Consider the following 43,241-nt stretch of genomic DNA (forward strand, 5'->3'; position numbering starts at 1 on the left):
CTTCAGGTTCAATGCAGACAATACTTTTCAGTTCATGTATATATATGGCGCCAGCGACCGTAGCGCACACGGTACTTACACGGTAGAAAACGATAAAGTGATCCTGCACGGAAGTAAAACTGCCAGCAAGGATTTTGAACTGGTGGAAGAAAAAAGATCGGGCAACGGAATTACTGTAAGTATTGCTGATGAAAATGATATGCTGCTCCGCAATGTTGTTTGTTATTTCATCCATAAAAAAGATACACTGGTGGCGGAAACAAACGGAGAAGGCATTGCAACTGTAACCATGCCCGATTGCGAAGAAGTGCAATTGATCCATGGTTATTTCCCCGACGTTCCTACATCGTACAAGATCAAAGGGAACAGCAATAATTTCTTTCAGTTTGCCCTCAAGCCTTCGCTCACCGAAGTGGTTTTTGATCATGTGCAGCTGGATATTAAAGATGGCAACCTGTACGGCTCTAATATTTATCTGTTCGGACAGGCGCCGGTGCAATTCGTGAAGAACTGAAAAATTACGAATTTAAGCGAAGGTATGAGCGAGAAGAGGATCGCAGATTAAAAAGGATGAAGGGGATTACACAGATTGTTTCCTGCTGCGCAGAAAACGAAAACGCAGTTTGTAAGTCCCGCAGTTTGTTAAATGAAGCCAGGTTTTTATAAACTGCATTTTGGTTTTTCACGCAGTGAAAAATAATCCGTGTAATCACCTTTATCCTTTTTAATCTGCGATCCCCTTAGCTCAAATATCTTCGCTTAAATTCGTAATTTTGCTCTCATGGAAAAACCTGTATTATTATACTGTTACGATGCTTATTGCGGCTGGTGTTATGGCTTCAGCCCGGTGATCAAAAAAATAGCGGAAGAATTTAAGGAAGAATTGGAAACGGAAGTGTTGAGTGGCGGCATGATCCTGCCGGAAAAACCTGTTCACATTAAAGTGACTGCAGGCTATATCCTTAATGCCTATAAAAATGTGGAAGAGCTTACGGGCATTACATTTGGCGAAGATTACCTCTGGCACATCCGCAACCCGGAAGAAAGCGACTGGTACCCGAATTCTGAAAAGCCTGCTATCGCGATGTGCATTTTCAAGGAATATTATCCCGAACGGGCGGTTGAATTTGCTTCGGATCTTCAATACGCTTTACATTTCGAGGGCCGCGACCTTACAGACGATGAAGCTTATCGTCACCTGCTGGAAAAATACAGTATCCAGGAAGAAACGTTTTACGAAAAACTGAAAAGCGATCAGTACAAGGAAATGGCTTATTACGAATTTTCCCTGATGAAACAGCTACAGGTAAATGGTTATCCTACTGTACTTATACAAACCGACGACCTGAAATTCACCATGGTGGCAAGAGGCTTTACCGATCATGAAACGCTCAAAGAACGGATCAGCCTGGTCCTTCAGGATATCAACAGTTAATACAATGAAAAAGCGGCAAGTATTTTGCCGCTTTTCTTATATGCTCATGCTGTTTATTATTAATTAGCGCCTGGTTTCGGGTTCCTCTTAGGCCTTAATGACGGTACAATTTCATTTTGAAATTTTGTATACTGTTCTTCAGTCATGATCAGTTTGAGCTCAACATCCCTTTGTTTGGTAAGCTCTTCGTTTTTCAATTTCATAGCATCCCTGTCGCCGCCAGCTGCACGCATTTCTTCAAATGCTTTTTGCTGAGCAGAGAAAAAATTGGTCAGCACCACCTTCACTTTCGGTGCCTGTTCTGCTGTTAGGTTCAATGGCGCCATTTTTTCCAGCGCAGATTCCACCCTTTGCTCAGGTGTAGGCATCTGCCTGTTTTCCTGCTGAGCAAATACAGAACCGATGGTGAAGATCATTGCAAATGCACTTAATAATAATTGCTTTTTCATTTTTTTATTTGTTTTAGATTTTAAATTTATTTGAAATTCTTATTTATCGCGTTCTTTTGTTTTGTCCTTTTCATCCCCCCTGTTTCTCACCATCACTTTGTAAAAGCCGGTATCAAACTGAAGCCGTTGCGATGGTGTACATATTCCACGGATGTCGCGGATGTGTTTCAGCATCATCAGTTCCAGTTGCTGCTGCTGCGCTGCTGAATATGTAGCAGCATTGAGGATAGAGCTATCGCTGAACCCGTTTGCGCCAATGGACCTGAAGGCCGCTTCTTTTCGGATGCGCATGCTGTCGAACAGTTGTTTTACCTGCCTCCTGTGTTGCGCCTTGATGCTGTCGAACTGTACCATCTGCTGGCTGCTGAAGCCTATCTCTTTTGTGAGGTACAACCCCATCTGGCTTTTGCGTTCTGGTTTTTTATCCGGCTTTTCGAGTAAAAATAAGGAAAGAAGGATAATATTAGCCGCAAGCAATATGCCGATCAATATGATGAGGACCTTATTTCTTGGTTGTGTATTCATTTATGGTTCCTGGTTTTCTATATCATAAATACTTGATACATTGATCGCAAAATCGTAACGGATATTGGTGGTGCCCTGCGTCAAGGCCGCAGGCGTATTATTTTTTTTGAGCGAATTGATCACAAAAATGTTCATCACGATGAATACCATCATGCCGATCCCTGCTATTTTGGGCTTGCTGAGCAAGGCTCCTGCCCTCGACCAGAAATTGGGCGCTTCCAGCGCATTCAGTTTTGCATTGATCCTGGTAAGAAGGTAAGGCGCCGGTGTAGCCCTCGAAACCCCATCCAGGCTTTCGAGCGAAGCGGCTATTTTTTTATGTATATCATCGTGCTCCATCATGATATTTATTTAAGATTTTTTTCGTAATAACCTTTCAAAATCGATTTAAGGTTTGTCCTGGCCCTTGCCAGCAGCGAATCCACGGCCACCACACTCATTTGCAATACTGCCCCTATCTCTTCATTACTCAGCGACTCCAGCTTTTGTAAAACAAATGCCAGCCGTTGCTTTTCGGGCAGCTTGCGGATAGCATTGAACAAAGCCGCGGCATTCTCCTTATTATCCAGCTTCACGCCCGGGTGATCAAAAGAAACAGGCACTTCGGCTTCTGTTGGCTCAAAGATCCTTTTGAGTAAGCCGCCGCGTTTTTGCCGCTGCTTCTTTTTCTCCATGTCGAGCGATTTGCTGATCGTGATCCTGTAAAGCCAGGTGCTCAGTTTCGCTTCTTCCCGGAAATCGCCTATAGATTCGTATACCTGTACAAAAACTTCCTGTGTAATATCCTCCGCATCTTCTTCGTTCTGCACAATACCCAATGCCGTATTGTATACCATATCCTGCCACAGGTTCACGATGTCGGCAAAGACAGCGTTGTCACCCATTTTCAGTCGCTCCAAAATATCAGCCTGGTTCAAAAAAATTACTTTATTAGATATCTTTTAAAGATAATTAATTTACCAAACCTCCATCATCCAAATAAAACAATTCTCGCAATATTAAAGAGCTATGCCTAAAAAGTTGTCGGGCTGAGCTTGTCGAAGCCTTATCGAATAGCCTTCGACAAGCTCAGGCTGACAGAAAATTAAAAACCCGGTCCGCCCATTGGGCCACCCATCGGCCTGAAATCGCCACCACGGTTGTTTTGATTGCCGGATGATTTAGCTACGCCGAAATTTTTCAGGTTGTATGTAAAAGTGAGCATGAAATATTGCTGCAATACTTTATACTGCGCATCCTGGATCTCGGTACCGGTTACTGTACGGACGATGCTCTGATTTTGTTTCAACAGATCGAAAACAGATAGTTTCAATTCACCCGCCCTGTTCTTCAGGAATTTTTTACCAATTGCTGCGTTCCACAAAGTGAAATGCTGATCAAGGCCTGCAGACAAACCGCTGTAAAGCTGTGTGCTCACATCATTCTGAATGAACCAGCCTTTTTTATTCAACAGGTTCAATGTTCCGCCGATCGCCTGGTTTACATAATTATTGGTAGAAGTGCTGCCGCCGGTTGTTTTGGCATTGTTGAAATTAGCGCTGTAAGAAATATTAAAATCCACATATTCGCTGATATTACTGGCGAAAACAACTCCTGCATTGTATACTAAATTATCTGTTTTTGTTGCCACATAATTCACCTGGCCCGGCAACTGCGAATAGCTGAAACCTGCATTCACATTGATATTGGTCTTGATACCCTTTATCGGCTGGCTATAGGTGAAGAAGGTACGCAAACTTTTATAGCCATCCAGGTTGATAGGTTTGGTAAGCTGAGAACCCCTGTTCAGCACGATCCCCTGCTGGATGGCAGAATCCTTGCTGGCGATGAAGATCGCATTGGAAATATAATCAGCTGCGGTCTGCAATAATATGTTGGCGAAAAAGCTCCCGCTTGTTTTTGAATTGGTATAAGAGTAACGTCCTGCTACAAAATGTGTGTAGGATTGTTTCAGGTCGGGGTTACCGCTGCTTACACGCAATGGATTGGTAAGGCTCACCACATCCTGCAACTGGTTCACGCTCGGGAAGTTGGTAGAGGCACGGTAAAATACACGGATATTGCTGCTGTTGGATATTTTCTTCCTCCACATGAGGTTGGGCAGGAAGTTGGAAAACGTCTGGTTCACCGATGTCTGCGTAGGGAAAACCCTTTGGCTTTCCAGCTTTGATGTCTGGAAGTTCACCCCTACCATAAACATTTCATCCCTGCTTTTGGCAAGCCTGTAGCTAAGCCCGGCATTGTTGGTGGTGATGGTATTATCAAATTTGTTGGAGAATGTAGTATCAAAATCGGAATATTTTCCGTCGATGTTATCGAAGTTGTATGTCTTCTGGTCCGCTTTGTTTTTTTGTACGCTCGGGCTGTAGTCGATCTGCAGTTGCCCTTTTTTACCGATCGGTTCCGTGTAAGCGATATTACCGCCGATAGTGTGTCCGTTGGTAGCATTATCAACAAATTGATTTTGCGTAGAATCGCTGCTGAACCCACCCGACTTGTCGAAGAAACGGTAATAGGCATCGATCACCGATTCGCCATCATTTTTTGTAAATGCGGTATTGAAACCAAATGAAATGGTACGTCCGCGTTTTGCAAAAGAGTGACGGAACATGATGTTGTTGCGGATATTATATCCGTTTCTGTCGTAATTGGAATTCGAGATGGAATTGTTGATAGAATCCCCAAATTGATTCAGTGTGTTCAGATTGGAAAACGACCTTGAATTATTCGATTGGAAATTGATGCTTGGTATGATAAAAAGTGAATTGTTGGAATCTATTTTATATTCCAGCCTGAAGTTGATACGATGGTTGTTGTTCACCGTCCGGCTGGTACCGCTCTGGCTGGTAAACTGTGTGGTATCGTACCCTACTGTCTGGGTGTTGATGAAAGATTCGTTGTCGTTGGTGCTGTTATTAAAGAAATAACTTCCGGTCACATTTACCTTTTTACCCCACTTATCGCTGTAGTTTACACCGATGGCGTTGGTTTTACTGATCCCATTCGACTGGCCTACAGAGAAATTATCTCCACCACCGCCGCCTGGCCCCCTTCCGCCACCGCCACCGCGGTTGCCGCCACCGCCGCTGCTGGTAACACCAAGCAGATCCTGTGACCCGAAATTCTGCTGGTTGATATTGTTGAAATTCCCCACAAAAGATAAGCGCCTGTCGCCTTTGAAAAAGCTCACGTTACCTCCTGCATTATATCGGCTATCTGTTCCATATCCGCCGTAAATGCGGCCAAACTGGCCATTCTTTATCCCGGATTTCGTAACCACGTTGATCGCTTTCACGCTATTGCCATCGTCAAAACCGGTAAGCTGGGCCTGGTCGCTAAGCCTGTCGAAAACCTGTATCTTATCCACCACTTCCGATGGCAGGTTTTTCAAAGCCGCGGATGCATCGTCGCCAAAAAAGTCTTTCCCGTCAATCGTCACTTTTTTTACTGTTTCGCCCTGCGCCGTTACCGTACCATCTTTTGCCACGGTGATGCCGGGCATTTTTTTGATCAGGTCTTCTGTGGTGGCATCGGGATTTACCTTATATGCACTTGCTGCAAACTGCGAAGTATCGCCTTTTTGTATCACGGGAGTGGCTTTGGAAACCACCGTCACCACGGAAAGGTCTTTTCCCTGCCTGTCGAGCCCGATGCTGCCAAGATCCCTTTCATTATTATTAATGGTAATAAAAGAAATATATTCCTGGTAATTAACGGTATTTACTTTAACGATAAAACTGTCGTTGGGAACATTTGTGAAGGCGAAAGCGCCCTTACTGTCTGAAACCGTGGTGATCACCGTGCTGGAATCCAGCTGTAGCAATAGCGCCACGGTGGCGCCCGCAATAGGGGACTTATCTGTTTTGTCTGTTACAACTCCTTTAATAGAAGCTGTTTGCGCTTTTCCTGTAAAAGCCACCACGTTTAAAAAAACGGTCAATAGTACTAATCTGAGCATAAAATCTTTTTTCAATTAGGGTTTAGACGTCAAATCCTTTTCCAAACTGTCGGGAAGGTGAAAGTTTTTTTCAGTTGGAAGTTTTTGAGGAGTTCAAAAGGTTCAAAAGTTCAAAATGTTTAAAATGTTGTTTAGCCTTCTTAACCTTTGAGTTTCCTGATTTTCTTGAACCTCTTGAACTTTTAAACCTTTTGAACATTTTGAACCTTTTTCGCTAAATTGCAGCCCTAAATTTTTCTTAATATGAATTATAACAAACTGGTGTCTGTAACAGGCCTGGGCGGATTATTTGAATTGGTATCTTCAAAAGCTGATGGTGGCATTGTGCGCTCCCTGGAAGACAAGACCACAAAATTTGTAAGCAACAGGATACATAGTTTTTCGCACCTGGAAAGCATCGAAATATTTACGATCAAGGATAATGTGAACCTGGTAGATGTTTTTACTGCCATGAAAAACAGCAAGGAAGCGATCCCGGATGCAAAAGCCGATGCGAAAGCCATCAAAGCATATTTCGAAAAAGTATATCCTGATATGGATTTTGAAAGGGTATATGGCAGCGACATGAAGAAAATGGTGAAATGGTATGATATCCTCACAAAAAACAACGTGGAGATCAAGCTGAGCGAAACCACTGAAGAAGATGGTACTGCTTCAGAAGTAGTTGCCGAAAAGAAAACCGCGGCAGCCACCAAAGCTGTTACACCAAAAGCGGCAGCCGTAAAGGGTGGCCCTGCAAAAAAGATCAATACGCCACGCAAGATGGCTTAATATCTATGATGTAAGATGTATGATGTATGATCTCTTTCGGGTCGTGCGTCATACATTTTCATTTATACGATGTTCATCCCAAGCTCAAGGCAATATCACACATCACACATCACACATCACACATCACACATCACACATCACACATCACACATCATACATCATACATCATGTATACCGCCGACATCCAAAAAACACCCCGTACCTATTTACCCGCCGGTTTTTCGCCAGTAAACTGGGAAGTGACCGAACCCTATTTTAAAGAATTGCTCGAAAGGCCGCTGACCGATAAGGCTTCGCTGGAAAAATGGCTGAGCGACCAGAGCGAGATTGAAGCCGCCGTAAATGAAGATGCCTGCTGGCGGCAGATAAAAATGACCTGCGATACGGAAAACAAGTCGCTGGAAGAAGCGTTTACTTTTTTCTGCATGGAGATACAGCCCAAGATACAGCCGTATTCCGATGCGCTGAACAAAAAGCTGGTAGCATCCCCATTGCTGAAAGAACTGGACGAAGAAAAATACCATACTTATCTCCGCAGCATCCGTAAAAACATCGAACTGTTTCGTGAAGAAAATATAGCCTTGCAGGCGGAAATAGCCGTGCTGCAGCAGCAGTACGGACAAGTAACCGGCGCCATGATGGTAACGGTTAACGGCAACGAATACACGCTGCAGCAGGCGGCAAAATTCCTGGAGAACCCGGACAGGGGACTGCGTGAAGAAGTGTATCGCAAGATACAGGACAGGCGCCTTCAGGATAAGCCAACATTAGATGAATTGTACGACAAACTCATTGCGCTGCGCAACAAAGAAGCGCTGAATGCAGGGTTTGACAACTACCGCGATTATCGTTTTAAAGAACTCGGGCGTTTTGATTATACCAAAGAAGATTGTTTTCGTTTTCACGATGCGGTAAAACAACATGTGCTGCCATTGGTGAACGATATTTACCGCCATAAAAAAGCGGTGCTTGGGGTAGATACTTTGCGTCCGTGGGATAGCGATGCCGAGCCGGAAGGCAGTACACCATTGCGCCCGTTCAAAACCGGCGACGAGCTGTTGCAGAAATCGATCGATTGTTTTACAAAGCTGCGCCCCTTCTTCGGGCAATGCCTCGAAAAGATGAAATCGATGCACCACCTCGACCTCGAAAGCCGCAAGGGTAAGGCCCCGGGAGGGTATAATTGTCCGCTGGCGGAAAGCGGCGCACCATTCATTTTCATGAACGCGGCCGGGCAGATGCACGACGTGACCACCATGGTGCACGAAGGCGGGCATGCCATCCACTCATTTCTGGCACACCCGCTCCAGCTGAACGGCTTCAAAGAATACCCGATGGAAATTGCCGAAGTGGCCAGCATGGCGATGGAATTGTTCAGCATGGACCATTGGGAAAGTTTCTTCGATTCGGAAGAAGACCTCGTTAAGGCAAAAGCCCATCAACTGGAAAGGGTGATCACCATTTTTCCATGGATCGCCATCATCGACAAATTCCAGCATTGGATATACGAGCATCCTGTTCATTTACATGAAGAAAGAACCGCAGCCTGGACGGCTATCCTGAAAGAATTCCAGGACGATGTATTTGATTACAGCGGGCTGGATGCTTACCGCAACAATGCATGGCAGCGCCAGTTGCACCTGTTTGAAGTACCATTCTATTATATTGAATATGGCATTGCACAGCTCGGCGCTATCGGCATGTGGATGCAATACAAAAAAGACCCGCAGCAGGCGCTGGACAACTATTGCAACGCACTGAGCCTGGGCGGCACAAAAACACTACCCGAACTTTATAAAACCGCAGGGCTTGAGTTTGATTTTTCTCCGGAAAAAATAAAAGGGCTGATGGAGTTTGTTAAATCACAGATGAAGTCATAATTAATAATGAATAATTAATAGTTAATAATTCATTTGGATCGAACCGCTTCTGTTAATTGAAAAACATTCGGCTGAAGGAATTATTAATTATACATTATTAATTATTAATTGCCTTCCGTGTAGTTTTTAAAATTATCCAATATCGCCTGCCAGCCCATCTGCTGCATCTCCACAGGGTTCTGTTCTTCTGCATCGAAGCTTTCGGAAATGTGGGTGCTGTCGCCATCGGCAATAAAGGTGATCTTTACCTTACGCTGATCGCCGAGTGTATATCCGATGTAGTTGTTTTCTTCAACAGCATCGTAAATGCCTCCAAAATCAAATCCCATACTGCCATCCTTTGCCTCCATGCGGGAGGAGAAACTACCGCCTGCACGAAGATCGTTGCTGGCCGTTGGTGTATGCCAATCGGGTGATGCGAATGCCCATTTGGTGATATGCGCCGGTGTGTTCCAGTATTCCCATACTTTACTTACCGGTGCATTTACGGTAGCCGTTACCGTTATGACTGTTTTTTCTGTTGACATGGTGGCTCTGTTTTAGTGTGTGCTATCTATACCGCAAATATCCTGCGGATCTGTTATGCTCAAAAAGGCTTTACAGACATTCACCGGGGCTTTTGAGACAAAAATTTTGTTTTAATCTGGGAGGAAGCTCAGGAATTTTCCTTTTTTTCTTACAGATACCATCACCTTGCTTCCATCTTCCATTTCCATATACCCGTTTTTGCCGGGATAATATTTTTTCATCTTTTTCAGGTTGACGATCCAGGAATGGTGCACCCGTACGAATGTAGCTTCGGGCAGTTGCTGCTCAAATATCTTCAGGTTTTTTGAGCTCGTAAGCGTTTTGCCATTTGCCAGGTATAGTATGCTGTAACTGCCATTTGCTTCTATGCGGATGATATCCAACAGCTCTATGAACATTACACCGCCCGCAACAGGGATGCTGATCTTCTTATCCGCAAAAGCTTCATTCAGTTCTTTCATAAGGTTCGACACCGGTTCATTCGCCCCTTTTTGCACACGGATCTTTTTTTGAACCTTCTCCACCGCTTCCATGAGCTCAACGGTGCTGATAGGTTTCAGGAGATAATCCACCGCATTGGCCCTGAATGCCCTCACCGCGTATTCGTTGAATGCGGTAATAAAGATCACTTCAAAACTGATCGGTTTCAGCTGCTCAAGTAACTCGAAAGCATTGCCCTGGTTCAGTTCAATGTCGAGGAAAACAAGTTCCGGCTTCACTTTCCGGATAAGCTCTACCCCGTCTTTTAAGGTCCTTGCATTTCCCTGCATGAAAATGGTGGTTGCGCAATGCGTTTTCAGAAGTTCCTGGAGCAGTTTTAAATTTCCGGGTTCGTCTTCTATGTGTACGGCTTTAATCATTGGTGATTATTTTATAGGGTAGCTCAATCGACACCTTTGTTCCTGCAGGATTACCGTCTTTATCATACAGGTCGTTGATCTCGGGTATGGTGTTTCTCTCTTCGGCTCCGGGCAACAATTCCAATCGCTTACGGACGATCTCCATACCATAACTTTTTTGCCGGAAAAAAATATTGGACCGGTTTGCGGGAGAATGATCCCTGCCTATCCCGTTATCGGTGATAGTGCAGCGTATAACCGTACCCGTTAGTCCCAGCAGTATCGTTATCATCCCCTTTCTGTGTTCCAGGTGTTTGATGCCGTGGCGGATGCAGTTTTCTACAATGGGCTGCAGCATCATATTGGGTATTTCGGTATGGAAAATATCTATCCTCTCATCTGTTTCGATCCTGAATTCGAATTCGCCGGGGATACGCATCTGTTCCAGCACCAGGTATTCTTCCAGGTATTCTTTTTCTTCGGAAATACGGATATAGGGCCTGGCGGAAAGCTCCAGCGTTTTGCGGATCAGCCGGGCAAATTTTACCAGGTGTTCATTTGCCTGTTCGGCTTTGTAGCTCAGGATGAGCTGCTGTATCGAGGTAAGGCTGTTGAAAATGAAATGGGGGTTCATCTGCGAACGCAAGGCGGTTTGCTCCAGCTCCAGCATTTTTGTTTTTTGGACGGCGCTAAGATTTGCTTTCCGGGTGATAGTCTTGACTCTCACTTTATAAAAAGTAATACCCCCAAGTATCAACAGTAGTAAGCTTCCCGTCTTTAACCACGTATTCTGCCACCAAGGTTCCTTTACTATAATGGTCAATTTACAGATTTGTGAGAACCGGCGCTGGCTGAGGATCTCCGCTTTCAACTCAAGATCATATGTTCCGGGGGAAAGGTTTTCCAGCAATAGTTCTGTTCCGGTAATCGTTTGCCATGTAGTATCTGTTTTATTCAATCGATAAAAATAGTGGAGTTCATCTGTGGAGTTAAAACTGATAGCATCATAACCTATTTTCACCCGGTTATTGCTATACGGAACGGAAATGGAAGTAACATCAAGAGTATCGCCTTTATAATAGGTGATCTTATTAATATACAAAGGGATCTGCGCCGGTGGTCGATTCAGCAAGACCTCGGGTTTTTCTATCACATATATTCCATTTCCGGTGGCTACCAGTACATTCCCCTGGTAAGCGATCAACTGCTTAATGTTGAAATTGTCTAACCCGTCGTTTTTGCCGATGTTGGTGATCGTATATCGCAATGGGTCAAAAGATTGAAAATGTACTACAGATATCCCCTTGGCAGTAGCTATCCATAATTTATCATCTTGCGGTAAAATATATTTTACAGAATTGCTTAACAGCCCTTTATCTTCCGTAATGTTACCGATGATGTTAGTATCTTTCATTAGAAGGACTCCCCCAAAGCGAAGGGCTATTACATATAACCCACTTTTCATTTGGCGCATATGTGTCACACCTTTTTGAAAAATCCCGGATCCTGGTTTAAAAGCAGTTACACTATCCAGGTTTTTATTCAATGTAAACAGCTTGAATAGAGTGGAAACCCAAAACTGTTGTTTTGAATCCATAAAAAACATCGTGACATTCACGCCTTGGTAATCGCTACCATTTTTGCCGATTGAATGATTAAAAAGCGGAACATACATCCCTTTATCGTTGGTTGACATGTCGGGGTCGTACCCCCTTAACAAATGCCCAAATAAACTAATGATCCGGTTGCGTGCGGGAAAATAAATCTCAGAAGAACTTTGTATAACCATTACCTTATTTGAAATGGAATGGTTTATGGGTACCATTTTTGCCGTGTAATGTATTTTGGTATTTGTTGGTTTACAAGCCATGAATATAGTACCCTTATCGTTTCGTACCAGGTCTGATACATTCTCATTATACTCAGATAGCAGATGAGAAACTTTTTTGTTCGTTAATTCATATAGACCATTTTCGTTTGTGAAAAGAAGCACACTATCATTAACATTGAGCATCCTGGATATTGGCTGCACAATAGCCTCATCTCCTTGCAGGTTGTAAATCTGGATATTTTTGAGATAAAACACCCCGCGCTCCAGTGAAGAAAACCATGTTCCTCCTTCATAATCAACCATGATGGAACTGATGCCCAATCCTGGAAATATATGCATATCCTCCAGTGGCTTAAGATTGCGGTTAACCAATACCGCCCCATTTTTAATCATCCCGATCCAGATATTTTCACCTGCGTTCTGTATACACAATATATCACTCGGAAATTTTTTTGTTAACAAGGTACCATCCGCATTCAGTCGCGTCAATACCCTCCCTGCAAAAAAATATATATTTTTTCCATCAAAGGTGCAACCGATATGATTGAAAGATTCAGAGACCGCAGGGCTCTTATATATATTCTGTATGTTGCCTTTCTCATCCCGTACTTCTATCCTCCATTCTTTAAACGAATTGAACGTCGTTCTTCGTGCGAAAAAACTACCGGGGCTTGTTTTTATCAGACTAAACGTGTTGTAGTTTTTCTCTCTGGTTAAATAAATAAACTCTTGTATATGGCCTTCGGGAGAAATATCATAATTACTGTAATCACCTCCCGAACTGTTAATTTTCAATCCACCTTCCGGCGTAATGCAGGCATCCGAGATAAGCATGCCATTAATATACTTGGCAATGCTGTCATTATATCGGTAAGGATATATTTTTTCCTTTAAAAAATAAGACAATCTGCCTGTATGGGAAAAAAACCAGATACGCCCCTGCTCATCTTCCCTGATCTTAAAAACCACATTATCGGGTAAAGTGAAATGTTCCATCCGCGAGCCGTTGAAGCGTACCACCCCCTGATCGGTAGCCATCCAGATATAATCCCGGCTATCGCGAAAAACGGCATAAGCTTCGTTACTTGGCAACCCGTCTTCCTGCGTAAAGTTCCTGAATTTCAGTTCCTTCTGCTGTGCCAGCGCACTACAAAACTGCAGCAGGGCCAGCATTACCATAAAATAGATTCTACGCTTCACAACGCTAAAGATAAACGGTTAAATGCAATTATACCGTGGCTTCCGGCAGCTTCCGGCAAAAAAAATCAGGCGGGTAAAAAGCGGCTACAGTTATTAAGTTTTTATTGCAGTTATCAAGTTTTCTGTGCAGTTATTTTCTTTCCAGCTATTTTCACATTACTAACCTATTAACAAACGTAAAGGCGTTGTTCACCCTGAAAATACCCTAATAAAATAGGATTTAATCCCTAGAAAACTTTTACCGCTTTAACAGCTTAATTAGCTACGACCACCCCACAAGGTGGTCTTTTTTTACCCGTTATCCGCCGAAAAACAATAGAACATGTGGAAATATATTCCGGCAGCAAATTTGCATTACCTGTTGTAAATCAAAAAGCGACAGCATGTCTACAGAAAAAAACGAACAGAAAAAAAACGAAACTGATTCCACGATAAAGCCCGAACCGGAAACCCTGCACACTACTGATCCGCAGGAAGAAATGAAAGGGCCCATCTCTTCACTGATGCAGAATACGAAAGAAGCATTTGAAAATGATGAAACAAAGGAAGAAGCGGATGAGAAGAAGGAGAAGGATATGTAAGATGTATGATCTATGATGTATGATCTATGATGTATGATCTATGGCAACTTCGGGTTTACGGCACTTTTAGTAAAGCTAATTTTGTTTCACTCGTAAGAATCCAGATCAGAAATATTACATCATGGATCACCTGCCGTATATACCAATTATACCGCAACAGAAGGTTTCCCGCAGACCTTCTCATACATAATAGAAAAAAGAGCATTCTTCTGTAGAAAGTCCCACTCAATGAGTTTCTGTGGTCGGTGGTCAGCCGTCCGTAGTCTACCATCGTTTTATTCCACCCACAATATCGAATTCCCCGTGTTAAATTCATTCTGCTCCCAGAACTCATTCCCCGGGTCTATCACCCAGTTGCCATCAATGATGTATTTATAAAGATGTTTGCCTTTTGAAAGATGCAGTTTCAATACCCAGTCATCGCCGTCTTTGGTGAGCTTGTAGGCATTCGGCGACCAGCTGTTGAAATCACCCGACACAAAAACGGTCTTCGCGTTTCCATGGTTCTTCAGCCGGAAAGTGTAGTTAGGATCGAGTACAAAAATATCCCCGGGATCATTTCCGGAAAGCTCATTCCCTTTCGAATCTATCCACGTACCATCTACAATAAATTTATACTCATAATTACCTGCTCCCAGCACATACGGTATCTGCCAGCCGGTCGGCGTCTTCGTCATTTCCAATTCAAAACTGCGAAAGTCGTTGAACGATCCGGCCAGGAACACTTTTTTAGCATCCGGCAATCCGTTGATCTGGAATATGATCGGTCTGCCTATGCTGATCACAGAATTGAATTCGCCGAATTCATTCGGAAAACGTTTCGGATTTACCGGATCCACGATCCATTTATTATTGATCATGAAACGGTAAGTATAAGTACCCGTATCCAGGAACACCGGTAGTTCCCATCCTGTAGCGGTTTTGGTCATCCGCAGGCGGTCGCTTTTCCAGTTGCTGAAACTGCCCGCAACAAATACTTTTTTTGAAGTTGTATAACCATCCAGTTTAAACAACGTGTTGGTGAAATACCAGACGGAATTCGTATTTCCCTCGCCATCATTTTCTGTGGTGGCATTATCCGGATCGGTGATCCAGTTGCCATCCACTATAAATTTGTACAGGTATTTTCCGGGAGACAATTTTACCTGCAGGCTCCAGCCGCTATCGGTTTTTTCCATGGGCAAGGCACCGGTTTCCCAATTGGTGAAACTACCGGCCAGTCTCACTTTTCCAGCCTGGGGGCTACGCCTCAGCATGAACGTGGCGATGGAGTCTTTTATGGTAAAAGGAAGATCGTTCCTGAAAGAATTTATCCCGATCTTATCTCCCATCAACACCGGTGTAGCCGTAGGATTGAAATACACCCCCAGCCCTGCAATGCGGATAAGCTCCGCGGGGTCGCCCACATTTTCTGCTGCGCCAAAAGGTTTGCTGAGTATCACCGTTTCATGGTTCGAGGAATCTATTCTCCAGCCATGTTTTATGATCGAATCCTTGAAATTTTCCCGAAGGAGCCTCGGCAATGCCAGTTCGGCAAGGTCGTATTGATCTATGAATTCCTGCAGGCTCGCTTCCGGCAGTTTTTTGCCCAGCACAATCTGCATACCGCCTTTGCTGATCACATATTTTTTTGCCGTAGGCTGGGCGTGCAACGGACTTGCCACCAGCATACATAGCATTAATGTGACAGCCCGCAGGATCTGATATATGTGCCGGCTTATTTCCATAAATACATTTTATACGTTGTAAAGTTAAACCCAATTTTCTGCACCGAAAGCTCGTTGATCCCCAACACGCCGTCCACGCAGCCTCCGAAGGCAAAACATGTTTTTTCAAGATTGGTGATCAGTACGGGCAGGTCGCTGATATTGCGGGTACCGATCCTGAAAAGCCCGAGACTACCTTTTACCGCTTCCACTTTTTTGTTACCCACACCCACCAGCGATACCCTGCCGGTGATCGACAGGTTTTCGAAAACCTTTTCCGGGAGCCGGCTATCCAATACGTTTGTTTCAGCCGCACAATCAATAACAAATCGTACTTTTTTACCCTCCATCGTTGTTTTTACAATGATGCGGTTGTCTGTCAGTTCAAACGGAACGGTGTGATAGGTAGAAGTATCTGCCAATAGCGGGTTTTGATATTTACGTGCCTGCTTGCCGCCCATGATGTGAAAAAACATGAGGTTTTGCTGATAATCTATGATCAGTTCGCACTCTTTCAAAAAATGCATGCCCACAAGGCCCAGCACTTTTACTCCTTTGCTGTTTTCTATATTACCGAGGTTGGCGAGGTCACCCATCACATTGTGCTCGGTGATGCCGCCAAAATGAAAATCTTTGATGCTTACCTGCTGCCTTCCCGTTGATGCGCCCGTCATTCCTACACTTTCGTCCGAAGACGATTCGATCACCACAGGATAATTACGGAAGTACGTGATGTTGAGCACGAGCCCGGGGCAGCCGGTATCGAGGATGAAATTGCCTTCGGTAGAATCCGCTTTGGCTTTTATCAGCAACAAATTACCCGCCCGGCTGAAGGGAATGCTGAAAGAAGAAGAGTCTGCCGAAAAAATTACCCCGGGAAAACAGATCGACTTCAGCGATGCGTGCGGTGGCTCTTTTGTTTTTGCTCCAGCCGCTAAACCTGTCATGCACAACAGCAAGATCATCCAGGCAGGAGCAATGAAATGGTATTTTTTGCAGCAAAGCATTGATGCCGCTAAGCTACTGTTTTTTATCATTTCCGGTAGCAACAACTTCCTCGTATTCCTTCAATTGCGCCAGCATCTCCATAGATCGCATCAGCGGCGCCCATTCCCTGTCGTTGAACAAAATGCGGAACCATTTTTTATCCCTGTTTTCAAACCTGATATTAAAAAATAACCAGCCTGCGGCAAAAGTGAAAATAGCCGTGCAGGCGCCATTGATGAGGTAATACAGCAAGCCACTGTTTTGCATGCAATAACTAGTGATGTAAAATGTGGTCCAGAGCGGCAACTGCAGTATCAGGATCTTTGCCACCCAAAGGCTGGAAGCAGTAAGGCTTGTGAGTGTTTTTTGTGTTGTCAGCACAGGTTCACCGATATCTACCCTGCTGATCAATATTACCTGGTAAATATAGATCGCGATCGCTATTGCCGTGATCAACACCTGCAGCGCTGCTGAGAAGAAAAAGAAAAGGCTGATCCTGTCAAACGCATGAATGGCAAGGCTGGAAAGGATGATGGTGCCTGCCAATACCCACAATATCCCCACGATCGTGGCAAACAATTTTACAGGGCGCATGGAAGTCAAGGCAGACTTTGTTTTCAGCTTAAGTATTTCCACCGCGTTCTTTTTATTCAGGGTGATGCTTTCTTCCAGCCGGCTATCGTAGTTTTTCCAGAGTTGTATGATATCTATATTTTCCATGTTATTTTTCTTTGAGTTGTAAAAATTTTTGCTGCAACGCAGCCTTGATCCTGCTGACCTTTGTGGCCACATTGGTTTCGGTGATCCCGGTGATCACCGAAATCTCGCGGTAGCTTTTTTCTTCGAGATAAAGCAGCATGAGGGCTTTGTCTATTTCTTTCAGGCCCTGGATGAACTGCTGCAGGATACTGAGATGGGCCTCCTTTTCGCCGATATCATCCAGCGCCGTGAAATTCATTTCACCTTCGGTGATGGGTAAAGAAATTTTATCCCTTACCCTTGTTTTCCTGTAAAATGAAATGGCGGTATTCAATGCGATGCGGTATATCCAGGTAGAATGCCGGTAAGTATCGTCATACTTATCGAACGACCTCCAGAGTTGGATGAATATTTCCTGGATAAGGTCTTTGCGGTCTTCGGGAACTTTGCAGTAAGAATGCGCAATCTTGTACAATATGCCTTTGTGCCGCTCCATCACATCCAGGAACCGGGTTGATCTGTCTTCCGTTGTCATTGATAATAATAGCGTGCAGATCGTTTGGCCTGCTGTTTTACTAAATTAATAAAAGTGTGGTTGCTTTATTAATTATTCGCAGAAGGGGAGGGAAAATCACAGAAATGGCGTTTTTTTTAAAAGGTGCATGGCGGCGAGTGGCAGGGGGTGGGTTTCCTGATCGTTCATGGAGATCGAAGCGAAACTTTACCGCAGAGAACATGAGTGGCCAGCGTTTACGCAGAGAAGCTTGCATACAAGCTATGCATAAAACGCTGCTTTCTTTTTTCTCTGCGGTAAAAGATCGCGTCATTTTACGCAAACGATCAACCAACCTACGTTCAGTAACCCACAATTTTAAATTAATTCCAGCTGAGCCGCTTTTCTCACCAGCGAAGCAATATTCTTGCTTTCAAACTTGAGCAGCAGGTTCTTGCGATGGGTGTCTACCGTATTTACGCTGATAAAAAGCTGGCGGGATATCTCAATATTCGTTTTGCCTTCGGCTATCAGCAGCAGTATTTCTTTTTCGCGGCGTGTGAGTAATATGCCCGAAGCTTCCGGTTTGCGCAATGTCTGCGAAACCTCATCGCTCAGGTAATTTTTTCCATTGTTCACGGTAATGATGGCTTCGAGCAACTCTTCCTTACCGGCATTTTTTATCACATACCCGGAAGCGCCGTTGTTCATCATCTTTTCTATGTAACTGAACTGGTTGAAAGTACTCAATCCGAGGATCATCACCCGGGGATATTTTTCTTTTATTTCTTTGCAAAGGTCTATGCCGCTTATATCGGGCAGGTTGATGTCCATGAGGATTACATCAGGCTGGTGCTGTTTCAAAAATGCCCTGCACGAACTGCCGTTGGTGGCATGCCCGCTCCACTCGATATCCTTTTCGTTCTGCAGCAGCGAACGGATGCCTTCCACCACCATGTAATGATCATCCACGATGAATACGCTTACTTTTTTCATGGTTTTATTTCTATTAATACCGATGTTCCTTGTCCGGGCTGGCTTTGCACATCTATTTTTCCTTTCAAAAATTCCACACGGTTACGGATGTTCGTCCAGCCTATCCCTTTTGCCTGCTTCACCAAATTACTATCAAATCCTTTACCATCATCTTCCACGGTTATTGAAATGATGTCATTGGTTCTGGTAACCTGCACCAACGCTGTGGTTGCGGCGGCATGCCGGATGGCATTGTTCACCAGCTCCTGCACGATCCTGTATATACTTACCGCTACCAGTTCGTCGGTAGTATTTTCTTCCAGCCCTATTGACTGGTAGTTCACTTTGAGCGCTCCCGATTGGTTGATGTCGTTGCAAAAATCTTTCAAAGCCGTATCCAGTCCAAATTTCACCAGGGCTTCCGGCATCATGTTGTGCGCCACCCTGCGCATTTCTTTGATGGAGCTGTCGAGCATATCGATGCTCCGTTCAAAAGCCTGCGCATTTCCGGGGGTCATCACCAGGTTTCCCTTCATGGTGTTGAGCGAGTATTTGATACCGCTCAGCATTCCCCCAAGCCCATCGTGCAGGTCTTTGGCCAGCCGGCTCCGTTCCTGCTCTTCTCCTTTGAGTACGGCTTCCGTAGCGGTAAGCTGCTGCTGTGTTTCCAGTTCATTGATGCGTTGCTGCTGAAATTTCTGCCGCTGGCGGTAATTGCGGTAAAAAAGTGAAGCCAGTACTACTATCACCAATGCACCTCCCAAAAGGATATAATTATAAATATCTTTTTGCTTCAGCTCGGCCTTCTGCAGTTTCAGCTGGTTATCCTTTTTCTCTGTTTCATACTTTTTCTCCAGGTCAAGCGCAAATTCCTTCCGGTCGTTGGCCTGTATGGAATCTTTGAGGTCGGAATATTTCCAGGTGTAATCATTCGCCTCCCTGAATTTTTCCATTTGCTCATAAATCACGCTCAGCAACCCGTACCCTTCCTGCATGAACCCTTTGAAGTTGCCGTCCTCCGCCATCTTCACCGCCTGCAGCGTTACCGCTTCGGCCTCAGGATATTTTTTAATGAGGTTGTAAATATGCCCGATCTGTATCTTCGGCTCCACCATATTCCACGGCGATTTATTCTCCCTGGCATGTTCGTAGGCCTTTTCATAATATTTTATCGCGGTATCATACTGCTTCAGTTGCTGAAACGTTACCCCCGATAAGGTATAATAAGTTTGTGTAAGTGCAAACGGATAATCGTTCGAAAGATAAAGCCGGGCAGTGTCGAGGTTCTTCTTCGCCGCATCAAAATTTTCTACTTCGAGGTAGTAATGTACCCGGTAGAGATATCCTGCAAACAAACTTTTGGGTGCTTTTGACCCTTTTGCCGCTGCCAGCGCTTTTGTGGAATATTCATCCTGCTTGGCCGGCAACTTCATTTGCTGGTAGATGGCGGCAATGTTGGTATAAGACACCGTCATATCCGAAAGCCCGGCTTCTTCCTGCATGGCGATACCTTTGAGGAAATAGCTTACCGCGGTATCATACCGGTCAACAGACCTGAAATTATTTCCAAGATCGTTGTACGCCTGCCCGAGTTCTTTTTTATGGACAGGCAATGTTTGTTGTTTTTCCAGATATCCTATCGCCTCCCGAAGAATGGTAAGTTCGGTTTTGTAGTCACTTGTGCGATGGTAAGGCATGGCATCATTGCGCAGCGCCATTCCGGCAAAATAATACAGCTTTTTTTTCAGCGCATAATCTGCCGCCGATCTGTAAAGGTCATGTGCTTTTTTCAGATCCAGCGGTTCGGTATATTTTGCCAGGTGGATCATTGCCCGGGCACGGGCCGTATCGGCAAGGTCTTTTTTGAGCAAGGTGGCAACACTATCCACAAGCGGTTGTTGCGCCAGGCTGATTGCATAACCACAAAGGAATGCAGACAAAAATAAAAGTCTTTTGAAGTTGCCGGTCTTTTGCATAAACAAAGAAAGTAATTGTTTCGTTTATACCCATCCCCTTTTTCGATGATTTTTATTGGGGACGAGAAAAGATAAAAGCCGGGAAGAACGGGAAGAAAACAAGATATTTCCCGCTCTTTAATTGATATTTTTTTCCGCTCCTTCCGCTCTTCACGTTCTTCCGGGCGTGTATTTTGGATCGATGAAACGGCGCTGATACCATCAAAATGATATAGAGTAAATGCTGCTTAAAAATGATCACGCGGACTACACAGACCATTGTTTATAACAATCTGCGTAATCCGCGTAGCCATTAAAAACCTGCGTTAGTTTATTGCAGCAATACTTTCCAGCTTGTTGAGAATGTTTCGCTCTTACAGAAAATGATATAAACACCTTTGCTGAATTTAGCCAGGTCGAGTGTAAGTAAAGAGCCATTGAAAGCTGCCGTCTTCACTGTTTTTCCGGAAGCATCACTTACCGTTACCACCGCATTTTTCAATACCCCGTTGAGTACTTTCAACGTAGCGATACCATGCACCGGGTTGGGCGATAAGCTCATTTCGGGTTGCGGAGCACAAGCCAATCTCACAGAAGTAATCTCGCTGTACTTTATAGCGCCCGAAGCATCACTTATTTTAAGACGGTAATAAACCACACCTGCCGATGGATGCTCATCCATAAACAGGTATGTTGAGTTGCCGTTAACAGCAGGTATCCTGTTGCCGATAGTATGCCAGTCGATAGTATTGACAGAAGTTTCTACTGTAAAACTTTCCCGGCCGGAACCCGCTTCCGCAGCCCAGTTCACCGCCACATTACAATCCTGCGTGGCCGTCGCTTTCAGCGAAGTGAGGCCGATGGGTAATGTGTTGGTACCGTTGGTGGCTGTTATTTGCCCTAATGTAACTGATGTAAGTCCGGCTTTGGAAACGTAATAAGTACCTGCGCTGCCGGTGGCACTGCCGGTAGTAGTGGTAAATACACCTCCCGCAACTGCAGGGTTGTAAGCGATCTGCAGCAACAATTCCGAATTGCCATTGAGCTCGGAAGCGATGTATTTTATCGCGGCGGTGCCGCTGAAAGCGAAGGGTGCTGTAAACGTATGCACCTGCAAAATGCTGGCCCCTGCAGACACTCCCGGTACAGGTGTGGCAGAGCGGGTGATGGCCTGGTTGGTCAATGTAAGATTGGCGGAAGGTGTCAACACCAGGTTATTGATGTTGAGCGGTGTTCCTGCAACCACTGTAAGGCCGCTGCCCTGTACTGCAAACTGCGCAAAGGCAGAAGATGCGTACAGGCATATTATCAGGATGAGATATTTTTTCATACAATAATTTTTAGTGGATAATAATGATGGCTCTAAAAGCTATTGATCAATATCCCTGCAATATTGCTGAATATATAACATAAGGTTCCTGGTTGCTTTGTGTGAAGCGATAAGATAATACGTCACCCGGAACTACCGACACGGTATGCGCCGCATCCATTACTACTGCTGTAGAGCCAACGGCCGACGCGATAGTAATGCTGACTGTAATGGCAGTAGCCACCCCGTTTTTATAAAGTGTGAGCGTGGTAGTATTGGCTGCGCCGCCGCCGCCATTTGGCACTACCCTTCCTGCCAGAATGAGTTTATTGAACGTAAGGGTTTTGGGAACCACATAACACGTAGCGGGAGTAAAGGTGGTTGCCGACGTATTTGCTTCTGCCAGTACTACGGTGGAAGAATAAGGCGAGGTAAAATATGGGCCAAGCCTTGGAGTGGTCGCGTTATAAGGGCCCACGATCACTGCTTCGAGGTTGGTAGAATCTTTGGTAGCTGCTCCCGACGCGGTTGCTACTGCTACCCATGCGGAGCCATTGTAGTAATAAAAACCCGGTGTGTTGTCGGTCTGGTAAATAAGCAACCCAGTTGCCGGGGATGCCGGCCTGTTGGCCAATCCCATTCTCGGGATGAGCAATCCTTTGCTGGAAGAAACGATATCCAGCATAGCTGAATTATCCGGCGTGGTGGCGCCCAGAGATGCCTGGGCACTTACTGTTGAAGTACCGAACATGGCAAGGCAGAATAGCGCAATGGCTACGGAGTAGAAATTTTTCATTTAGATTGATTTTTAATTGTTATCGAAGTTAAGCCGAAATGCTTTATCAAGTAAATTTAATATATATAATATAGCGGCAACGCTCCCGCTGTAGATGAATGATGCATAAAAAAGCTCCGTAAGAATACGGAGCTGTGGTTTATTCACCAGATTGCACTGCTAAAAACGATGGTTATATATTCCCTGTATACTATTAAATTATAAGATATTTAATATAACCCATGTCTGCAAGAAGCAGCCGGGAAGGCCTTCGGGATGGCATGTTACTTAATTTGCTGCGAGCCACAGTTTTTCAAAGGCTAATTAAATTTTCCTCCGGATATCGCCTTCGACAAGCCGGGGCTTACAATTCCAAAAAATACCTTCTTACAATAGCAGGCCGGATTTTTTAGTATTCTCTATCTCTTCTGCAATTTCATTTCTGTAAGGAATAGAGGCCTGTGCGCCCATTTTAGTTACTGAAATGGAAGCGGCCTGCACGGCAAATTTTATAGCGCTGTCCCAATCCATTTCTTCTGTAACGGCCACGGCCAGCGCCCCGCTGAAAGTATCGCCTGCTGCCGTAGTATCTTTTGCATGTACAACGGGGGCATCTATTTTTAATCGCTGGTCCTGGTTTTGAAAATAAGCTCCATGTTTTCCTAAGGTGATGATCACGTTTTGTACGCCTTTGGTTAAAAATATGGCTGCTGCTTCCGCTGCGGACGCCTCATCTGTTACCGTAACACCGCTCAGTAAGGACGCTTCCGTTTCGTTTGGGGTGATCAGGAATAAACCGTTGAGGAGTTCGTCGCTGAGTTTTTGTGCGGGCGCCGGATTTATGATCACTTTCTGATTATTTGCTTTAGCCTTTTTTGCCACCGCTTCAATGGTAGCCACCGGTGTTTCCAACTGCATTAAAATTATTTCGGCCTCGTGCAGAAATTCTACCGCAACGATATCTGCCGGCAACAAATAAGAATTGGCGCCGGGCGCCACTACGATACAGTTTTCGCCTTCTTCATTCACCATGATCAGGGCGGTGCCAGAAGGCACGTTTTCATCGACAAAAACAAAATCCGTATTGATATTTTCTTTCTGAAGATTCAGGGTCGTTTCCTGGCCAAAAATATCGTTGCCCACTTTTGCTACCAATGTTACTTCGCCGCCCAGCCTTGCGGCTGCCACAGCCTGGTTGGCGCCTTTACCCCCGGCATACATGAAGAACGTTCCTCCCAGTAAAGTTTCGCCGGGCAAAGGAAGCGATTTGGCTTTTACCACCATATCTGTGTTGGCGCTTCCTACTACGATTATTTTTTTCATCTGTTTTCTTTTTAAAAATTATTGTATACGCCTTTATCAGGGGCAATTATTTGGGCAGTTATTTACCGGTACTTACAAATTACATCTCCTGTTTTTTTAATGCAACCGGTAAGCAACTATTTACTCTTTAATTTTTCGCACCGCATCCAGTATCGTTCCATCTACCCATTTTACCACTGCAACGATCTCTTCTTCAAATTCAATACTGGCGGGGATACCACAGATCTTTTCCGCTTCTTCTTTTAATTCCTGTATCGTGCGCAGCGGAAGACCGCTGTTCTTAACTTTCTCCAGCAAATCGGTGCGTAAAGGGTTGATGGCAATTCCTCGTTCGGTTACGATCACATCGATCAGTTCGCCGGGGCCGCATAACGTGGTCACTTCATCACGTATCACGGGTATGCGGTTGCGAAATAACGGTACCGGAAGTATGGTGCATTTCGCAAACAGGCAATTTTGCCACCCGCCGATACCGTGCAACAACAACCCGTCTGAATGGGTTACCACGTTTGCGTTAAAATGCAGGTCCACTTCCGTAGCGCCCAGGATCACCACATCCAGCAGCTGTGCAAAATTTCCTTTACCGTGATAATTATAACTGGTAAAGGGAGATGTGGCGACATGGCGGGGATTGGTACGCATCGATTCCACACCATCCAGATCAAAAGTCTGCCCGTCGAGAATATATTCCACCAGGTTTTCGTTCAACATCTGAACGAGGTATTTATTACTGCCCCCTCTTGCGAAGCGTGCCTTCATCCCTTTTTTGCGGAGCATTTCGGAAAAATATATTCCTATCGATAATGCGGTACCACCTGCTCCCGCCTGAAAGGAGAATCCATCCTGAATGATGCCGGCATGATCGCAAAATTTAGCCGTCATTTCTGCCAGCAATAACCTATCAGGGCTTTTGGTCACTTCTGTAGTGCCCGAAACAATCTTTTCCCTGATGCCCAGTTTGTCTGTTTTTACTACATAGTCAATATAATTTCCCTGTATCTGCCATGGAAGGCATGGGAATGGGACCAGGTTATCGGTAACGACGATCGACTTTTTTGCATATTGCGAATCGCCCAGCGCAAATCCCAGAGAGCCACAGGCCGAAGGACCCGTTAATCCGTTGGCATTACCAAAAAAATCTGCGGCAGGCGCTGCAATCACAGCAATATCGATATGCACTTCGCCATCCTGTATGGCCTGATACCTGCCGCCATGAGAGCGTAGTACGCCGGTACCTTTCATTTTACCCTGCGAAGTGAAACGCCCCAGCATACCATTCATACTTCCTTCTATGCGGTTGATGGTGCCATCTTCCAGGTATTTCACCAAAGGTGCATGGCATTCAAAAGAGGCAGAGGGAAACCATACCAGGTCACGGATCCCAAGTTCGGCGGCAATATCAAATATCTGCTGCGATACAAGGTCGCCGTTGCGAAGGTGATGATGGGTGGAAATGGTATCGCCGTTTTTCAATCCTGCCTTCATCAGCGCCTCTTTCAAAGAAGGCTGTAATTTATTTCCATCAGCCGGAAAATCAACGCAGCTGGAAACAGGTGGGCCATATTTATTACCGGCAGGGCGATGCATACCAATTCCCTTGTAGGGTATCGCGGGTACACCGTTTACCGACGCAGGGACCATTCTCCCCGCTGCATTTTTAATAAGTTCTGTATCCTTCAACATAGTTATTTAAGAATTACGTGCTTTGCTATTACAATGTAAAATCCGCTTTGGAAACCGTCTTCGACAAGCTCAGACTGACAGCTTTCTGTCATGTTGAGCTTGTCGAAACATAGACAGAAAGCGGCTTTTACTCATGCTCATTTTCTTAATAGCACAATACATTATAAATTGATCTTACCCATCCTGCCAGCCAGTTCAATAACCCGGCGAGCCCTTTTTACAACAGGCGCATCTATCATCTTATTGCCGATGGCAAATACTGCATGTCCTTTTTCAACAGCCTCATCAAACGCTTTTATGATAGTCAATGCAGTTTCTACTTCGTGTTCCTGCGGGGCGAAACATTCGTGCACCACTTTGATCTGGCGAGGATGGATGCAGCCCATCCCATCGAAGCCCATCGCCCTGGACCGCAGCGCATTTTCCCGTAAAGCTTCCAGGTCGGCCACATCGGAGAATATCGAATCTATTGCCTGTATTCCGGCAGCCTTACATGCGTTGACCAGTTGCGAGCGGGCATAAAAGGATTCGTTTCCTTCCTTTGTGCGTGTTACGCCGATGTCAGCCGTATAATCTTCCAGCCCTATTGCGATAGCAGCCACATTATCTGCAGCTGTAGCTATTTCAAATGTTTTAATTACCCCCATGGCACTTTCAATGATCGGCATCAGCCATACCGGATGCTCATGCCCGTGGGCTTTTTGCACCTGCCGGATCCGCTCATTTACCTGGTGTACCTGTTCAGCGCTTTCACACTTCGGCAACATCACCATATTTACATGATGCGGGATGATATGATCCAGGTCGTTCAGCCCCATGGGTAACTGGTTGATGCGCACCATCCTTTCGGCACCCATAAAGGCCAGGCTACGTAAAGTATTCCTGACCAAAAAACGGGCTTCCTCTTTTTTGGCAGGAGCCACAGCATCTTCCAGGTCGAGGATGATGGCATCCGGCTGATGTGCGCCGGCGTTGATCATCAAACCCGGCGTATTGCCCGGGATAAATAAACGGGATGTCCTGAATTTCTCCTTGCTGGTAGGCTGTTCATTTTCCGGGAGCAGGGGGGTAAGAAATGCCTTATCGGTATGAACCAATTGTTTGATGGCTGCTTCCAGGCGGGCGGCGATCACAAAATCCAGCGCCCCCTTATCCTCTATTTTTACCAATGCATTCTTTATATCAAAACAGGCAAGCACTTCGTGGCACAGGCTTGTAATAGCTGGCCCGTATAAAGCTTTCACTTTACTTTCAAGTTCTATCCGGATGCCTGCAGCAGAGGTAAGTTCAATGAATACAAAACAATCCGATCTTACTTTTTCTCCCTTATTACCTGCAGTAGCTATTTGTATCTCCATAAAGTATACTATTGATGATGCAATGTTTTATGCCGGAACAATTTCGGCCACTTTACGGGCCCATTCCGGCAAGGATGTTTCGAGCCCCAGTAATGGAATTACAATGAGGTAAAGTATGATGGTGACGAGCACAAGGCTGATCAGGTTGAGCCAAACGCCGCACTTGATCATTTCTTTTACCGATACCCTTCCGCTACCCAGTATGACCGTGTTGGGCCCTGTACCGGCGGGCATCATAAAACCAAGCGATGAGGCAATGGTAGCCGGGATCATTAAAAGCAGCGGATTGAAACTTGCTGCTACAGCCATACTGGCCATAACAGGCAGCATGATGTTGGCCGTGGCCGTATTGGAATTGAACTCTGTAAAAAGCATTACAAAGGCGATAACCAGTATCAGCACGATCAAAAAAGGAAAGGTGCTGATGAAGGCAAGGTGATGGCCGAGCCAGTCTGCAAGGCCGGTATCCTGGAAGCCTGCTGCAATGGCATACCCACCACCTACGATGATCACTACTCCCCATGGCACCTGGCTGGCAGATTTCCAATCGAGCAGGCGAGTTTCCTTATTTGCGGGAAGAATAAAAAGTAACATGGCTGCGGCAATCGATACGGTACTGTCGTGTACATAATCCTGAAGGCCCAGCAGCGAACTCCAGCCCGGTATGGTAAAGCTACCCAGTATCATGTCTTCCCTGAACACCCAGCCAATGATGGCGATAAGGCATACGAATATCACCCTCTTTTCGCCCGGGGTTGTTTTGCCCAGTGCCTTTAATTCATCGGCGATGATCGTCTCGCTGTTGCTGAGGTTGCCACTGACTTTAAAATAACGGATAAGGTAATAAGCGAACACCGGGAGAAATACTACCAGTATAGGAAGCCCTATCTTCAGCCAGGTCATGAAAGTGATGGGGGGAGCGGCAGGAAAAAGCTTTTCGAGTATCCCGATCAGGATCAGGTTGGTAGGCGACCCTATGAGCGTTCCCAATCCACCGATGGTGGCCGAATAGGCGATGCCCAGCATGAGCGCCGTTCCAAAAGTACCTTTGCCTTCGTGGCCCGTTTCTTCTTTGGCAATGATCGATAAAGCAATAGGAAACATCATGACCGCGGCCGTAACATTCGCGATCCACATGGAAAGAAATGCTGTTGCGATCATCATGCTTATAATGATCTTCTGCCGGCTGATGCCGAAAAAAGTTATAATTACAAGCGCAATACGTTTATGCAGGTTTTGAGATTCGATTGCCTTGGCGATAAAAAATCCGCCCAGCATCATCAGTACATAATTGTGGCCGTAATTGGCGGCAGTTTTATCCGCCGGAAGTACTTCCAAAATTGGGTACAGCACCAGCGGTAAAAAAGCGGTTGCAAATACAGGAACTGCTTCGGTCACCCACCAGATACTCATCAGCATCACTACAGCAGCTACACTTTTGGCCTGGAAGTTCATACCAACGGGCGCAGGAAGCACCATGATGATAATGAACACCAGAATGCCGGTCAGTAAGCCTATATATTTTTTTGACATAATAATTTATTCGCAGCTGGTTTAGATGTATGATCTATGATGTGAGATGTATGATGTGTGATGTGTGATGTGTGATGTATGATATCTTTCGGTCTGAAGTTTTTCCCGTTACAGGAAAGTCGTTTAAGCCTGAAGACATCATACATCTTACATCATAGATCATACATTAATAAGCGTATGTGCTGATCTCTTTAGATCCGTCAAACAAAGTTTTGGTGACCTTTACAGGCCTGTTCTTTGCATCAAATTCGTAAGACATCGTGCTTGTTTTGGTAACGATGGGGTTTTCCCTCGGATCCCAGTAAGTAAGGGAGCTGACAATTTTTTTGCTGGCTTTACCAAACAATTTTGCCAAAGGCTTGGTATTGTTATCCACCATGTTGGTTTGCTGGATCTCGTTTACGTTATCGCCGGGAGAAAAAGAAAATTCTTTAATAGTGCTTGCTACTCCCGCGTCAGTATATTTTGTATGTTTTACCGTATTGCCATTCTGGATAACAGCCTGCATTTTCAAATGGTTTACTCCATCCCAGAATTCGTTTATTTTGATCAGGTAACCGTTGGCATCATATTCATACGATGCATATTCGGTGCCGGCATCGTTCCAGTATTCTTTCGAAACATAGCCCTGCGCATTCAGGTCGTAGTTGGTAGGAGTGCCATTGGTAACAATTTTCAATTTACCTGGGGTAGACCAGTCGTACACGATGGTTTTATCAAGCGTTCCGTTCCAGTCATTGATGATCTGGCTTACTCTCTTGTTGGCATCGTAGGTAAAGGTGTAGCTGTCGGTACCATCTGTATACACTACACCTAAGGTTTTAACGGGAGATGCTTCCACTACGACTTCACCGCCGGCGTTGTCATCTTTTTTACATGAACCCATGGTAGCCGCTAACAGCAGGCTGAGAACCGGAATTGCAAAGAACTTTTTCATAATCGATTTTTTGTGTTTTTAAATAAATTTTAATTTCCTCCTGATGTAATTATTAAACTAAGCCCTGCAACAAAAAGCAGGAACATAAGAAGCAACATTGTATTCACTTTGGGCGAAGCTCCTTTGAATTCTTTCCAGATGAATACGCCCCAAAGTGCTGCCACCATGGTAGCGCCCTGCCCTAACCCATAAGATATTGCGGCACCGGCTTTTCCGGCAGCTACAAAACTTAAAATAGTACCAAGGCCCCAGATCATCCCGCCGGCCACCCCTACCAGGTGCGTTCCCGCACTTCCTTTGAAATAATCTGCATACGAAACCGGCGTACCTACAAAAGGTTTTTTCATGAGGATGGTATTGAACAGGAAATTGCTGGCCAATACGCCGATAGAAAAAATGAAGAATGCACTGTAAGGCGTAGCCATACCAGGCGTAGGTGATTCAAAATTGTTGATATCCATAGCCGCGGCTACAAACCGATAAAAGAAAGACATCAATACGCCGGCCACCAAAGCCAGCCAGATGCCTTTGGAAGAAGACTTTTTTTCGCCCGATGACATTTTCCCTGATGCCATACCATTCAATATGATCGCTATCACAATGAGCGCCACGCCAATGAACAGCATCACCGGGTTGCCTTTTGGGGCGCTGATGTAATTAACGATCACCCCCAGCACCAATGCCACGCCTACGCCCAGCGGGAAGGCTACGGCCATGCCCGAAATGGAGATCGATGCGGATAAAAGTATATTGGAGGCGTTGAAAATAATCCCTCCGATAATGGCACTCAGGATACCTGCAGAACTTACCTGCATCAGGTCTTCCACAAAGCCACGGCCCTGTGTTCCATGATTGCCGAGGGTAAGGCCCACCAGCAAAGAGAGCAGCACCATTCCTATTACGTAATCCCAATAAAATAATTCAAAGCGCCAGGTTTTTGCGGCGAGCTTTTGCGTGTTTCCCCACGATCCCCAGCATAACATGGTGATGATGGTAAAAACGACAGCGATCGAATAACTGCTTACGATATACATAATTTAGTTTTTGGTTTTTAAATTCTGGTTAATATTAGCGGTGTATCTTCTTTACGGTAAATTGAAATATCTCGGTCAGGAGCGGGGTCATATCCGCCGTTGTCCCGGGCGTTTCACCTACCCGGTATTCATGGTATATTTCTTTCCTTTTAAAAAGCATGTGCAGGTCCCCGTTTACGTGGCTATTCGCACTTTTATCAGTAGTGCTGAAAAAATACCAGGTGCGTTCCAATGATTTCCGGGTAATGTCGCTGGCTTGTTTTTGAAATATTCCCATATCAAATGAAGCATCTATCGTAGCGCAGGAAGTGAATTGCTCTGTTTTTAAAGCATATGGAAGCGCCTGCCCGCCATTGCCATATAGTAACAACGAGCGGAAACGAAACCCCGGCCTCGCCCTGTACTTTTCTTCCATTTCTTTAACGATCTTTTCCTGCAGGCTGTCCTGGTTTGGCGGCAAAAAGACCATTAAAAAAGGCGCCAGCTGATTGCCCGCCATTTGCGCATGGGCAAGCGTGGCCATTTCTTTGCGGCGTGTGCCGGGAATATCCCCCAGCACATACATCACCGGGTAGCGCCTGTTACCTGCGGAATATTCCGGGGGAAAATAAATGTCATATTCCCTTGTGCCGATCGTAACTTTTTTAAGCAGCTCATTCGTTAAGAGCGCAGTTGTAGCCGCTTTAGGTTTCACATCTCCCCTGTAAGGTTTTTGCTGAAATTTGTCGCTGATGAACCGGAGCCCGTTTGTAAGCGATTGGCGCCAGTAAGAAAATTCATGGCCACCGTTCCTCACCCTGTATTCATGCGGGATATTTTTTTGTGTAAGCAGCTGGTGCAATACCTCGTTGCTATACGCTAAGGTTTCTTCATCATCCCCGTTGTCGATATAAATTGCCAGGTCTTTCCATGGTTGTTTGTCCTGCAGCTCCACCATTGGCAGCGGACTGTTCTGTTGGTAGTAAGTTGTAATACGGTCCTTGCCCTTTGCACCGGGTGCGCCAAACAGCCGCCCCCATTGATCATCCCATCCATTACTATCCTCTTCCATATATTGATCATCGGTGCGGATCGAAATACTCATCGGCACACAGGCGGAAAACAGTTCGGGATGTTTTAAAGGCAACACCAATGCACCAAACCCACCCATGGAATAGCCCACCGTTGCACGGCTTTTCTTATCGGCAATGGTCTTATATACACTGTCGATAAACGGTATCAGTTCTTTCACAAACATATCCTGGTAAAGAAACGTGCCGGCATAATCGTTCACATAATAGCTCCTGTAGCCCTGCGGCATCACATAGATCATGGGTACGATCTCTTTATCCTTTACTGCCTTACCGGCAACCTGGCTTATCTCCCCGTATTCGAGCCACGAAGATTCATTGTCGCCGAGGCCATGCAAGAGGTACACTACCGGATAACGTTTATTGCTTTTCTGATACCCTTCAGGCAGTACCACCGAATATTTCACTTCCTGCTTCAATATTTTGCTGTACATACTCAGGCTTTCGAAAATACGCAGGTCCTGCGCTTCGCAATAAGCAATGGAGAAGGCAATGAAGGCAAGCAAAAGAATTATTTTTTTCATGTTCGTATTATCGCTTATTTAATTGGGTTGTGAGGTAACCGGTTGCAGCATCCAATCCATTTACAAACGATTGAAACGATGGGCTGCCCTGGCGTACACGGTATTCATGCTCTATAGATCTTGCTTTGGCATCCACGTAAAGCGAAAAATTTCCTTTGTACGAAATGGTATTATCCGTGGCATCTATGTAATAAAAAACACTGGTTTCAGTGGTTGCTGTTGCGGGAACGGTTGCGTCAAAAAGAAAACATGCGGCTACCTGTTGTTTACAATCCGGCATGAGCGCCCATGCATTGCTGCCACCGCTGCCACTGCCCGTTAGTACACGTCCCTGCCGGCCGGGAACAGTACGGTAATTTGTTTTGATATGATCTATTATCTGCGTCATCGCCGCGGCGCTGATAGAGCCGGCATTGTTGGAAATTTCAACAATCACCGCCGGAGGTATCTTGCCGCTTTCCATCCGGTTGTTGAGCATAGAGATCGTCTTGATCGCCTGCTCGTTTCGCGAAGCGCTTGCTGCATCGTTGATATAAAATATTACCGGGAATATATTGGTAGTGGTAGCATAGGTTGCCGGGGTAAAAATGCCCACCTGTATGCCCGCAGCCGGAACGGTTTCGAGCTTGTATTTTTCTGCTGCTATGAGCGTTCCAACGGCTACGGGGTCCGGCTCAGCAGGATATGCCGCACCCTCGAAGCTTTTACTGATGTAACGCAGGCCTTCAGGAATGGCTTTGTACCAGTAGTCGAAGCTGTGCCCGCCATTTCCTGAGCGGTATTCGTGCTTAAAATTTTTATCCCTGAGCAGGTTGTGCAATGCGCCCGTGGTAATAGAAAGCGATTCTTCATCATCGCCGCACGCAAGCATCAGCTTGAGGTTGGCAAATCCGGAAAGATCGTTTTGATTGAAAAAATAAAAAGGGCTGTTCTGCTGAAAATAACCCGTGAGCCTTGCCGCACCTGAAACGCCCGAGCCGCCAAAAATAGGCGCCCATTGTACGTTGAAGCTATTTTGCGTTTCGGCTATATATTGTGCATCCGTGCGGAAAGACATACTGAGAGGCACACTGACGCTAAAAACAGTCGGATTTTTTGCCGGCAAGATAAGCGCTCCATACCCGCCCATCGAATAGCCCATTACGGCGCGCTGCGAAGCATCTTTTTTGGTACGGTAGATCCGGTCTATTTCAGGTACCAGTTCGTTGGTGAACATATCCATGTACCTGTACGCGCCATTATAATTATTTACGTAATAGGAATTGTATCCATCGGGCATCACGTAGATCATGGGTTCCACACCGGCCGTATTATCAGCAAAATATTGAATGTTGCCTGCCTTTGACCATGCGGTATAGGTATCGCCAAATCCATGCAGCAAATAAACAACGGGATAGGATTTGCCGGAAGTCTTATAATCCTGCGGCAGCAAAACCGTATACTTTACCGGCTGCCCGAAGACCTGGCTTTGTACCGATTCGCCTTCTACGAGGCGTACAAACGGAACGGTTACCGGCGGCATCAGGTCTTTGTCTTTTTTACAACCGGCAAGGATAATTACAAAAGCTATTGCCGGTAAATAAAACATTATTTTTTTAAAGATATTTTTCATGTCAGCTTATGATTTAGGGTTGAATTTCACAGGTGCTTTATCGGCATATATCACAATCGATTTCATGTACAGGCTAAACTCCGGGTGTTTGTTTGCCCATACTATCTGTACATGATGTTTGCCTTGTTCCAATAAATATTTATGGTAGATGTCGTATTTCCGGATAATGTAATCGTATGGCATGCGTATCTGTTCGGTCTTTTTACCATCTACATAAATATCCAGCAGGGCTACATAATCGCTTTTGGCTACGCCGCAATTGCTTTTTACATTTCCCAGCACCACGATGCCGTTGCCGGTAAAATCGATCTCAATATTCTTATCGGTAAATTCCTGGCGCAGGTACCTTTCTTCGGTGGGGAACATTCCCTCAAAAGATTGCTCAAACCGCACCGTGGCAGGTTTCTGCAACCTGATCCTCACACTGTCTTTCTCTATTTTTCCGCCGTTTTTTCCGATCAGTTCCAACGCATGTTTATAAGTAAGGCCATACACCTGGTTGAGAGAGATATCCATGTAAGGATATTTGAGGTCTTCCGCTTCTTCCAACGCCGGCTTCCAGTAAGCGGGAATATTGGAGTAGCCGATCATCACCCCTAAAATACCGGCGGCAGTGGCGGGGTTGCAATCAGAATCCTGGCCACAACGGGTGGCGATATCCATCGTTTTAAAAAAATCTTTTTCGCCGTACAACAAGCCAATGATGACATAGGTGGCATTCAGGCTGGCATCTATATTAAATGAATTGTAAACGCCTTCCGGGCAACCTTTTTCGGAGGTATGTTTTTTCTCTACTTCAAACCATGTTTTTTTCCAGTCGTCGGGATATTGTTTGTGCCATTTGATCACATCATCGATCATTTTGTAAAAATTGCTTTGCGCCGGAATTACTTTCAACGCTTCGCTGATCACAAAATCCATGTCATCGGAAGTGTATGCAAGCGTATACAATGCGGATGTAAAAACGCCGCCATACCAGCCATCGCCGTAATTCATGATATGCCCGATGCGGTCGCAAAATTCAGTGGCGGTATTGGTCATGCCGGGTGCCATGATGCCGGCAAAATCAGCTTCGATCTGAAAATCGATGTCATCCGCATGTGGATTGTTTTTCCAATGTCCGGAAGCCGGAGGCATGATACCGTTGAGGATATTGTAGCGGGCCGCCTGGTTGGCATGCCATAGTTTGTAATCTTCATGGGCAAATGCTACCGCAAACGAATCTGCAGGCGCATTCAATCCAAGCTTTTCTAAAATATTTACAAAAGTTAGATCGAGGTAAACGTCATCATAAAGGCCGGGATCCGCGGCAAATGTTTCTTTAATATAATGGTCGTGCCACACCATGTTCTGGTATTCCTGGATCATCGTTCCTTTAAAACGGAATTCGGTAGGGCCGCCAAATGTAACGCCGATGGTCTGCCCGGCCCAGCCACCCCTTATCTTGTCTTTTAATACCTCTTTTGAAATGCTGATCTCACGGTCATAAAAACCAGTCTCCGTTTTTTTGGTATTACAACCATTTACAAAAAACAGCGAAGCAATTACAGCGATATGGCAAATTATTTTTCTCATGTTTACTTGGCAGATTTTGGCAGGTTACTTACGGGTTGTTTTTCTGAATACACGATCAGGTCGTTGATGCGGTATTCGTATCCCGGATCCGGGTTGGTCCATTTCAGCCTGATCGTATGTTTGCCTTCTGTCATCTGGTATTTCCAGGAAGGTTCCAGTTTGCGGGCCGTGTTCATCATGGGCAGTTTGATAGTACCATCCGGCTTTCCATCGATGTATACTTCCATTTGTGCTACATAGGGATCGCTGACCTCGGCAAGGCCCAATGGTTCGGAACCATACGTGCGCTTGGCAATACGGTCGATGTAGCTGGTATCTATCTTCGAACGTTTTACCAGGTTGCCATAGAGCAGGTAACCGTTGCCCGTAAATTCCATCGTGATCTCATCTGTAAAGGATTTGTCGATCTTATTTCTTTCTATGGGAAAGGTGTTGATGAAGTTTTGTTCTACCGCCACCGCCACCGGCTTTTGCAACGGAATGACCACATCGTTGCCCGTAGTTTTTCCTCCTGCCAGATCTATCATACCCAGCGCATGCTTAAAGCTCCAGGCGTACCCTTTTTCCAGCGATACATCCGTTCCTTCAAAATCATCTTTCTCAATTTCCTGTAAAGGTTTGAGCCAGAATGCCGGAATGTTCTTGTAGCCCAGCATCACGCCGAGTACACCGCCAACAGTACCGGGGTTACAATCTGCATCCTGCCCGCAGCGGGCGGCAATATCTACCGACATGGTAAAATCACCTTTGCCGTATAAAAGGCCGATGGCCACATAGGCAGAATTTATTTTTGCGTCGATGTTGAAGCCAAGAAAAACGCCCTTCGGGCAACCGGCATCATTGTTCCATTTTTTCTGTGTTTCAAACCATGTCTGTTTCCAGTCATCGGGATACTGTTTGTGCCAGCGGATCACATCGGCAATACAATCATGAAAAGTGGTTCCTGCGGGAATGGTTTTGATGGATTCCTCCACGATATAAACCGGGTCATTGGAAATGAAAGCCAGGGAGTATAGTGAAGAAACGAATACGCCGCCGTACCATCCATCGCCGCTGTTCATTACGTGCCCTACTTTATCGGCGATCTTCGTAGCCTGGTTCACCATGCCCGGGGCCATCAGCCCGATAAAATCAGCTTCTATCTGGAAGTCGATATCATCGGCATGTGGGTTATTTTTCCAGTTGCCGGATGCTGGTGGCATGATGCCGTTGAGGATATTATACCGCGATGCCTGGTTGGCATGCGCCAGGTGATAGGCCGTGTTGGACCAATGGCTGGCAATGGAATCGGAACTGGCGTTCAATCCATGCTTTTCAAACGCCGCCACAAAATTCAGGTCGGTGTAGATATCATCAAACAGGCCCGGCTTTTTATCCCACCAGTATTTTACATAATGTTCATCCCAGGGAATGATATGCGATTCATTGACCATGGAGCCCTGGTATTTGAATTCAACAGGGGCGCCATACACCACACCTATGGTTTGCCCGGCCCATCCGCCTTTGATCTTATCCTGTAATATTTCTTTTGAAAGCCTTACAGTATCGCCAGACAATACATCGGTATTGCCCGCGCCGGATTTACAGCCGGGCAAAACAGCCACGGAAAAAACTAAAGCAACCTGGAATATTATTACAGCGGTCAATTTCATACGTTTTTATTTACCTGATTTATACACGCTTAATTCGCTAATGGAGGTGAAGGCCGACACATTTTTTGTGTACTTGTTCCAATGATCCTGTACAGCGGCATCACCAATGATGCGGATAGCTTTTGTTTTTACCGCCGGAAAGCTGAGGATGTACTCCACGAAGTGCGGTTGAAAAAATACGATGTCGGTTTTGGGTAAAGCCGGATTGATGGTTGTCTTTTCAACATTCACCCATTTACCGTCTTCGTTTTTATATTGTACATTCAAGGAGGTGAACCAGCCACCAAATTCTTCCATACCACCGGTGTGAAACCCGATCATATCGATCGATTGTGCATCCTTCCATTCGTAGCCATAATAATCCACTTTCGGCAGTTTAGATTTTTCGGCTATGCTGTAAAAGACAGCGCCTTCGCCGTTGAATTTTCCATCGCGGATCACGTCTACATTTTGTGCGTACATGGTCTTTCCAAAAGTGGTCCAGCAGGAATCGAGTACCGCTTTATTTACGGTGGTTACGTTTGCAAGAACATGTATTGCATCAGCAGCAATGTTGCTGTTGCGCACCAAGAGTTCAAAGTCTTTTTTAATAGCCTTTTTACCGTTGCTGATCTGGATAGTGATCTTGTATTTACCTGCGGCGGCAGGTATGCCGGATAATTTTCCGTTGGTAAAAGCCGTTCCGGGAGGAACTGTACCATCGACAATTTTCCAGTCGTAATTTTTATTGGCATCGCTGTAAAAATCAAACTCTACGGGTTTGTTGATCTCCATGCGGGCAGCGGGGCCAACATAAAATTCCAGCGGCACTTCAAAGGAGGCGCTGGTATTGATCGTAAGTTTTTCTGAGCCCGGTTTTCCTGTAACTTTTCCCCCTTTTGCTTCTACAAGCCGCAGGGTCATTTTCAGCATGCGGTCGATCATATCCTGGATGCTGGCATCCGGCAATTCAAAACGGGTGATGTTGATGTATTTATCGTTGAACGGTTTTTTCCATCCTTCAATAGGAAGATAAAGGTCGGCAGGCAATGATTTAAAGCCGTTGATGATCCCCATCAACCCAGCAACTGTTGCCGCCTGGTTATCCGCATCAAATCCCATGGCGCAGGACAGATCCAATGTGCGTTGAAATTCGCCATTGCCATACAGCATGGCCAATATTCCACAGGCGCCATTGAGGTTGGCGTTCCAGATGGTTTTGGTAAGGTCGGGTTCGTTCACATAATATTTATCCGCCATTTCCTTCCATGCCAGCTTCCAGTCGGTGGGATATTTTTTGTGGAGGGCGATCATATCCCTTACCGTCTGCGCATATCTTCCATTGGCAGGTAATTCTTTCAGCCCGATGTTGATAAGCGTAGGGATATCTTTTTCAAAAAATGCGGCAGCATACATCGCTCCATAATGAATGGTAGGTTCGGTACCCCAGCTATCGCTGGTGATCCTTGCAGCCCAATCCGATTTTTGCGAAGCATACTTCACCATGCCTGGTGCTGTGTACGCCCATATTTCGTTGATCAGCTGCGGATCTATCTGGTACCAATGCGGGTTGATCTCCATGTCGCCGGTAAAAGGCGGGGTATATCCAAAATGCATCAGCCCCAGCGCTCCTCTGTTGGCAAGCCACACACGGTCGCGTATATGATACATCCATGCTTCCCTCATCTGTTCGTACGTAGGTTCGTAGCCGTACTTTTCCATATTCAGGAGGTACATGTATTCTACATCGGTATCATCATCCGAAAAAGCGCCGTTGTAGTTTTTCAGCTTATCCAGGTTTTTGGTATATCCGTACGGCCATTTTTCGGGGCCGGGGGCATTTACATATTTATTTTCATGCGGCAGGCCGTAAATATTGCCGATCATCTGGCCTATCCATGCACCGGCGATCTTATCGCGTAATTCGGCGACACTTATCTGCTTCATTTTTTTTGCATCAGAGGATCTGCCCTGGCCTACGGAAGTGCCGGCAATGGAAACAGCAAGCAGCAGCGTTAAAACATTTTTTATATACATAAAAAGGTTATGGGTTTTGTTGAAGGTTTGGGTTAGCATTCAATACTACCTGTGGTATTGGAAATAGTTTTTTACTGGGTGCTGAAGTTGGTTTGTTCCACCAGGTATCCCCCCATACGCCAAAGCGGATCTGATCCTGCCTGCGGCGGCCTTCCCAGGCAAACTCGCGGGCAAATTCATTCAATAATTCGGTAGCGTTAATATCTGCCACGGTGTAAGGTGCAAGGCCGGCCCTGGTCCTGATCTTTTGCAGCTCGGGGTTGCCGATCATCTCGCCGGCACGGCCCAGGCGCCACAGCGCTTCAAACTTTGTGTACAATACATCCGCATAGCGGAACAACACAAAATCGTTGCTCATCTCTGTGACATAGTATTCCAGTTTTGGCTGGTATTCATATTTGGCGCCACGGGCTCCTTCCCACCTTTTGCGAGACATATAGTCGCTGATAGTAGTGGTATAAATGAACGGAACCGTTACGCCACCCTCCACAAAAGAAATGGGGTTGCCCTGCTTGTCGTATTGCTGACCAAAGAGGAAAGACTTTTTGCGTATATCATTTGCACTGTATTTGTCGAGGAAGCCGGGTTCTACCACAAACTCATCCCACATCTGGCCAACGAAATCGAACGTAGCCCTGCTGGCATCGTTCAATGTAAGCTGCTGCCAGTAAAAGCGGTCCCTGGTGAAGATGGCATCCATCGGTATCACAAATATGTTTTCTTTGGACACTTCGTTCTGAACCTTAAAATTGGTAAAATAGTTGTCTTCGATCCTGTAGGCGTTCAACGCTATCACCTTGTCACAAGCGGCAATTGCTTCCACCGCTTTGTTAGTTCCCAACCATTCCTGTGCGTTGAGGTACATTTTGGCCAGCAGCGTATACGCCATTCCCTGGGTAACCCGGCCGTAATATTCGGAAGTAGGCTCCGCCTGCAGTTTGTCTACATTGCTATTGATCTCATCGATGATGAAGGAAGCGATGAACTGCCGGTTTTTCTGTTCGGGCAGATCCCTGTTGGTAAAATCGGTAGAAAAAGGAACATTGCCCCAGTTGTCGATAGCGATGTAATAAAAATAGGCACGCAGGATCCTGATCTCAGCCAGTATTTTTTCCTTACCTGCAAATTGTATGGTAGAAGCTTCTGTTTCATACAGCACTTCGTTGCAGGCGCTGATGCCTTCAAATACGAACTGCCATGCAGAGGCATTGATCTTATTGCCTGGCTCTACCTGGTGCTTCTGCAGCTGATTCCAGCGGCCATTATCCCACACCTGCCCATCATCGCGGGCGGGCGCTACCATTTCATCCGACGACAATTCGGTAAGCGACCAGATACTGAATTCTTCGGGATATTTTTGCAGTTTCGTATACGAACGCCCGGCGTTCATCAACACATCCTTTTCTGATTGAAAGAACTTATCGATCGGGATAGATGAATACACTTCCTCATCCAGCTTGGTACACGATAAAGATGTTCCAACAACAATCAACAGAGCGGGGAGCAGCCATTTTTTCAGTTTCATACTATGGTTAGTTTATAAAAGTTTTAAAATACTACACTCACGCCCAGCGTTACTGCAGTTGTTCTTGGATAATAGGTTAATGGTTCGATGCCAGGCTCCAGCCCGCCCAGGTTCACTTCGGGATCCAATCCTTTGTAACCGGTGATCGTAAGCACATTCTGCGCTGTGAGGGAGAATACCAGTGAGGAGAAATATTTCACTTTTGATGGCACCCTGTAGGCGAGCGACACGTTATCTAATTTTACGAAAGTGGCATCTTCGATGTATTTTGAAGAGTAGGTGGTAGCGCCGATGAACTGCGGATTTTCTAACTGCGTACGTACAATATTTTTAGTACCGATGGCCGCCCAGTTCTCATAATATAACCGGTATGAATTCAATACATCGCCGCCGATATTGGACCGGATGGCAAAACTCAGGTTCCAGTTCCTGTAAGAAAAATAGTTGCTCAGCCCCAGGCTGCAAAACGGATTGGCATTTCCTATCTCTTCCCATTTATCAGCGTTTACGCCACCGATCGGGTTTTCATTTTTAAAATTATCGTAGCCGTTCTCATCCAAACCCAGCCATACCGGGCCATAAAAAGTACCCAGGCTCTTGCCTTCCTGCAGCTTTTGAGAATACACGGGTACATTGCCGCCCAGCCACGCCAGGTCATATGATCTTTCCTGGAATTCCGCATTCGATATCTTTTTCAGCTTGTTCACGTTTTTGCTGGCAGTAAACAAAAGGTCCCACGAAAAATCCTTTTTCTTCAGGATGCTTGCATTCAGGCTCAGCTCGATACCCTGGTTGCTGATATCGCCTACATTGGTAAACAATTCGGGATATACGTAAGGAGGTACAGCTACATTATAGGTATACAGCAGGTCGGTACTTGTTCTGGAATATACTTCCACCGAGCCGCTTATTTTTTTGTTGAACAATGAATAATCGATGCCGAAGTTCAGCTCCTGTTTCTTTTCCCAGCGCAGATCGGGGTTAGGATTGGAAACGGGCTGGTAACTGTTTATCCATTCGCCGTTGTAATAAAAGCGGCCCGCTCTTCCAAAGAGGATCTGCGATTTATAACTTCCAAAGTCCTGGTTGCCTGTTACGCCATAACCGGCACGTAATTTCAATTCATTCACCCAGCGAACATTCTTCATGAAGTTTTCCCGCTCCATTCTCCATCCGAGGCTCACAGAGGGGAAATTGCCCCATTTGTTATTGTTCCCGAATTTGGAAGAACCTTCACGCCTCATAGAAAGCGTGGCCAGGTATTTTTGATCGTAATTGTAGATGGCACGTGCAAAGAAGGCGATCAGTTTACTTTCGGCCCTGTAAGAGCCCATCTCGGCAGTACCGGCCTGGAGCCCTGCGCCGGCACCAATATTATTTGGCCCGTAAATGTCGGAATCAAAGCCTGAGTTGATCAGGTAGTTGTTGGAAAAACCAGATTTTTGATACGAATAACCGGCTACCGCCTGTAAGTTGTGCAACCCACGGGAGATCTTGTAGTTACCATAACTTTCCCACTGCAGGTTGAAATTATCGCTGTTGTTGATCTCCGCTTCACCGCCCCTGCCGATTATCTGCGGATAGTATTTTGTTTTATAGGAAGTTTCTTTAGACATACCCGCTTCGTAAGAAAGGAAGTTCGTCCAGCTAAGTCCCTTTATTATTTTCAGCGTTGCGCTTACATTCGGTGATATTACAAATGTTTTGCCCTCGCGCTGGCGTTCATTCATCATTGCTACAGGATTGTAATAGTCGATGGCCTGTAATTGGGAATATCCTCCTGCCTTGGTGTTGGACGGGTCGTATACCGGCTGCGTGGGGTTTTGTATGAATGCCTGGTAAAACAGGTTATAGTTGGCCGGCGTGTATTCGCTGGTGCGCAGGATCAGGTTGTAGTCGAGCGATAACCTGTTGTCGAATACCGCCTGTTTGATATTTGTTTTAAGAAGATATTTTTTTACCCCGTTGTCTTTCAGCAAACCGTCCGTCTTTTCGTAATTGAACGTGGTGCGGTGCGAAAAATAATCCGATCCACCTGATATTGCCAGGTTGTAGTTTTGGCTGAGCGGGTTTTTGCGGGTGATCTCCGAAAACCAATCGGTTTTAGCGCCGTACAAACTGCCGGCCCTTGAAGGCATATAGTTTTCGATCGCGTATTTAAATTCGTCGGCGCTCAGGGTACTTACACTCTGAGGAGCTACCTGTACCGAGAATTGGCTGGTTAACTCCACCACCGTTCTTCCGGCTTTCGCCCGTTTGGTAGTAATGATGATCACCCCATTGGTACCACGTGTGCCATAAATGGCGGCAGCGGCGCCGTCTTTTAATACATCAAAGGAAAGCACTTCATTGAAATTGATATTGTTGAGGTCGCCACCGATCACCCCATCAATGATGATGAGCGGCCCCTGGCCGGAAGTGAGCGTGTTGGTTCCCCTGAGGATAATTTTATATTTCGCCATAGGGTCGGCGCCATCCGGCTTGGTGATGGAAAGCCCCGCAA

The 43,241-nt window shown here is 45.5% G+C and carries 34 protein-coding genes; 5 read left to right on the top strand and 29 right to left on the bottom strand.

Annotated features, from left to right (window positions below):
* Together EGI32_RS08030 and EGI32_RS08035 are read left to right on the top strand one after the other, a co-directional pair.
* The coding region (locus EGI32_RS08030) for a hypothetical protein (RefSeq protein ID WP_255154872.1) at positions 1–514 on the top strand (514 nt) is incomplete at its 5' end.
* 267 nt (positions 515–781) lie between these two features.
* On the top strand, positions 782–1,435 hold the full coding sequence (locus EGI32_RS08035; RefSeq protein WP_255154873.1) for a DsbA family protein: 654 nt from the start codon (positions 782–784) through the stop codon (positions 1,433–1,435).
* Positions 1,436–1,494: 59 nt separating this feature from the next.
* On the opposite strand, the gene EGI32_RS08040 is transcribed toward EGI32_RS08035, so the two are convergent.
* From EGI32_RS08040 to EGI32_RS08060, 5 genes are all read right to left on the bottom strand, one after another.
* Positions 1,495–1,884, bottom strand: coding sequence for a DUF6520 family protein (locus EGI32_RS08040; protein WP_255154874.1), 390 nt, complete (start codon positions 1,882–1,884; stop codon positions 1,495–1,497).
* 39 nt (positions 1,885–1,923) lie between these two features.
* The gene (locus EGI32_RS08045; protein WP_255154875.1) at positions 1,924–2,409 is read right to left on the bottom strand and encodes a Spy/CpxP family protein refolding chaperone; all 486 of its coding nucleotides are present in this window, start codon (positions 2,407–2,409) and stop codon (positions 1,924–1,926) included.
* Positions 2,410–2,751, bottom strand: a complete 342-nt coding sequence (locus tag EGI32_RS08050) for a hypothetical protein (RefSeq protein WP_255154876.1) — start codon at positions 2,749–2,751, stop codon at positions 2,410–2,412.
* Between the two features lie 5 nt (positions 2,752–2,756).
* Positions 2,757–3,326 (bottom strand): RNA polymerase sigma factor, encoded by a 570-nt coding sequence (locus tag EGI32_RS08055; RefSeq protein WP_255154877.1) that lies wholly within the window; start codon positions 3,324–3,326, stop codon positions 2,757–2,759.
* A gap of 167 nt (positions 3,327–3,493) precedes the next feature.
* Complete coding sequence (locus EGI32_RS08060; protein WP_255154878.1) at positions 3,494–6,367, bottom strand: outer membrane beta-barrel protein; 2,874 nt, start codon at positions 6,365–6,367, stop codon at positions 3,494–3,496.
* 243 nt (positions 6,368–6,610) lie between these two features.
* Here EGI32_RS08060 and EGI32_RS08065 point away from each other — a divergent pair, with 243 nt between their 5' ends.
* Both EGI32_RS08065 and EGI32_RS08070 read left to right on the top strand, forming a co-directional pair.
* Positions 6,611–7,138, top strand: coding sequence for a DUF5606 domain-containing protein (locus EGI32_RS08065; RefSeq protein WP_255154879.1), 528 nt, complete (start codon positions 6,611–6,613; stop codon positions 7,136–7,138).
* Between the two features lie 167 nt (positions 7,139–7,305).
* Positions 7,306–9,018, top strand: coding sequence for a M3 family oligoendopeptidase (locus tag EGI32_RS08070; RefSeq protein ID WP_255154880.1), 1,713 nt, complete (start codon positions 7,306–7,308; stop codon positions 9,016–9,018).
* Between the two features lie 104 nt (positions 9,019–9,122).
* Here the strand turns inward: EGI32_RS08070 and EGI32_RS08075 are convergent, their stop codons facing one another.
* The 3 genes from EGI32_RS08075 to EGI32_RS21295 all read right to left on the bottom strand — a co-directional run bounded on the left by EGI32_RS08075 (position 9,123) and on the right by EGI32_RS21295 (position 13,416).
* Positions 9,123–9,545: an SRPBCC family protein gene (locus tag EGI32_RS08075; RefSeq protein WP_255154881.1), complete on the bottom strand. Its 423-nt coding sequence runs from the start codon at positions 9,543–9,545 to the stop codon at positions 9,123–9,125.
* 111 nt (positions 9,546–9,656) lie between these two features.
* Positions 9,657–10,406: a LytTR family DNA-binding domain-containing protein gene (locus EGI32_RS08080; RefSeq protein WP_255154882.1), complete on the bottom strand. Its 750-nt coding sequence runs from the start codon at positions 10,404–10,406 to the stop codon at positions 9,657–9,659.
* Positions 10,399–13,416 (bottom strand): histidine kinase, encoded by a 3,018-nt coding sequence (locus EGI32_RS21295; RefSeq protein ID WP_255154883.1) that lies wholly within the window; start codon positions 13,414–13,416, stop codon positions 10,399–10,401. Before EGI32_RS21295 ends, EGI32_RS08080 begins: the two co-directional genes overlap by 8 nt.
* 383 nt (positions 13,417–13,799) lie before the next feature.
* Between EGI32_RS21295 and EGI32_RS08090 the strand changes: the two genes are divergently transcribed.
* A complete protein-coding gene (locus EGI32_RS08090) occupies positions 13,800–13,997 on the top strand; it encodes a hypothetical protein (RefSeq protein ID WP_255154884.1) in 198 nt (65 codons plus the stop codon).
* 275 nt (positions 13,998–14,272) lie between these two features.
* On the opposite strand, the gene EGI32_RS08095 is transcribed toward EGI32_RS08090, so the two are convergent.
* From EGI32_RS08095 to EGI32_RS08195, 21 genes are all read right to left on the bottom strand, one after another.
* A complete protein-coding gene (locus EGI32_RS08095; protein ID WP_255154885.1) occupies positions 14,273–15,724 on the bottom strand; it encodes a hypothetical protein in 1,452 nt (483 codons plus the stop codon).
* Positions 15,715–16,710 (bottom strand): pepsin/retropepsin-like aspartic protease family protein, encoded by a 996-nt coding sequence (locus EGI32_RS08100; RefSeq protein ID WP_255154886.1) that lies wholly within the window; start codon positions 16,708–16,710, stop codon positions 15,715–15,717. The genes EGI32_RS08095 and EGI32_RS08100 overlap by 10 nt, the downstream gene beginning before the upstream one ends.
* Before the next feature lie 13 nt (positions 16,711–16,723).
* Positions 16,724–17,410 carry a hypothetical protein gene (locus EGI32_RS08105; protein WP_255154887.1) on the bottom strand — a complete coding sequence of 229 codons (687 nt, stop codon included), beginning with the start codon at positions 17,408–17,410 and terminating at the stop codon, positions 16,724–16,726.
* Between the two features lies 1 nt (position 17,411).
* Positions 17,412–17,924, bottom strand: coding sequence for an RNA polymerase sigma factor (locus tag EGI32_RS08110; RefSeq protein WP_255154888.1), 513 nt, complete (start codon positions 17,922–17,924; stop codon positions 17,412–17,414).
* Between the two features lie 336 nt (positions 17,925–18,260).
* Positions 18,261–18,878 carry a response regulator transcription factor gene (locus tag EGI32_RS08115; RefSeq protein WP_255154889.1) on the bottom strand — a complete coding sequence of 206 codons (618 nt, stop codon included), beginning with the start codon at positions 18,876–18,878 and terminating at the stop codon, positions 18,261–18,263.
* Positions 18,875–20,833: a sensor histidine kinase gene (locus EGI32_RS08120; RefSeq protein ID WP_255154890.1), complete on the bottom strand. Its 1,959-nt coding sequence runs from the start codon at positions 20,831–20,833 to the stop codon at positions 18,875–18,877. Before EGI32_RS08120 ends, EGI32_RS08115 begins: the two co-directional genes overlap by 4 nt.
* A gap of 310 nt (positions 20,834–21,143) precedes the next feature.
* Entirely contained in the window at positions 21,144–22,142 is a 999-nt protein-coding gene (locus EGI32_RS08125; protein ID WP_255154891.1) for a T9SS type A sorting domain-containing protein, read from the bottom strand.
* 46 nt (positions 22,143–22,188) lie between these two features.
* Positions 22,189–22,917, bottom strand: a complete 729-nt coding sequence (locus tag EGI32_RS08130; RefSeq protein WP_255154892.1) for a hypothetical protein — start codon at positions 22,915–22,917, stop codon at positions 22,189–22,191.
* 366 nt (positions 22,918–23,283) lie between these two features.
* Positions 23,284–24,219, bottom strand: coding sequence for a ribokinase (gene rbsK / locus EGI32_RS08135; RefSeq protein WP_255154893.1), 936 nt, complete (start codon positions 24,217–24,219; stop codon positions 23,284–23,286).
* A 120-nt stretch (positions 24,220–24,339) separates the two neighbouring features.
* On the bottom strand, positions 24,340–25,902 hold the full coding sequence (locus tag EGI32_RS08140; RefSeq protein ID WP_255154894.1) for a citrate lyase subunit alpha: 1,563 nt from the start codon (positions 25,900–25,902) through the stop codon (positions 24,340–24,342).
* A gap of 161 nt (positions 25,903–26,063) precedes the next feature.
* Positions 26,064–27,260: an aldolase/citrate lyase family protein gene (locus EGI32_RS08145; protein ID WP_255154895.1), complete on the bottom strand. Its 1,197-nt coding sequence runs from the start codon at positions 27,258–27,260 to the stop codon at positions 26,064–26,066.
* Between the two features lie 27 nt (positions 27,261–27,287).
* Entirely contained in the window at positions 27,288–28,793 is a 1,506-nt protein-coding gene (locus EGI32_RS08150; RefSeq protein ID WP_255154896.1) for a DASS family sodium-coupled anion symporter, read from the bottom strand.
* 166 nt (positions 28,794–28,959) lie between these two features.
* The gene (locus EGI32_RS08155) at positions 28,960–29,730 is read right to left on the bottom strand and encodes a DUF4595 domain-containing protein (protein WP_255154897.1); all 771 of its coding nucleotides are present in this window, start codon (positions 29,728–29,730) and stop codon (positions 28,960–28,962) included.
* A gap of 29 nt (positions 29,731–29,759) precedes the next feature.
* Positions 29,760–30,764 (bottom strand): GRP family sugar transporter, encoded by a 1,005-nt coding sequence (locus tag EGI32_RS08160; protein WP_255154898.1) that lies wholly within the window; start codon positions 30,762–30,764, stop codon positions 29,760–29,762.
* Positions 30,765–30,798: 34 nt separating this feature from the next.
* Entirely contained in the window at positions 30,799–32,358 is a 1,560-nt protein-coding gene (locus EGI32_RS08165; RefSeq protein ID WP_255154899.1) for an alpha/beta hydrolase-fold protein, read from the bottom strand.
* 7 nt (positions 32,359–32,365) lie between these two features.
* Positions 32,366–33,970 carry an alpha/beta hydrolase-fold protein gene (locus EGI32_RS08170; RefSeq protein ID WP_255154900.1) on the bottom strand — a complete coding sequence of 535 codons (1,605 nt, stop codon included), beginning with the start codon at positions 33,968–33,970 and terminating at the stop codon, positions 32,366–32,368.
* A gap of 6 nt (positions 33,971–33,976) precedes the next feature.
* Positions 33,977–35,545 (bottom strand): ADP-ribosylglycohydrolase family protein, encoded by a 1,569-nt coding sequence (locus EGI32_RS08175; RefSeq protein WP_255154901.1) that lies wholly within the window; start codon positions 35,543–35,545, stop codon positions 33,977–33,979.
* Between the two features lie 2 nt (positions 35,546–35,547).
* On the bottom strand, positions 35,548–37,197 hold the full coding sequence (locus EGI32_RS08180) for an ADP-ribosylglycohydrolase family protein (RefSeq protein ID WP_255154902.1): 1,650 nt from the start codon (positions 37,195–37,197) through the stop codon (positions 35,548–35,550).
* Between the two features lie 6 nt (positions 37,198–37,203).
* Positions 37,204–39,213 (bottom strand): ADP-ribosylglycohydrolase family protein, encoded by a 2,010-nt coding sequence (locus tag EGI32_RS08185; RefSeq protein ID WP_255154903.1) that lies wholly within the window; start codon positions 39,211–39,213, stop codon positions 37,204–37,206.
* A gap of 7 nt (positions 39,214–39,220) precedes the next feature.
* Entirely contained in the window at positions 39,221–40,738 is a 1,518-nt protein-coding gene (locus EGI32_RS08190) for a RagB/SusD family nutrient uptake outer membrane protein (RefSeq protein ID WP_255154904.1), read from the bottom strand.
* A 23-nt stretch (positions 40,739–40,761) separates the two neighbouring features.
* A partial coding sequence (locus EGI32_RS08195; protein WP_255154905.1) for a SusC/RagA family TonB-linked outer membrane protein occupies positions 40,762–43,241 on the bottom strand: 2,480 nt, incomplete at its 5' end.

Origin of the sequence: Ferruginibacter sp. HRS2-29 (assembly GCF_024343615.1) — a bacterium.
In the GTDB taxonomy this organism is placed as follows: domain Bacteria; phylum Bacteroidota; class Bacteroidia; order Chitinophagales; family Chitinophagaceae; genus Ferruginibacter.

Bases quoted from the DNA above. Each gene is read 5' to 3' on its own strand.
- EGI32_RS08035 (WP_255154873.1), top strand. From the start codon at position 782: ATGGAAAAACCTGTATTATTATACTGTTACGATGCTTATTGCGGCTGG.
- EGI32_RS08040 (WP_255154874.1), bottom strand. From the start codon at position 1,884: ATGAAAAAGCAATTATTATTAAGTGCATTTGCAATGATCTTCACCATC.
- EGI32_RS08045 (WP_255154875.1), bottom strand. From the start codon at position 2,409: ATGAATACACAACCAAGAAATAAGGTCCTCATCATATTGATCGGCATA.
- EGI32_RS08050 (WP_255154876.1), bottom strand. From the start codon at position 2,751: ATGATGGAGCACGATGATATACATAAAAAAATAGCCGCTTCGCTCGAA.
- EGI32_RS08060 (WP_255154878.1), bottom strand. From the start codon at position 6,367: ATGCTCAGATTAGTACTATTGACCGTTTTTTTAAACGTGGTGGCTTTT.
- EGI32_RS08065 (WP_255154879.1), top strand. From the start codon at position 6,611: ATGAATTATAACAAACTGGTGTCTGTAACAGGCCTGGGCGGATTATTT.
- EGI32_RS08070 (WP_255154880.1), top strand. From the start codon at position 7,306: ATGTATACCGCCGACATCCAAAAAACACCCCGTACCTATTTACCCGCC.
- EGI32_RS08075 (WP_255154881.1), bottom strand. From the start codon at position 9,545: ATGTCAACAGAAAAAACAGTCATAACGGTAACGGCTACCGTAAATGCA.
- EGI32_RS08080 (WP_255154882.1), bottom strand. From the start codon at position 10,406: ATGATTAAAGCCGTACACATAGAAGACGAACCCGGAAATTTAAAACTG.
- EGI32_RS08090 (WP_255154884.1), top strand. From the start codon at position 13,800: ATGTCTACAGAAAAAAACGAACAGAAAAAAAACGAAACTGATTCCACG.
- EGI32_RS08095 (WP_255154885.1), bottom strand. From the start codon at position 15,724: ATGGAAATAAGCCGGCACATATATCAGATCCTGCGGGCTGTCACATTA.
- EGI32_RS08100 (WP_255154886.1), bottom strand. From the start codon at position 16,710: ATGCTTTGCTGCAAAAAATACCATTTCATTGCTCCTGCCTGGATGATC.
- EGI32_RS08105 (WP_255154887.1), bottom strand. From the start codon at position 17,410: ATGGAAAATATAGATATCATACAACTCTGGAAAAACTACGATAGCCGG.
- EGI32_RS08110 (WP_255154888.1), bottom strand. From the start codon at position 17,924: ATGACAACGGAAGACAGATCAACCCGGTTCCTGGATGTGATGGAGCGG.
- EGI32_RS08115 (WP_255154889.1), bottom strand. From the start codon at position 18,878: ATGAAAAAAGTAAGCGTATTCATCGTGGATGATCATTACATGGTGGTG.
- EGI32_RS08120 (WP_255154890.1), bottom strand. From the start codon at position 20,833: ATGCAAAAGACCGGCAACTTCAAAAGACTTTTATTTTTGTCTGCATTC.
- EGI32_RS08125 (WP_255154891.1), bottom strand. From the start codon at position 22,142: ATGAAAAAATATCTCATCCTGATAATATGCCTGTACGCATCTTCTGCC.
- EGI32_RS08130 (WP_255154892.1), bottom strand. From the start codon at position 22,917: ATGAAAAATTTCTACTCCGTAGCCATTGCGCTATTCTGCCTTGCCATG.
- rbsK (WP_255154893.1), bottom strand. From the start codon at position 24,219: ATGAAAAAAATAATCGTAGTAGGAAGCGCCAACACAGATATGGTGGTA.
- EGI32_RS08140 (WP_255154894.1), bottom strand. From the start codon at position 25,902: ATGTTGAAGGATACAGAACTTATTAAAAATGCAGCGGGGAGAATGGTC.
- EGI32_RS08145 (WP_255154895.1), bottom strand. From the start codon at position 27,260: ATGGAGATACAAATAGCTACTGCAGGTAATAAGGGAGAAAAAGTAAGA.
- EGI32_RS08150 (WP_255154896.1), bottom strand. From the start codon at position 28,793: ATGTCAAAAAAATATATAGGCTTACTGACCGGCATTCTGGTGTTCATT.
- EGI32_RS08155 (WP_255154897.1), bottom strand. From the start codon at position 29,730: ATGAAAAAGTTCTTTGCAATTCCGGTTCTCAGCCTGCTGTTAGCGGCT.
- EGI32_RS08160 (WP_255154898.1), bottom strand. From the start codon at position 30,764: ATGTATATCGTAAGCAGTTATTCGATCGCTGTCGTTTTTACCATCATC.
- EGI32_RS08165 (WP_255154899.1), bottom strand. From the start codon at position 32,358: ATGAAAAAAATAATTCTTTTGCTTGCCTTCATTGCCTTCTCCATTGCT.
- EGI32_RS08170 (WP_255154900.1), bottom strand. From the start codon at position 33,970: ATGAAAAATATCTTTAAAAAAATAATGTTTTATTTACCGGCAATAGCT.
- EGI32_RS08175 (WP_255154901.1), bottom strand. From the start codon at position 35,545: ATGAGAAAAATAATTTGCCATATCGCTGTAATTGCTTCGCTGTTTTTT.
- EGI32_RS08180 (WP_255154902.1), bottom strand. From the start codon at position 37,197: ATGAAATTGACCGCTGTAATAATATTCCAGGTTGCTTTAGTTTTTTCC.
- EGI32_RS08185 (WP_255154903.1), bottom strand. From the start codon at position 39,213: ATGTATATAAAAAATGTTTTAACGCTGCTGCTTGCTGTTTCCATTGCC.
- EGI32_RS08190 (WP_255154904.1), bottom strand. From the start codon at position 40,738: ATGAAACTGAAAAAATGGCTGCTCCCCGCTCTGTTGATTGTTGTTGGA.